Raw genomic sequence first — 54,098 nt, 5'->3', positions numbered from 1 at the left:
TCCCGGGAGAGCACGGCATACGCCGTAAAGCCACTGCGCAGGGAAGGCCGAGTGATTTGGCTACACCTGTATGCTGCTGTGCGGTTTCCTTGCGCTACATTTCGCGCAGCGGACCGTGGGTGCCAGCCGGCACCCGGCCTTCCCTGCGCCCTCCTGGACAAGAGGGTGGAGCGACGAAGCAAAGCTCGGGCGGAATGCGCCGCGAGGACGCGAAGGCGTGTGCAAGACGGCCATCTTAAGCGCAATTTCCCGCACGATCTTCTCGGTTACCAGCGCCGGCGTGGCAAAGCACGCGCTGCTGTTGGCCGGAGCGTGCGCTTTCGTGTTCTGCTTTCGCTTACCCATGGCCTGGATTTGAGCGCCGGATTCTTTTGATCGTCGCATTGGAGAGAACCACGAACGTCGTACCGCGCTGCGTGCTGACGTTGGCGTTGGCAAGATAGCGCTTCTGATGCTCCCGAGCGGGCAACCGGAGGCGCGATTGATACTTAAATAGAACTGAGAATTTTCGTATCTTGCCTCGGCCTGGGCGGCTGAGCCCGCGCGTTGATCGGTCTCGAACACTTCAAAAGCGACTGGCCAGGCCCTTCCAGAGTAGCGCTGGAAGCACGCCAATTTGCTTAGCTCGATTCCGCAGGTGAGCGCGCCCCGGAGTTCGCGAGCGGCCGCGTTGGATTATAGCAGTTGACTAGTTCTAAAAAAGAACTGTATCTTCAAAGAAGAGACGACTGGTCGTAACGGTCGCGATATGCGGTTGCAGCCCTGGATGGGTCCGGTTCAGCGAAGTCGAATTCGGCTTGGAGGACGCAGGGCGCGAGCAGGCAGCCGCACAGTAACAGCGCTATGTCCCCGAAAAGGGCGCGGCGCGTTTGGGAGGACGAGAAAATGACGCCGACATGGAAGCTCGTGGCTACGCTGACATTACTCTTGTGCGGCCCGGCACTCGCGGCCGACGAACCGGGAGTCTCTGCGACCGAGATCAAGATCGGCGGGGTGTTTCCGTTCAGCGGCCCGGCGTCGTCGATCGGTCTCGTGGGCAAGGGACTGATCGCCTACATTCAATCCTTGAACGACCGCGGCGGCGTCAACGGACGCAAGATCAACTACATCGCCTATGACGACGCGTACAGCCCGCCCAAAGCGGTGGAGCACGTCCGCAAGCTCGTTGAGAGCGATGAAGTGGCGTTCATGTTCGGCCAGCTCGGTACTCCCGGCATTTCGGCGACAGCGAAATATTTGAAGGCGAAAGGCGTGCCCAGCATTGCAATCGTCAGCGGATCATCAAAATTCACCGACGTCGCCGCTTACCCGCTGACCACGACGGGCCTTGTCAGCTACGATACCGAAGGAAAAATCTACGCCAAATATCTGACCAAGACGCTGCCGAACGCCAAATATGCGATCCTCTATCAAAACGACGACCTCGGCAAAGATTACGTCAATGCCTTCAAGACGTTTCTCGGCAAGGACTACGATCGAAAAGTCGTCAGCGCTTCCTACGAGGTCACCGAACCGACCGTCGATTCACAGATCACCAATCTGAAGAGCTCCGGCGCCGACGCGTTGATGATCGCGGGAACACCGAAGTTCGCCGCGCAGGCAATCCGGCAAGCCTCTTTGATCGGCTGGAAGGCGACCGTCATCATCGACTTTCCGTCCGGTTCGGTTGGAGGCACGCTCACCCCGGCCGGCCTCGACAAATCAGTCGGCGTGATCGTCGGGACGATCAACAAGGATATCCTGGATCAGGCGTGGAAGGACGACCCTGCCATGCAGGCTTACCGGAGCTTTCTCGACAAATATTTGTCGGGTGTCGATATCACCAACGGCAGCTATTTGACCGGTTATCAGCAAGGCATCCTGCTCGAGCAGATCCTGAAGCAATGCGGAAATGATCTGTCCCGCCAGAACGTTCTTGCGCAGGCCAAGAACCTCAGGGATTTCGTCGTCCCGACCGCGCTGCCGGGGATCAAGGTCAATACCAGCGGCGCCCAGAACATGATCTGGACGCAGATGCGGTTGCAGCGATGGTCCGGCACGAGCTGGGAAGCTTTCGGGGAAGTGCTGGACGCGAGCTCCGAATAAAGCGCGCAACCGGCGAGGTGGCGTATCCGGCACGGCCTGCGTACCGGCCGCCCGCGCGATTGTCTTTCCAGCAATTACGGAGACCATCTCGATGTCGACGAAGGCTCTGAATTTTGCGCCGCGGGAGGTTCGCATCGAGCGTCGCCCCGACGGCGCGCTGATCTTGCGTTCGCCCCTCGAATGGGCGCCGTGCGACTGGCGCGTCACCGATTTTCTGCCGAGTTGGGCAGCTGCCGTTCCGGACCGAGTTTTCCTTGCGCAACGCAATGCCGGGGGTGGATGGGACGAGATCACCTATGGCGAGGCATGGTCGCAGGTCCAGGCAGCCGGCCAAAGCCTGATCGATATGGGCGTAAAGCCCGCCGACAAGCTGGCAGTCCTGTCAGGAAACTCGATCGAGAACGCGGTGATCTCGTTTGCGGCCATGTCGATCGGGGTCATCCTGGCGCCAATATCGCCAAACTACACTCTGATGCCCGGCGGCCTGGCTCGTCTCAAGGATATCGCGGAAACGCTGCGCCCGAATTTTGTTTTTGTTCAGAGCGGACGCGATTTTTCCGCGGGCCGCGCCATTCCCGAGTTGGCGGAAGCGGCCTGGATCAGCGTCGATGGTGCGCCGGATACGGTGCCTTTCCGCACCCTTGCGGCGCGAACCGGGAGCGAAGGGTTTGAGCGGGCATCACGCGCCGTGTCTTGCGATGCCGTCGCCAAAATTCTCTTCACGTCCGGTTCGACCGGCTTCCCGAAAGGCGTGCTCAACACCCACCGCATGATGGCAAGCTCCCTGCAAATGGGGAGCCTGCTGGTGTCACCTCCGGAAGCGCCGGTTCAGGTGGAGTGGCTGCCCTGGCACCATACGATGGGCAGCAACGTCATCCTTCACGGCATTCTCAAGAACGGCGGGACGCTCTACATCGACGATGGCCGGCCGCTGCCGCAGCTCTTCCACAAGACGGTTGCAAATCTCAAGGAGATTTCGCCGACCGCCATGTTCAACGTACCTGCCGGCTATAATCTCCTGTGCGACGCGATCGAGAACGACCTTGATCTTGGTGCCAGCGTGTTCAAAAGGATGGATCGGCTAAGCTATGCCGGCGCCGCCATTTCACAGGCCACGCTGGAAAAACTCTATCGATTGACGTTTGCGGCCACCGGCCGGCGAATTCCGGTCATGTCCGGCTACGGCACCACCGAAACGGCCCCGACAATCGCCACCACCCATTGGGCGACCGATCAGCCGGGAGAGATCGGTCTTCCAGCGCCAGGCCTGCAACTGAAACTGATCCCTGTGTCCGATACCTACGAGGTCAGGATCAAGGGACCCAACGTCACTCCCGGTTATCTCGGAAGGCCGGATTTGACGGAGCAGGCTTTCGACGAGGAAGGATTCTACCGCATCGGCGACACGGTCTCGTTTCTGGATCCCGAGAAGCCGGAGCGCGGCCTGCGGTTCACCGGCAGAATCTCCGAAAATTTCAAACTCGCGAACGGCACGTGGGTCACGATCGGGAATATGCGCGCGGCACTCCTGGCGGCAACGCGTGGCGTATTGCTGGACATCGTCGTCGCGGGAGAAAATCGTGAATCGTGCGCGCTGCTCTGCTGGTTGAATCCCACCGAGGCGGCGAGGATTTCGAAAACCCCGGCCCCGGATCTGACCAGCGACCGTCTCGTGCTCCAGTTTTTGAAGGATCGTCTTCAGGAGTACAACGAGACCGTTGGAAGCAGTGAAGCAATTTGTTCTTTCTCGCTGCTGAAGGACGCGCCGTCATTGGCGGCAGGAGAAATCACCGACAAGGCCTATGTCAATCAACGTGCGGTGCTGAAACACCGCTCTGAACTGGTGGAACGTCTATACTGCAACGAGGCACGTCAAGACGTGATCCGGGTCTGAGGGCTGGTTCAGCCGTTCGCTACCGTTGCGGCTTTCGATGCGCTCTCGAGCGATCGACCTCAGGCGGCGCTCCGGCGGGTCTTTGCCTTCGGCTTCTCTGGCGCCGCTATTGCCGGGGTGCGGCGAGCACCGGGGCCGGGGTGGGTATGAACCTCCTTGGCCGAAAGCGGTTCGCCGCATTCGGAGCAAATCATGACCGGATCGAAGTCCTTGCCGCATTTGCGGTGTTGATGCAGCAAAGGCCGCCCGCGCGCGTCGACCATATGAGTGTCGCCCCAGTGCACGATCGCCATCATGATCGGATAGAGATCGAGCCCCTTCTGGGTGAGGATGTATTCGTGCCGCTTGGGCGAGTCCTGATAGGGGATACGACGCAACACGCCCTGCCGGACCAGCTTCTTCAGCCGTTCGGCGAGCAGATGGCGTGTGATACCGAGCGAAGATTGAAATCCCTCGAAGCGGCGTGTGCGCAGGAAGCACTCACGCAGAATCATGAGGGTCCAGCGATCGCCGATCACGCCGATGGTCCGGGCCATCGAGCACGGCTCTTCCTCCAGCTCACCCCATTTCATTCAAGATCTCCAGTCTGCTCGCGGCTTCCGCTCGAATCGTCCAGGGAGCTTTTGGTCCCGCTACCATTCTAGATCGGTACCTAACTCGAAACAATCCCTTGCCAAGCAGGATAAAACAGCAGGGATTACGTCGGAATTGACAGTTCGTTTTTAGAACTGTATCAATAATCAGCAGCCTGGGTTCGACTGGCCGACCGTCGAACCTCACCATCCAACGCGTTTTCCGGGAGAGGCCGACATGCCCCTGAAGGTTGAATTTCAATTCGATTTCGGCAGTCCCAATGCTTATCTGGCGGAAGTCGCCATCCCGGGGATCGAGCAGCGCACCGGGGTGAAATTCGAGTATGTCCCGGTTTTGCTTGGCGGCATCTACAAGGCGACGGGCAACATGTCGCCGTTCGACTCGCTCCGTGGCATCAAGAACAAGCCGGAATACCAGGCGCTGGAGACCCAGCGATTTATCCGTCGCCACAACATCACGAAATTCCGCCAGAGCTCGTTCTTCCCCGTCAACACGCTGATGCTGATGCGCGGTGCTGTCGCTGCGCAATTCGAAGGTGTGTTCCAGCCCTATTTCCGCGCCGCCTACCATCACATGTGGGAAGAGCCCAAGAAGATGGACGACCTCGAAATCTTCCGGCGTGCTTTTACCTCCTCGGGCATCGATATCGACCGGCTGCTCGCACGTGCGCAGCAGGACGACGTCAAGAAGAGGCTGATCGATCTGACCAACGACGCCGTGAGCCGGGGGGCATTCGGTTCGCCGACATTCTTCGTCGGAAAGGAGATGTTCTTCGGCAAGGACCAGATCCGCGACGTCGAGGAGTCGATCGTCGAACAGACCAGGCAACCCCTTCCCAAGACCGCCTAGCGGCGCCGGCTGTCCGGTTGAGGCGAAAGCCAAGCACCCGGACCAAAAATCAAAAGTAAGCTCAGGGAGAAAGCCATGCCTGGCCCGCTTAGCGGTGTTCGTGTCCTCGATCTGACTGGCGTCGTGTCGGGTCCCTTTGCGACCATGTTCCTGGCGGATCAGGGCGCCGACGTGCTGAAGATCGAGCCGATCGGTGGCGATATCACCCGCCGCAGCCGTGCCACCATCGACAAGGATGGAGAATTTTCGGCGCTGTTCATCTCCTCGAACCGCGGCAAGCGTTCGCTGTCGATCGACGTCAAGAGCCTCGCCGGTCGCGAGGTGCTCGGCAGGCTGATCGCGCAGGCGGATGTGCTGGTGCAGAACTTCCGGCCCGGCACCATGGAGCGCCTCGGTCTCGGCACGGAGGAATTGCGTCAGCGCCATCCGCGCCTGATCTACGTTTCGATCAGCGGAGTCGGCGATACCGGTCCGTATGTGAAGAAGCGCGTCTATGATCCGATCATCCAGGGCCTGTCGGGCTTCGCCGATATCCAGTCGCAGCCGGTCACGAACCGGCCGCAGATGATCCGCACCATCGTATGCGACAAGACCACCGCCGTGTTCACCGCGCAGGCGGTGGCGGCCGCGCTCTATGCGCGCGAGAAGACCGGGCAGGGCGACCACATCCAGGTTGCGATGCTGGATGTGATGATCTCGTACCTGTGGCCGGAAGGCATGATGCAGTACACCGTGGTCGGCGCCGAGGCGGCGGCTGCCGATCCGAATGACCGGCCGGATCTGGTGTTCAAGACCAGCGACGGTTACATCACCGCCGGCACCATTTCCGATTCCGAATGGCAGGGATTTTGCCGTGCCTCCGGCGATCCCGAGCTTGCCAAAGATCCCCGGTTTGCGACGCCGTCGGCGCGTTCGGTCAACGCCACCGCGCGGATCAACAAGATGGCGGAGTATATCGCCCAGCACACGACCGCCGAATGGCTGGAGCGGCTGGATGCCGCGGACGTCCCGTGCGCGCCAATATTGCGGCGAGGCGAAATCATTCACAACGAGCAGGTGGTCGCGCGCGGCATCATCGCGGAATTCGATCAGCCGAAGGTCGGCCGGGTGAGGCAGCCGAAGCCGGCGGCTCGCTTCGAAATTAATGAAGCCGCGATCGGCGGACCTGCGCCGCGGGTCGGCGAGCACTCGCGCGAGGTGTTGCGCGAGCTTGGCTACGACGACGGCGCCATCGACAGGATGGTCGCCGAACGCAGCTTGCGCGTGGCCGTCTGATCCGAAGCCCTTCTCGCGACCGCCGAGAGGCTCTCAGATCTTCGCCGCCGCCGCCGTAATCGGTCCCGTCGGAACGTTGGCCTCGACGGCGCGCCGATAGGCTTCTCGGCCTTTGATGTGTTCAAGGTAGGGTTGCGCGTTGTCGCAAATGTCGACGCCGTAAGCGACGGCCCAGTCCAGACACGTCGCGAGGAGGATGTCGGCGCTGGTGAATTGCTGACCCATCAAGAACGTCCGGCCGTCTGCCAGCGCGACCTCCACGTGTCGCAATTGTTGCCGGAAGTATTCCCCGGCTTGTGCGACGACCTCGGGCGCAACTCCATAAATGTGTCCCAGCGCATCCGCGCGGTGGCGGCGCATGACGTAAAGGCTCGTGGAATCGAGTTCGGCCACGATAAAGAAGCACCATTCGAGCCACGCGGCGTAATCGCGGGCGGCGTCTGGAATCAACGAGCATTCCGGCGTGGAATACATCCGCGACAGATAGGCAACGATCGCAGCACTTTCGCCGATACAGAAGTCGCCGTCCTGCAGCAGCGGGATCTTCTGGCGGGGATTGAGCCTGGTGTATTCAGCGGTCTTGGTCTCGCCTGTCCGTGGCCCGATCGGCTTGACGCTGTAAGACAAGCCAAGTTCGTGCATGGCCCAGTGCGCACGGATCGTGCGGCTCGTACCGGCGCCCCACAGGGTGAGATCCGTTGTGCTCATCACCATTTCTCCACTGACGGGCGAAGGTCGAGTTCATGGGTCCAGCCGTCGCGGCTTTGCTGATGGGCGAACCAATACGCTTCGGCAATAGAGGACGTCTTCGTCAGGCTGTCCGGGGGGATATCGCTTGCCTCGATTCCTTTCGCCGCTTTCATGCGCTGGTGAATGGCCTCGCTGTCCACGCCGGCGTCGATAATGAGGTGGACGACGTGGATATTCTTCGGTCCAAGCTCGCGCGCCATGGCCTGGGCTACCGCGCGGAGGCCGAATTTCGCCGAGGAGAACGCCGCAAAACCCCGGCCGCCTCGGATGCTGGCGGTTGCCCCGGTGAAGAAGATGGTACCGCGTCCGCGCGGAAGCATGACACGCGCTGCCTCGCGTCCGACCAGGAATCCGGCATAGCAGGCCAGTTCCCACGCCTTGAAGAAAAGCTTTTCCGTGGTGTCCGTCAGCAGCTTGTTGACGTTAGATCCGGCATTGAAAAGGCAGACCTCGATCGGTCCGATATTCCTTTCGACCTCGGCAAAGAGCTTCTGGACCTCGGCTTCTCGACGAGCATCGACGCTGAACGCGTGAATGCGGTGGCCCACAGCGGCGAGTTCATCTACCAGTGCTTCGGATTTCGCCGCGTCACGCCGGCAGACACAAACCGTATAGCCGCCATTGGCGAACCGCCGGGCGACGGCCGCGCCGATGGCGTCGCCTGCGCCAACGAGTATTGCTACGCCGCGATTTTCCATCCGTTTCTCCCGTTGGTATAAGTTCTTATTTGGTACTAGAGATACTTGTTGTCGGCGGCGTTGTAAAACAGAATTCTATAAACTGTCGGAAAGCGGCAGGTTTGCTGTCCAGATGAAACGAGAGAGCCAAGTCAGGATTAGCGATTGACGAGTTCTAAAAAAGAACGTTAACTCCACGCCACTGCACCGCGGCAAAAAGGCGGCGCACGTTTTTCGGGAGTGTGGCGGTGGCGGGTCTTTCAGAGGCGATCGATCTCGATGAGATTGCTGTAGGGTTGCCGCGCCGCATCCATGACGTGACGGCCGACCATGCCGCCGATGCCCCGGATCGAATCGCTCTGGTCGAAGGCGGCGTCGGCTGGAGCTATCGTGACCTGGACAAGCGGGTCAGCGAGACAGCCGCCGTCCTCTCCTCACTCGGGGTGCGAGCAGGCGATCGGATGATCATCGTCAGCGAAAATTGCATTTCGCTGGCGGCCTTGCTCCTTGCGGCGAGCCGGATCGACGCCTGGGCAATCGTCGCCAACCCGCGATTGTCAGCGCGGGAGCTCGACCAGATTCGCGACCACAGCGGCGCCCGCCGGATGTTCTTTGCATCGGATGTTTCGAAGGAGGCCGCAGTCCACGCATCGCGCCTAGGCGCGGAGAACAGGCAGTTGGGCCCGCTGCCGAACATCGGCGTCGGGCCACTCAACGAAAATGCAACGGTCGAGCCGGTGGAAGCGGACCCCGCGAAGCAAGTTGCGGTGCTGATCTACACGTCGGGCACCACGGGGACGCCGAAGGGCGTGATGCTCTCTCATGACAATTTTCTGATCAGCGCCAGGACCACAGCGCATTTCCGCAAGATGAATCGAGACGACAAGATCTACCTGGTGTTGCCAATCTCGCATATCGTCGGCATCTCGCTCCTGATCATGACCTTGATGGTCGGCGGCACGGTGCGGATGGTCAGCAAATTTGATCCCGCGGCGACGGCAAAGGCGCTGGCGGAGGAGGGGATAACCATCCTCAACGGCGTACCCGCCACCTATCAGCGCCTGCTGGAGTACAAGAGTGTGTCGGGTCTGCATCGGCTCGATCCTGGCTCGTTGCGCTTGATCGCCGTGGCCGGCGCGCCGCTCGATCTCAATCTGAAATCGCGAGTGGAGCAGGAGCTCGGCCTGCCGCTTCTCAACGGCTACGGGATCACTGAATGTTCGCCGGGGATATCGGGCGTGCGCTTCGACGCACCGCGTGCCGATCAGGCGGTCGGCACGCTGCTGCCGGGAATAGAGGGGCGCATCCGGACTCTCGACGGCAGACCGGCGTCGAAGGGAGAAGTCGGAGAGCTCCACGTCCGCGGGCGCAACGTGATGCGGGGCTATTACCGCGCCCCGGAGCTGACGGCCAAAGTGATCGACAGCGAAGGCTGGTTCAATACCGGCGATCTAGCCCGTTTCGACGGCGATTGCCTCTATATTGTCGGTCGCACCAAGGAAATGATCATCCGCTCGGGCTTCAACGTCTACCCCGCCGAGGTCGAAGCGGTCCTCAGTTCGCACAAGGACGTCGTGCAATGCGCGGTGGTCGGCCGTGCCGCAGACGGCAATGAAGATATCGTGGCTTTTGTGCAATTGCTGCCGGGGGCGCAGGTGACGCCGGCGGATCTCATGAGCTTCGTCCGGATCCAGCTCACCTCCTACAAGCGGCCGTCCGAAATCATCGTTCTCGACGCCTTGCCGGCGACGTCTACGGGCAAGATACTCAAGCACAAGCTCGCGGAGTCCTTGCGCGCGGAGGGCGGAGTCCCTCCGGCGCCGATCGTCCCGCTTCGCACACAACAGATCTAACCTGACCGGGAGAAGACCCTTGCAAAAGAGAAACGCGACCGTGGCCGTGATCGGCGCCGGTGATTATATCGGCAGCGAGATTGCAAAGAAGTTCGCCTCCGAGGGCTTTACGGTGTTTGCGGGACGCCGCGACGGCGCCAAGCTCGAACCGCTGGTCAAGGAGGTCGAGAAGGCCGGCGGCGAAATTCACGCGCGCGCGCTCGATGCGCGCAAGGAAGACGAGATCATCTCCTTCCTCGGCGATGCCGACAAGCATGCGCCGCTCGAGGTTTGCATCTTCAACATCGGCGCCAACGTCAATTTTCCGATTCTGGACACGACCGAGCGGGTGTTCCGCAAGGTGTGGGAAATGGCTTGCTACTCCGGCTTCCTCGCCGGCCGTGAGGCCGCGCGCCTGATGCTGCCGCGCGGTCAGGGCAATATCTTCTTCACCGGTGCGACGGCGAGTTTACGCGGCGGAAGCGGCTATGCGGCCTTCGCCAGCGCCAAGTTCGGCCTGCGGGCGGTCGCGCAAGCCGCGGCGCGCGAATTGGGCCCGAAGAACATTCACGTTGCGCATCTGATCATCGATTCCGGCGTCGACACGGAATGGGTACGGCAGCGGCGGATCGAGGCGCTTGGTCCGAACGCACTGGATGATCCCGACCTCCTGATGCCGCCATCGTCGGTCGCCGAATCCTACTGGCTGCTCTATCAGCAGCCCAGGAGCGCCTGGACCTTCGAGCTGGAGATTCGTCCCTTCGGCGAGAAGTGGTAGCGGGAGCTTTCACGATGGAGCTCAATCTTTCCCGTGAGGACGCTGCGTTTCGTGACGAGCTGCGCGCTTTCATTGCGGAGAACTATCCGCAGGAAATGCGCGTTCCAAACCCCGAGACCGATTTGACCAAGGAGCAATCGCTGCTTTGGCACCGGATACTCAACAGGAAGGGCTGGATCGCTCCGCTGTGGCCAAAGGAATATGGCGGCCCGGGCTGGTCGGTCACGCAGCGCTTCATCTTCGAGCAGGAGACGTCACGGGCCGGGACGCTGCCGCCGCTCGCGTTCAGCGTCACCATGGTCGGTCCGGTCATCTACACTTTCGGCAACGACGCGCAGAAGAAGAAGTATCTGCCGCGAATCCTCTCCGGCGAGGATTGGTGGTGCCAGGGCTATTCGGAGCCCGGCTCAGGGTCCGACCTGGCATCAGTCCGCACCAAGGCGGTGCGCGACGGCGACCACTATGTCGTCAACGGCCACAAGACCTGGACGACGCTGGCCCAACATGCCGACTGGATCTTCTGCCTGGTGCGGACGGATCCGTCGGCAAAACCCCAAGCCGGCATTTCCTTCCTGTTGATCGACATGAAATCGCCCGGGGTTACCGTGCGGCCGATCATCACGATCGACGGATCGCACGAAGTCAATGATGTCTTCCTGGAGGACGTGCGCGTCCCCGCGGAGAATCTGATCGGCGAAGAGAACACGGGTTGGACCTACGCGAAATTTCTGCTCGGGAACGAGCGTACGAGCATGGCCGGGATCGGCCGGTCGACCCGTCATCTCGCGCGTCTCAAGCAGATCGTGCGAACCGAGGTCGGTGAGGGCGATCCGGCGTTCGGAGAGTTCATCAGGGAGATCGCGCGCGTCGAGCTCGATGTGCTCGCACTGGAGGCGACGGAGCTGCGCATCGTTGCCCAGATGTCGCGCGGCATCGATCCGGGTCCGGCTGCATCGTTGTTCAAGATCAGGGGCACGGAGATATTCCAGCGCATTACGGACCTGACCCATCAGGCGATCGGCAATTACGGGCTGGCCATCCGCGAGCACCCGGTAACCGCCAACCGGTTCATGCCGGGACCGGACTATGGACACACGGCAACCGAGAAATATTTGAACTCCCGAAAGCTGAGCATTTACGGGGGATCGAATGAAATCCAGCGCAACATCATCGCGAAAGCGGTGCTCGGTCTCTGACGACATCGCACGAGGCACCTCATGGACATCCAGTTGACGGAAGAGCAGGAGTTGCTCCGTTCGAGCATCCAACGCTTTCTGCGCGAGCAATACGACTTCGACGAGCGCCGCAAGATCGTCTCGACCGATGAGGGCTGGAGCCGCAGGCACTGGAAAGCCTTCGCCGAGCTTGGACTCTGCGCGGCGCCGTTCCAGGAGAGCTCCGGCGGCCTGGGGGGCGGCTCGCTGGCAACCATGATCGTGATGCAGGAGTTTGGCCGCAACCTCGTCGTCGAACCGTATTTCGAGACGGTGGTTCTCGCAGGCGGCCTGATCGAGGAGGTCGCCTCGCCGGAACAGCGTGAGGCATTGCTGCCGAGGATCATGGAGGGTGAGGCGATATGGGCGCTGGCCTGGGCGGAAGGGCGATCGCGCTATGATTTCAACAACGTCACCACGACAGCCCGGCGCCAGGGTGGAAGCTTTGTCCTGAGTGGGTCAAAGGCCGCGGTGGTCGGTGCGCCGTGGGCCGACAAGTTGATCGTATCGGCGCGGACGTCCGGTGGTCCTCACGATCGGGACGGCGTGAGCCTGTTTGTCGTCGATAGCCGTTCGGCCAATCTCCATTTGCAGAGCTTCAAGACCATCGATGGACGGCGCGCTGCCGAACTGACGCTGATGAACGTCGAGGTGCCCGCCGGCCAGCTGCTCGGCCGCGAAGGCGAAGGCGTTGCGGCCCTCGAGGCCTGCCGCGAGCGCGCCATTGCGGCGCTCTGCGCCGAGGCGGTCGGAGCGATGTCCGTGCTGAATTCCGCGACGCTCGAATACAGCAAAACCCGCAAGCAGTTCGGGGTAGCGCTAGGGACCTTTCAGGTGTTGCAGCACCGCATGGTCGACATGTTCATCGCGCTCGAAGAGGCCATCTCGCTCACCCAGCATCTGAACCTCAGCCTCGCCGCTCAGGAGCCGAATGGATCGAAACTGGCGTCTGGCACCAAATCCAAGGTCGGCTACGCAGCGCGCTTCGTCGCAGAGCAGGCGGTGCAACTGCATGGCGGCATGGGCATGAGCGACGAACTGAACGTCGGCCATTACTTCAAGCGAATAAGCTCCATCAACATTCAGTTCGGAGACCCCTCCTATCATCTGATGCGGTACGCGCAGCAGAGCTGAATCTCCATTCAACGCAGCAACTCGCCTGCCGTACCCCAACCCGAGGTAAAAATGACCGAAGCCGTGATCGTCTCGACCGCGCGTACTCCCATTGGCAAGGCTTACAAGGGCGCGCTCAATCACACCGAAGGCGCGACGCTGCTCGGGCATGCCATCTCCTCGGCACTGTCGCGCGCGAAGGTCGAGGGCGCGGAGGTTGAGGATGTCGTGATGGGCTGCGCCATGCAACAGGGCACCACGGGGACCAACATCGCGCGCAAGGCGCTGCTGCGTGCTGGACTTCCGGTGAGCGTGGCCGGAACGACGATCGATCGCCAGTGTGCGTCGGGGCTTCAGGCGATTGCGCTGGCTGCGCGTTCGGTCATTTTCGACGGCGTTGAGGTCGCCATCGGCGGCGGCGGCGAATCCATCAGCCTGGTCCAGAACAACCAATACAACAGCTTTCATGCCGTCGATCCGGAGCTGCTCGCGATGAAGGGAGACGCCTACATCGCGATGCTGGACACCGCCGAGGTCGTGGCGAAACGCTACCATATCTCGCGTGAACGCCAGGATGAGTACAGCCTGGAGAGTCAGCGCCGGACGGCAGCTGCGCAGCAGGCCGGCCGGTTCACAGACGAACTCGCACCGATCAAGACGACCATGGCGGTCACGGACAAGGCGAGTGGCGCTGTGTCCTATCAGCAGGTGACGCTGTCGGCTGACGAGGGGCCGCGTCCCGATACGACGGCCGAAGCTCTCGCAGGCGTCAAGCCGGCCAAGGGGCCGGGCTTCACGGTCACCGGCGGCAATGCCAGTCAGCTTTCCGACGGTGCCAGTGCCGCTGTCATCATGAGCGACAAGCTGGCGGCGGAGAAGGGGCTGAAGCCGCTCGGTATCTTCCGCGGCTTTGTCTCGGCCGGCTGTGAACCGGACGAGATGGGCGTTGGTCCGGTCTATGCCGTGCCCAGACTGCTCAAGCGACACGGACTTAGGGTCGATGACATCGATCTCTGGGAACTGAACGAGGCATTCGCGGTGCAGGTGATCCATTGTCGCGACAAGCTCGGGATCGATCCGGAAAAGCTCAACGTCAACGGCGGCTCGATCGCAGTCGGCCATCCCTACGGCATGACCGGGGCGCGGCTGACCGGCCACGCCCTGATCGAGGGCCGCCGGCGCAAGGCCAAATACGCTGTCGTCACCATGTGCGTGGGGGGCGGCATGGGCGCAGCAGGGCTGCTCGAAATCATTCATTAGACAACTCGCCGGAACCGGACGTCCATCAACATACTGGAGGCATTTGTGAAGACAGCAATCACCGAAATGTTCGGCATCGAACATCCGATCATTCAGGGTGGAATGCACTATGTGGGGTTCGCCGAACTTGCGGCCGCTGTGTCGAATGCCGGCGGGCTCGGGGTCATCACCGGCCTGACGCAACGGACACCGGAACTTTTGGCCAAGGAGATCGCGCGCTGCCGCGACATGACGGACAAGCCGTTCGGCGTGAACCTGACCTTTCTGCCGACCTTCACCGCGCCGCCCTATCCGGAATACATCGCTGCCATCAGGGAGGGCGGCGTCAAGATCGTCGAAACTGCTGGGCGCAGCCCCGAACAGTATATGCCCGCCCTGAAGGCAGTCGGCATCAAGGTGATCCACAAATGTACGTCTGTGCGGCACTCGCTCAAGGCCGAGCAGATCGGTTGCGATGCGGTCAGCGTCGACGGTTTCGAATGTGGCGGCCATCCCGGCGAAGACGACATGCCCAATATGATCCTGTTGCCGCGTGCGGCCGAAGAGCTGAAAATACCCTTCGTTGCCTCGGGCGGCATGGCCGACGCGCGCAGCTTGGTTGCGGCACTCGCAATGGGCGCCGCCGGCGTGAACATGGGCACGCGCTTTATCGCCACCAAGGAAGCGCCGGTGCATGAGAACGTCAAGAATGCGTTGGTCAAGGCATCAGAGCTGGACACCCGGCTGGTCATGCGTGCGCTCCGGAATACGGAGCGAGTCTTGAACAACAAGGGTGTCGAGCAGTTGCTCGAGATCGAGCGCGCGAAGGGCAAGGGCCTCAAGATCGACGATATCCACGACCAGGTGGGGGGCGTTTATCCCAAGGTGATGATCGACGGCGATATGGACGCGGGCGCCTGGAGCTGCGGCATGGTCGTTGGACTCATTCGCGACATTCCGACCGTGAAGGAGCTGATCGATCGCATCATGGCGGACGCCGAGCGACTGATCAGGGACCGACTTACAGGATTCCTCGATTCCGACAGCAAGGCAGCCCTGAAGGTCGCGTGAAGGCACGCCGGGAGCGGCGAATGGCCGAAGAGAATAGCGGTTGTTAGGAGGCAAGGAATACTTGCCATCAATGGCCCGCTGGCAAGAGTTCAGAATGAATTGGCGAAGCGGTGCTCTGGAAGTCCCTGTGCGATGCCATGAATGGCAAGAACATGACCCGCTTGGGGTTCAAGGCTCAATTGCTCGCGATCCAGAAACTTCCTCGCCGTCGTAACGAACAATGTCTTCAGATCAGGTCCGCCGAAGCACAAGCAGGTCGGATTGGTCGCCGGCACCGGAATAACGGTGTCGATCCGGCCATCCGGCCGGTAGCGTATCACCCGGCCGCCGGAGAAGAATGCGGTCCACAGCCCGCCGGCAACGTCGATGCACGCGCCGTCAGGCCTCTCCCCGGAGGCGCTGTAGTCTGCGAACAGTCGTCTGTTGCGGATCGCGCCGTCATCGAGATCGAAGTCGAACTGCCAGGTGCGGTATCGCCTCGTATCCGTGAAATAGAGCGTGCGATTGTCGGGTGAGAACGCAATTCCATTCGTGACGATGACATCGCCGAACATGTGCGCCGTCCGCCCGTCCGCGTCCACACGATACAGCGACCCGTTCGGCCGATGCAGCTGGTTGTCCATGGTGCCGATCCATAGTCGGCCCCGCGCGTCGACGCGCCCGTCGTTGAGGCGGTTGTCGGGACCGCTTTCGACCTCACAGAGCTGACTTGGAGGACCGTCGCCGGACGACCGGCGATAAAGGCGCAGATCCTGCGCGAGCAGGTGGGAGCCATCTGCCGTCAGAGCCTGACTGCCGAGGAAGTTGCACGCGTACGGAAAGACCTGATGAGCGCCGGTTGCCGGATCGAAGGATTGATGCAACTGCCGGTCGATGTCGACCCACCACAGCTTGCGGGAACGGTCGCACCACAACGGCGTCTCGCCGAGAATGTCGGCCGCGGCTACTGCGGTCTCGACCCGATGCGCGGGGATCAGGTCGGCGGTCATCCCGATATCCGATTCCAGCCACGAGCGCTGTCTCCGAAAGCCTCGTATCCGTCCGTGGTGACAACGATCGTATCCTCCAGCTTGATGAAGCCGCGCGCGTGGGGCAGCGTGGTTTCAATCGAGATGACCATGCCGGCTTCAAGCGGTTCGTTGGCGTCGTCGGCGGGATAAGGGATAGGGCCGCTCGACGTCAGACGCGGCGCTTCGTGGCTGACGATCCCCATTCCATGGGCGACGAAATGCATTTGCTTGCTGTAAGCGGACCGCGCGAGCTTCGTTGGCCGCGGTGTAAATGCCGCTGCCGGAGAGGCCGGCGCGGATCGGCATTCGGGCTGCCTGCTGGATCAGGTCGATCTCGCCGAGTAGATCGAGAAGCTCGCCGTCGGGAGTCCCGTGTACGGCCATCCGGCAGAGGTCGCCGATGTAGCCGCGGTAGTTGCCGCCCGAATCCAGTGAGACGACGTCGCCCGGTTCGAGACGCTGTTCGGATGGAGCCCGGTTGAGGCTCGTTCCCAATGTCACCAGCGCATATTCGAAAATCATGTCCCGGGACAGCTCGGCCTGCCGCAAATGATCGATGATCTCGCGCTTGCTCTGCCCGGGGCGGGTCTGGTTGACCGTAGTCATCATGGAGGCGACGACCCGCTCGGAGGCTTCGCGGAGGACGTCCAGCTCGGCCGCCGTCTTGACGGCGCGCAGCTTCTCAAGCGGGCGCATCGCCTCGACGAACTGGCAATGGCCGAACTCCCTGCGCAGCACGTCCGCCGCATCGGCCGGCAGAAATGAGCCCTCGATTCCGACACGGAGCGCAGATGGCGCGACGGACTTCAGCTGCTTGACGGCGAGTGCCATCGCCTCGACCGTGGTCGACGATCCGAACACGATCGCCGGCATCCAGTAGCCGTCGCTCGTCCGGTTCTGGACGCTGTCGCGCTCGTTCCGGTTGGCGATATAGGCCGACTTCTCCAGCGCGCCCTTCACATAGACGAAAATGGGCAGGTACCGGCTGATGCCGATCGCCTCCATATAGTCGAACTGGAAGTGATAGTAGCCGCCAAGAAGGTATTGGATGTTGTGCTTGGAGGTGACGATCAGCACGTCGATGCCGGCATCGTCGAGCAGGCGGTCGAGTCTGGCCGTGGAGAAGGGAACGCCGCAACGCATGTGTTTCTCGCTGCTCGACAATTATGCCTGACGCTCCGGCGCCAGGCCGCGGGCGATCAACCCTCGTTCCAGGAGGCGAGGGCATGCGCGACGCAGCCGTTGATGTGCTCGGTGAGCACGGCCCTGGCACTTTTGATGTCGCGCTTGAGGGCGCATTCCAACAGCGCCTTGTGCTGATTGATCGTCTCGGCGCCGCGGTAGCGCAGCGCATAGCGGAAATATTTGTCGAACACGACCGCGTGGGTCTGCATCAGCTCGCGCGAACCGCAACTCGAAATGAGCGCCTGGTGGAATTCGCCGTCGTAGCGTTTGCGCAGCTCAGGATCGTCGCCTTCGCTGAGGACGGTGCGTTCGGTCGCCGCCAGCTTGTGATGCGCTGACACCACCCGGCCTTCCCACTCCACGTCGCCGGCCCGGAACGACTCGGCCATCGCATGATGTTCCAGCAGGATGCGGAGACCGGCGAGCTCACGCAGGTTCTGGATGGATATCGGCGCCACCTCGAAGCCGCGCTGACCTTCCGCGACCACGAAGCCCTCGGACGTCAGCCGGTTGAGGATCTCGCGCAGCGTGGAGATGCTGACGCCGTAATCTTCCTTCATGGCGTCGAGCTTGAGCCGCCCGGAGGGCGTCAGCACGCCGAAAATGATGTCGGATCGAATCCGCTGATAACCGCTGTCGCCCGCCGACAAGGGCCTCCCCTCAAGTGACGTCATGCTCTCCGATCCCGCAAACGCGCGCGCAACGCCCTGTGATGGGGCGGCCGAACTATCAATGTTACCAGCAATATAGCAGAACCCCAACGTCGTATGTAATCAAAAATATCAGATGAAATCATCTTTATCATTTGACTGAGAAGTATAGTTATGTTTTTTGATTGACCTGAGGGTGCAGAAAATAAATGGCCTAACGCCGCGATCGTGCCCGATTGAACAGGGAGGTAAGAATGAGTTTGTTGGTACGGGCGCTGTCTGCGACGGCGATCTGCGTGGCGCTGACGGTCGGCGCATCAGCTCAGGACATCCAGGAGCGGACGATCAGGTGGGGCCACCTGAACAACACCGATCACCCCGTCAGCTTTGGTGTGCAGAAGTTCGCCGAGATCCTGCTGGCAAAGAGCGGGGGCAAGATGAAGGTCCGCGAGTTCGCGGCTTCACAGCTCGGCAACGAGTTGCAGCAGCAATCCGCGCTGCGCGGCGGCACCCAGGAGATGCTGTCGGCCTCGACGACATCGCTCGCCACCGTCATTCCGGAATTCGGTCTTATCGATTTCCCGTTCCTGTTCAACACGACCGAGCAGGCCGATGCTCTCGCGACCGGCAAATTCGGCAAGGCGATGATCGATACGCTGCCGTCGAAGGGGCTGATCGGCCTCGGATATTGGGGCCTGGGCTTCCGCAACGTCACGAATAGCACCCGCCCGATCACCAAGCTTGAGGACTTCAGCGGCCTTAAGCTTCGTGTGATTCCGAACCCGGTCTATCTCGAAAGCTTCAGTGCCTTTAAGGCCAATCCGGTCCCGATGGCCTTCGGTGAGCTGTATTCGGCGCTGGAGACCCGCACCGTCGACGGCCAGGAGAATCCCTACACGGTCATTCTCTCGAACAAATTCTACGAAGTGCAGAAATACGTTTCCGCCACAAATCACACCTTCACCCTGAACATCATTCTGGTGAGCAAGGCCTTCTGGGACAAGCTGTCGCCGACCGAGCAGGGGCTGATGCGCGAAGCCTATGAAGAAAGCCGCGGCTACCAGAAGGAGCAGACGCGCCTTCAGACTGAAAAGGCTCTGACGGAGCTGCAGGCCAAGGGTATGCAGTACAACGCGATCGCTCCCGAAGAAACGGAGCGCATGCGGAAGGCAGCGCAACCGGTCGCGGACAAGACTTCAGCCAATCTTCCTCCCGAGACGGTGAAGCTCTTCAACGAAGAGGTCGAGCGCATCCGCAAGAACGTGAAGTAGTCGACTTCTTTCATCACGCACGCGGCGGAGCCGGCCAGTGGCCGGCTCACACCCTCATTTGCCCGGACGTCACGCATGGCGCGAGTTCTCGACCTCTATTGCACGTTCCTGAAAGCCGTCATTGCCGCCTGTCTCGCGGTGATGGTGGTCCTGGTCTTCGGCAATGTCGTCCTGCGTTACGGCTTCAACTCCGGAATCGCGATTTCCGAAGAGTTGTCGCGCTGGCTGCTGGTCTGGTTGACCTTTCTCGGCGCAATCGTCGCGCTTCGCGAGCACGCCCATCTCGGCGTCGACACCCTCGTCCGGATGCTGCCGGCCTCCGGCAAGCGCATCTGCTTCGTCATCAACTATTGCCTGATGCTGTTTGCCGACTGGCTGCTGCTTTCGGGAAGCTGGCGCCAGACCATCATCAACATCGACGACCGTGCGCCGGCCACCGGTTTTTCCATCGGGATATTCTATGCCGTCGGCGTGGTCTTTGGCGTGTCAGCCGCAATTATCCTTCTCTACGACCTGTACCGGGTGATCAGCGGGCAGGCGAGCGAGGAAGACATGGTGGCTGTGAGGGAATCGGAGGAGCAATGATGTCCTCCACCGCCATCACGCCTGTTCATTTCCTTCGCGTCACCTGGATCACGCCATGACGATCGCCGTCTTTACGTTCTCGCTGCTCGGCGCCATGGCGCTGGGCATGCCGATCGCCTTTGCGCTCCTCATCTGCGGCGTCGCCCTGATGAGCACGATCGACATGTTCGACGCGCAGATCGTGGCGCAGAACGTCATCAACGGCGCGGACAGCTTTCCGCTGATGGCCATTCCCTTCTTCATGCTCGCCGGCGAGATCATGAACAAGGGAGGGCTGGCCAAGCGCATCGTCAATGTCGCCCTTGTTGCGGTCGGGCATTTCCGGGGCGGTTTGGGCTACGTAACGATCATGGCGGCCTGTATCCTGTCGTCTCTGTCGGGATCCGCAGCGGCCGATGCTGCCGCGCTCGCGGCGCTGCTGGTGCCGATGATGGTGGCCGCGGGACACAAGAAGTCCTACGCGGCTGGTCTCGTGGCCGCCGGTGGCGTCATCGGCCCCGTCATTCCGCCCAGCATCGGTTTCGTCATCTTCGGCGTCGCCGCCAACGTGTCGATCTCCAAGCTGTTTCTCGCCGGCATCGTTCCCGGCCTCCTGCTTGGATTGGGCCTCTGCCTCGCCTGGTACTGGGTGGTGCGCAAGGAGAACCTGTCGCCGCCGCCGAGGGCCTCGCTCCGCGAAATTCTGCACGCCGTCACCGACGGGTTCTGGGCGCTCATGCTGCCCGGGATCATCATCGTGGGCTTGCGCTTCGGCATCTTCACGCCGACCGAGGCCGGCGTCGTCGTCGCCGTCTATTCGCTGTTCATTGCGACCTGCATCTATCGCGAGCTGAAATGGTCGGAGATCTACGCGGTCCTGGTGTCGTCTGCCGTGACGACGAGCGTCGTCATGTTCCTCGTCGCCGCAGCGCTGGTGTCGTCCTGGCTCATCACGGTGTCCGAAATCTCCGCTCAGGTCGTCGATCTCCTGAAGCCCTTCATGGGGAACAACACGCTCCTGATGCTGGCGATCATGGTGATCGTGGTGGTCGTGGGAACGGCGCTCGACATGACGCCGACGATCCTCATCCTCACGCCGATCCTGATGCCGGTCATCAAGGCGGCGCATATCGACCCCATCTATTTCGGCGTGCTCTTCATCATCAACAATTCCATAGGCCTGATCACGCCACCGGTCGGCATCGTGCTTAACGTCGTCTGTGGCGTCTCCAAGATCAGCATGGAGGATATCATCAAGGGTGTCTGGCCCTTCATGATCGCGCAACTGATCGTCCTGTTCGCGATGGTGCTATTCCCGGGATTGGTGACGATCCCGGCAAAATGGTTTGGCGGCTAGTCGCTTAGCTTCTACAAAGGACAAGAGGGACAAAAATGGCCGCTAAAATCATGATCCTCAACGGACCCAATCTCAATTTCCTCGGCATCCGCGAGCCGCACATTTATGGCGCGACGACGCTTAGGGAGATCGAGGCGAGCTGCCAGGCGCTGGCCGATCAGCTTGGAGTTTCGATGTCGTTCTATCAATCGAACATGGAGGGCGAGCTCGTCAGCCTGATCCAGTCCGCCCATGGCGACGCGGACGCAATCATCATGAATCCCGCGGCCTATTCGTTCACCTCGATCGCGCTGATCGATGCGCTGAAGATTTTCGAGGGCGTGAAGATCGAGGTGCACATCTCGAACATTCACGCGCGGGACGAGCTGCACCGCCACTCGATCACCTCGAGTGCCTGCACGGCGGTCATTTGCGGCCTGGGTCCTTACGGCTATCTTGCCGCGATTCTGGCTGCCGTCCAACGGCTTGGGCAATTGCCTCAGACCATCGCGCCGGCTCTGCACGGGCTTGCGGCCGGCGGCAAAGCGTAGGCAAGGAGGGCGGGATGCGCGGAAGGGGATTTCTTGCCATCTGGAGCGACGTCGAGGCTCACGATCTGATCGATTATCGGCACTGGCTGACGCGTGAGCACACGACCGAGCGCGTGACGACGAAGGGTTTCCTGGCATCGCGTGTGTTCCGCGCGGCAAGAGACGACATCAACCGCTTCTTCATTCTGTATGAGCTGGAAACACCGGAGGTGCTCGACGGCGAAGCCTATCTGGCGCGTCTCAACGCACCGACGCCGTGGTCACAGCGCATCATGCCGAAGCTCGGCAATTTCATGCGAGGCGGGGGTGTCATGGTCGCGCGGGAAGGGCGGGGCGAGGGCGCGTCGATCGCGGCGCTCCGGATCGAGACGTTGCCGAAAGATCCCCAAAGTCTGGCTCAGGCGCTGGTTGGGTGTGACGGGGTTGCCGCCGTGCAGATCGGCGCGACCGACAAGGCGCGGACATCGGTGCCGACTGCCGAAAAGGGCATGCGGAAGAACGAGGGCTTTTTCGCGGGGCTTTTGCTGATCGAGGCACTCGACGTCGCGTCTTTGCAGGCTGCCTTGCGGAAAGTGGCGGACATTGCCCCCGACGTCGTGACCGGGGCGAGCGAGCCGGAAGTTTATCAAAGCATGTTTGCGCTCGACGCCCGTATCGCGGATTTCGGCTGATGGCAGCGTTCTCGCTCGCCGCGCTGACGGTGCTCGAGCTTGCGCCGCCCGAGATGATCGAATTGGCGGCGCACTGCGGCTACGAAAAAGTCGGGCTCAGGCTATTGCCCGCCACGCCTGGCGGTGTTGCCTATCGCCTGATGGACGATGCGCCGCTCCTGCGGGAGACGCTTCGGCGGTTGGAGCTGACGGGGGTGACTGTCGCCGATCTCGAGGTCGTTGCGTTCAGACCGGAAACGGACGTCGCGTCGTTCACGCCCTTCTTCGAGGTGGGCGCGCGCCTCGCCGCCAAACACATCCTCGTCGCAGCCTACGATCCGGATCTGGCGCGGTTTTCGGATCGCTACCAGCAATTTTGTGATGCGGCAGCGAACTATGGCCTGACTTCCGATCTCGAATTCATGCCCTGGACGAGCGTTCCGGACCTGAAGACCGCCATGCGCATCGTCGGCGGCATCGATCGTCCCGGTGCCGGCATTCTGGTCGATGCGCTGCATTTCGATCGGTCGCAGAGTTCGCTTGCGGACCTCCGCGCCATCCCGGCGCAACGCCTTCACTACTGGCAACTATGCGACGGCCCGGCCGAACGCCCGGCGACCACGGAGCAGCTCATCCATGCGGCTCGCGAGGAGCGGATGTTTCCGGGCGAGGGCGGAATAGACCTGATGGGGCTGGCAAGCGCGATGCCGAATGACCTGACCATCAGCATCGAGGTTCCGACCGTTCAACTGGCAAAGAGCGTCGATGCCGCGTCGCGCGCGCGCCGGGCGTTGGCGGCGGGCAGAGCCATCATGGAGCGGGCGCGCAGCCAGCGTTGAGAATTTCGGGACGGGAAGGGGTGTGCGGGATGTCGCAAGCCGATTGCTCCTGGGATGTCGAGACCGATCTCCTGGTCGTCGGAGCGGGTGCCGCCGGCATGACGACATCGCTGGTGGCGGCCCTTGAAGGGCTCGACGTGGTCCTTTGCGAGAAGTCGGATACGGTTGGCGGCACGACCGCGACTTCCGCCGGCACAGTCTGGATTCCGGGCAATCGGCAGGGACGGCTTGCAGGAACGCCAGACTCGATCGAGGCGGCACGAGTCTATCTCGAAGCATTGCTCGGCGTGCACGCCGCGGACGCGCGCGTGGAGGCATTTCTCCAGGCGGGTCCCGTCATGCTCGACTATCTCGAGCAGAAGACGAGCGTCGTGTTTGCGGCGCCGCTGGTACACCCCGACTACAAGAATCTTCCCGGTGCAGCGATCGGCGGTCGTGCGCTCGGCGCCGTTGCGTTCGACGGCCGCAAGCTTGGCAAAGACTTCGATCGCGTCAGACCTCCGCGGCGAGAGTTCATGGTCCTCGGCGGCATGATGGTGGGAAAGGCGGACATCCCGGCGCTGTTGGCGCCGCTCCGGAACTGGACGAACTTCAGGCATGTCGTTGGTCTTGTCGGCCGGCACTTGCTCGATCGGCTTCGCTACAGGCGCGGAACGCGTCTGATCATGGGTAACGCTCTCGTCGCGAGGCTGTTTGACAGCCTCCGTCGTTCCGGCGTCCATCTGCGATACGAGACTGAGCTCAGCGAACTCATCCGCGATGGCGACGCAGTCGTTGGGGCGGTCTTGTCATCACCGGCCGGCGCATTGGCGATACGTGCCCGCAAAGGCGTTGTGTTGGCAACGGGGGGCATCGGCTGGAGCCGCGAACTTCGCGAAAGGTTTTTTCCGGAGGGCGCGCGCCGATTTTCACTCACGCCTTCGTCCAATACCGGGGACGGCATGCTCGCGGCCGAACGCGTCGACGCAGTCATCGAGCGCGATCTCGACAGCCCCGCTCTGTGGATGCCAAGCTCGGTCATGACGCAAGCGGACGGCCACGTTTCGGTGTTCCCGCACATCATGCTCGATCGTGCCAAGCCGGGACTGCTTGCCGTGAACAAGTCCGGCCGCCGTTTCGTGAATGAAGCCGACTCTTATCACGACTTCGTGGAAGCGATGTTGCGATCGAACGCGTCTTCCTCGTTGGCGACGCCGGCTTTCCTGATTTGCGATCGCGCCTTTATCGGGGCCTACGGCATTGGTCTCGTTCATCCCGGGACGAAGGATTTGGACAAGTTTCTGAGGGCCAGATATTTGGTGGCGGGCGAGACAATCGAGGCATTGGCCGAAGAAATCGGCGTCGATAGCGGCGCGCTTGCTCAAACCGTTGCGCGATACAATCGCTATGCCGACAGCGGGGTGGACCAGGATTTCGGCCGCGGTTCAAGCGAGTTGAACCGGTTCAATGGTGATCCCTCAGCCAAGCCAAATCCGTGCCTGCGGCAGATCGGTCCCGGGCCATTCTATGCCGTCGCGGTATGGCCGACGGATCTCGCCAGCAGTGCCGGCTTGTGCACGGATTCAACCGCCCGGGTTTTGTCTGGCGATGGGGCGGTCATACCCGGACTCTACGCCGTCGGTACGGATGCATCCTCGATCTTTCGAGGCACTTATCCGGGTCCGGGCACGATGATCGGACCTGCGATGGTATTCGGATGGTGCGCGGCGATGCATGCCGCGGGCGTTTTCGGCCAGGAAGAAGAAAGGTAACTGAAAGCTGCTCGTTCGCTACGACAGCTAGGAACTCTTGCGCACCATCGAGGCTTGAATCCGCGGGCCAGCATTGCCGCCAATTGCTGGTCTGCACGGCCCCGCCTCCAAGCCCCCCATACCCCCCAGGGTGGGGCCGTGCTTCATCGCAGGAGATGCAATGCCTGAGCCGACCGAGCAAGACATCAGAGACCGCGCGCACCGACTGTGGGAGCGAGCAGGCAAGCCGGAGGGCCGCGAGCAAGAATTTTGGCACGCAGCCGAGCAAGAGCTACGCAACGAAGACAAGTCGAACACCATGCGGACGCCGGATACGCTGTGACCGCCATGGGTGCCGTTCTGCTACGGAACAGAGCCTTCTAGAACGACTTGGTTCTAGAAAGACTTGGAGTTCTGAGCAGCACGGGCAGCGAAGCGGGCCCGTTCGCACGACGGTGTTTGCGGTGGACGAGCAGAAAAAGATAGAGCACCAGATCGAACTCGCAACGCGAGCGGCGGCGCTTGTCAAAGACGAAACCACTATCCAGCGTTTCAGGAACTTCGCTGAGGAGCTGAAGCGGAAGCTGCTTCGCATGATGCGGCGCGGTCAGGTGCCAACGCGCGCGTACGAGCTCTGGGAGCAGGCGGGTCGCCCGGCCGATCGCGAAGTGGAATTTTGGCTCGAAGCGGAACAGCAGATCGAACAAGAGCGCGAACAGAGGAAGCTCTCGGGGCCCCCGGAGAAACGGTAGCTGCTGGCGCTGCTGGTGCCCACATCGGCAGCGAGCAAGTCGCTGACTTTGTCCGCATTCCCCTGGACAGAGAAAAAGCCGCCGAGTTCTTCACCCTGGCGGCTTCGGAAGTCCGTAGCTGTTGATTGTCTCCTCAGCCTTGTGCGTACCGCCGTTACCTTGTTTGCGGCCATGCAAGATCATTATAGGCGAAGGCAATCGATTTCACTGTGACTTGAAGCACACATTGCAGAGCTGCCTCTTGCTCCGTCATTCCCTTACGCGCCGGCGGCGATCCCCACGCGCCCGATGCCGGGAAGCTTCACCGCCGGGCGGCGGACGTCGAGGCCGAGCACCGCGCCGAGGAAATTGATCTCGACCCCTTCGACCCAACCGATGGTCATGCCGAGATAGCCCGAGAGCGAGGCGTAGAGGCCGGTGCCGGACGCCGTGACGCCGGCCCAGCGTCCGCTGTAGGGAAAGTCCTTGCCGATCGCGGTCGGCGGCAGCACGGCGCGCAGCTCGGGAACGGCGTCCAGCGCCGCCTGCACGAAGGTGTTGGAATTCGGTCCCGGCCAGGCGCTGTAGTCGCCATAGGTGCGGAACTTGTAATTCTCGATGACGTCGCGGATCTTCGGAATCAGCGCTTCGGCCCGCGCGCCGTCGACCGCGACCACCGTTTCCGGCAGGGCGCCGAACCAGCGGCCGTCGGGCGCAAAGCCGTTGCTGCGAATCGGGTCGCCCCAGGCCGTGTAGTCGTACCGGCTGTAGGTGGCGGCACCCTTCTCCTTGACGACGATCCAGGTGTGGACGGCGAAAATGCTGCGCCAGCGCGCGGTGCGCGCGGCGAACACGCGGATCAGCGCGTCCGGATCGGCGGATGCGGACGGCAGAAGGCCGGCGCTGGAGCGATCCGCCGTCTGCCAATTGCCGCGGCCGTCTCCGCGTAAATAATAGCGGCCGGCCGACACGCCGATCGGCACGAACATCAGCAGCAGGAAGAGAATCAAGACTTTCCTCAAGGGCAAACGGCGGTCAGGCGGGACGATGCCACCAATATAGTTCGCAATGCACGCCGCGCCAGCGCCTTCCGGCTCTTGCATTCGGGAACTGCGGCCATATGTTGCGCAGATGAGGAAGCTGTCACTCGTCGAAGACCAGGCCATCCAGGCGCGCATCGCGTTCGTCGCGGGCGCCGAAACGTTCGATCGCCTCTTCGCCGGCATCCGGTTCGACGAAATCGACGGCAATCTGCTGTTTGCCGTTGCGCGCAACGAAGACTGTGCGGCCGAGATCGAGGACGAGTTCTCGCATCACCTTGCCGTGGTCGCGACCCAGATCCTGGCGCAGAGCGTCGACGTGGTCGTGGTGCTGCCGAAGGTCCTGCAATAGCTTTCTGCCCGCAGGCCGCTTGCCTTCGCCCTGTCTCTCCGCTTTTCAACGCAATTGCAAAATTGTAATGACGTCATTGGGCGCTCAGGCCCGAGGTGCGTTATCGACGGAGCTCGACGAAGGGCTCGTCGACGCTCGCCTCTATTTGCGAAACAACATTGGATACAAATTGGCGCCCACCAGGAAAGCCCGGGCCACGACCGGCGCGATAAAGACAAAAAGCCGGAGCTCAAAGAGCCAGAGCTCAAAAAGCAAAGGCTCGAAGAGCCAAAGCTTAAAAAGTAGCGGCTTAAAAGCTGACGGCTCAAAAAGTGGCGGCTCAAAAAGCAAGAGCTCGGGAAGCAAGAGCTCAAAAAGCAAGAGCGCCTCGCGTTCCGCGGTCGCCTCCTCATCGCCGCTCGGTATGCTGGCGCTGCATCTGCTCGAGCAATGGGAAAAATCCGGCCGCGACGGCCTCGTCTTCCTCTGCGACGACGAGAGCAGGGCGGAGCGGCTGGGCGGCGTGATCCACGCGCTCGATCCCTTGGTCGAAGTGCTGGTGTTTCCGCGCCTGAACACGCTGCCCTTCGACGGCCTCGAGCCGTCCCGCGAGATCGCGGGCCGGCGCAGCGCGGTGCTGCGGCGCCTCGCCAAGGCCAAGAAGCCGGTCTTCCTGGTGTCCACCGCGGAAGCCATCATGGAACGGCTGCCGCTGCCGGCGAGCTGGTCGCGGTCGAGCCTCACGCTGAAGGTGGGCGCGCCCTATTCGGGGCCCGAGCTGGAGAGCCGGCTGGAAGCGCTCGGCTACGATCTCGACGAAGAGGCGGAGTATCCTGGGGGCGTCCTGTTCCACGGCAAGACGTTCGAAGTATTTCCCGCCGGCGCACTTGCGCCCTTCAGGATCGAGCATTCCGGCGAGACGATCCGCAAGATCGTCGCCGTCGATCCGGTCGAGCACGAGGTCGTCTACGAGACCAAGGAATTGACCATCGACCCCATGTCCGAACGGATCGCGCTGGGAGCTACGCGCGGACAGCGGGCGACGCTGCCGGATTATTGCGGTCGCGCGCGATGGATCGTGGATGCCGGGGTGTCGGCCCATGCCGATAGCTGGCTCGGCACGATCGAGGAGGCCGCCGGCCGCAGAGATGCGGAGCGCGAATATCTGGGGCAGGCGGACTGGAAGCGGCTGAAGAAGAGCTTCAGCGTGCTGCCGCGCAAGGCCGCCTTCATCTCGACGCCGGAGTTCTCGAAGCTCGCCGCGCCGCGCAAGGCACTTCGCGCTTTCGTCGCCGACATGCAGCGCGGTGGATCGCGGCTGCTGTTCGTCGCGGCGGTCGAGGATGACCTTCGCGCGATGGAGCGCATGAGCGGCATCAAGGCGGAGCGCCATGCCGATTGGAGCGAAGTGTCGAAGGGACGGAGCCGCGAAGCCGCGCTGCTGGCCGATTTCGACGCGGGGTTCATTGGCGCGGGCCGCAAGCCGCTTGTCGTCGTGACCGCGTCCGACGTGCTCGGCAGCCGGGCCCATCATCCGCAGCCGATGGCGCGCTCGTGGAATCCGGCGTTCGATCATCCTGACGTGCCCGAGAAGGGCGCCGCCATCGTCCATCTGCAACGCGGGCTCGCCGTGCTCGACGGCTTGCAGACCCTCGACATGGGACGGGGATCGCGGCGCGAGATGGTCCGGCTCGCCTTTGCGGGCGACAATGCCGTGCTGGTGCCGCCGTCCGATCTTGCCGTGATCTGGCCGTATGCCGGCGAGCCCGGCAAGCTGACGCTGGACAAGGCGGACGGCAGCAGTTGGTGGGCGCGGCGCACCGAGGCGGAGGCGGAAATCCAGGTGGCCGCCAAGGCCCTCGCCAAACACATCAGCCAGCGCCGCCGCCGCCGTGCACCCAAACTGGTGCCGCTGGGGGCGAACTACGAAAAATTCGTCGCGCGTTTCCCCTATTTCACGACGATCGATCAGGCCAAGGCGATTCAGGACGTCCTCGACGATCTGGCGTCGGGCCATCCCATGGACAGGGTGATCTGCGGCGACGTTGGATTCGGCAAGACCGAGGTGGCGCTGCGCGCAGCGGCGGCGGTGGCGCTGTCGGGCAAGCAGGTGGCGATTGCGGCGCCGACGACCGTGCTGGCACGGCAGCATGTCGAAACCTTCCGCAAACGGTTCGGCCCGCTCGGGATCGAGGTGGGAAGCCTGTCGCGGGCCAGTTCAGGCCCGGAGACGCGGGAGACGAAGGAAGGGCTGCGGCGTGGCAGGCTGAAAGTCGTGGTCGGCACGCAGGCTCTCGCGGCAAAGGACGTGAAGTTCGCCGATCTTGGCCTCGTCATCATCGACGAAGAGCAGCATTTCGGCGCGGCGGAGAAGACGAAGCTTTCAGGACTGGCAAAGGGTGCTCATTCGCTCTGGATGAGCGCCACGCCGATCCCGCGCACGCTCGCTGCGGGTCTTGCCGGCTTCAGGGATCTCAGCGTGATCGCCTCGCCGCCGGTTCATCGCCTTCCCATCGTGACCAGGATCGCGCCGCTTTCGGAAGCCGCCATTGCCGCGGCGCTGCTGCGCGAGCGCAGGCGGAACGGACAGAGCTTCCTGATCTGTCCGCGCATCCAGGATCTGGAGCCGATGCTGGCGCGGGTGCAATCGGTGGCGCCGGAGCTGCGCATCGTCTGTCTGCACGGCAGATTGCCCGTCGAGGAGATCGACGACCGGATGATGAGTTTCGTCGACGGCGAAGCGGATGTGCTGCTGGCGACCAATATCGTGGAAAGCGGCCTCGACATACCGCGCGCCAACACCATCGTGGTGTGCTGGCCCGAAAAGTTCGGCCTGGCACAGCTGCATCAGCTCAGGGGGCGGGTGGGACGCGGCGGCACGCGCGCGTTTGCCCATCTGCTAACGGAATCGACTTCGCAACAGTCCGAAAAGCGTCTGGCGGTGCTGGAGGAGTTCAGCAAGCCGGGTGCCGGCTTTGCGATCAGCGAGCGCGACCTCGACCTCAGGGGCGCCGGCGATCTGTTCTCGGAACAGCAGTCCGGGCACGTCCAGGTGTTCGGACCCGTGCTCTACAGTCATCTTCTGAAGCTGGCCTCCGAGCGCGGGAGCGACACCGGCGCCGATCTGTGGGTCCCCGATCTCAATATGCCGCTGGCCGACATGCTGCCTGAAGGCTACGTGCAATCGGAAGCGGTCCGGCTCGAGATCTATGGCCGCGCAGCCCGGTGCCGCGGCGACGACGATCTGGAAGATCTGGAGGAGGAGATCTCGCGCCGTTTCGGCAGACTGCCGCCGGAGGCTCGCGACTTCTTCGCATCCGCCAGACTCCGGATCGATTGCAAGCGGCGCGGCATCGTCAGGCTCGATGTCGGGCCCGAGGCCGTCGCCGCGACGTTCCTGCCGGGGCGGCTGCGGAAATCCAGGGCGAAGTCGAAGGCGGGATCGCTCCAGCGCGACGGCGACCGCGTCGTCTATTCCGGTCGCCGCGACCAGGACCCGTTCAGCCGCGTCGAGGAATTCCTCGAACTCCTCGACGCCTAGGGATTATTCGGTCTGCTCGACCGTCGCCGGCATTTTCGCCACCGACATCAGCGAGCGGGCAACCTGGTTGAGGAGCTGGTCGGCGTTCTCCTCCTCGGCGAGCGATTTCGACAGCAGGCTGACGATGGCACTGTGCCGAAGTTGCTGGGCGAGGTTGCGCGCCGTGCTATAGCCCGCGATCTCGTAATGCTCGACGCGTTGTGCCGCGCCGATCAGGGCGAGGTCGGCCGCCGCGTCCTCCTTGTCCTCGCCCTCGGCCATGATCTCCTGGCCCTCCTCGACGAGGCCCATCATCCCCTTGCAGGGCTTGGCGCGGGCGGATTTGCCGAGCATTTCGAAGCATTCGTTGATGCGCTCGACCTGCGCTTCGGTCTCCGCGAGGTGGTGCTCGAACAGCTCGCGCAACTGGTCGAAGCGGGCAGCCTCCGCCATCTTGGGAAGCGCCTTGGTCAACTGCTTCTCGGCATGCAGGATATCGCGCAGCTCGTTGATAAGCAGATCACCGAGACCAGCTTCGTCCGCCGGCGGCGAGCTCTCCGTTACGATGGCGGTGGCCGGACCCGGCTCGCCCGCCTGGATCGCCGGCGAGTCCGTGAAGACCCAGTCGCCGCCCTCGTTCCACGGTCCGCGCGTGTCGATCTCGCCATGGTCGCCTGCGCCGGTGGAATCGTTGAAGAACTGGTCGACGAGGCCGGGCGTCGGCGCGACGCGGCCGATGCTGAACGCCGGCTTGCCCATGCTTTCGAGCGCCAGCGCGAACGCCTTCATGTGCGTGATCTCGCGGGTCATCAGGAATTGCAGCGCGTCCTTGCTGCCGGCGTCATCGCAGAAATTGATCAGCCGCTCGTAGACGATCTTGGCCCGCGCCTCCGCGGCGATGTTGCTGCGCAGATCGACGTCGAGCTCGCCGGTAATCTTGAGGTAGTCGGCGGTCCAGGCATTTCCCTGGGAGTTGAAGAGATTGACTCCGCCCCCGCCCGCGATCGCGATCAGGGGATCGGCTTCGGCCGCCTGGCGGTCGAACTTCGACGGCTTGAGATGCATCCGCGCCAGCGTGCCGACCACTTCCAGATGGCTGAGCTCCTCGGTACCGATGTCCATCAGCAGGTCCTTGCGATCGGGATCTTCGCAGTTCAACCCCTGTATCGAGTACTGCATGGCGGCGGCAAGTTCGCCATTGGCGCCGCCGAACTGCTCAAGCAGCATGTTGCCAAAGCGGGGATCCGGCTCGTCCACCCGAACGGTGAACATCAGCTTCTTGACGTGGTGATACATGGGGGGACTTTCGGGTTCGAAGGACAGGAGAAGAAGATGCTTTGCGAACGGGCGGCTTCAAGGTTCGTTCCTATCGAGACGATCTGCGCCGGTGGTGTCAGGCGCAGATCGTTCGATGTCGTTGGCGGCAGGATTGCGCGCGCTTTCTCAGCGCTGATCCGGACGCTTGGCGGGCGGCCCGCTCTTGTTGCCCGGTGCGCCCTGAATATTCGACGGGTCCTGCGATTGCACGGCGGGGTTGCCGGTGGCGTTCGTCGAACTCGATCCGACGGTTTCACCGGGCTTGGCGGCCGGACCGTTCTTGTTGCCGGGCTGTCCGGCAATGCCGGCCCCTGAATTCTGCGCGCTCGGCGCGGACGATACGTCAGGCTTGCTGGACTGCGCCCAGGCTGCTGCGGGCAGCGCAAGGGCAGCGAGGATAACGGCACCTGTGAACTTCATCTCGGTGTTCTCCAACTGATGCCCCGTCTGCTCGAACGCCTCCGACCTGCGTGCGTTCCTGTTGGCGTCAGCTCGAAGCGTCGGCTCGCCCCATCATGGCGAACTATCCGGGCAGCGGCGCCTCCACGACGTCCAGCAGCGCTCCGACGCCTTGTCGCAGGCGACGCGTGGCGACGGTCTCGGTAGCGAGGCCGAACACCACGAGAGATCGCCCGGTCATTGCATAAGCGTGCCCGAACTCGAACGCGGGCATCTGCCCGTCCGGTTGATTGGTGTCGATCAACCCGAGCCAGTTGCGTCCCTCGGCGACGGCGGGCAAGGTGAAATTCACGACGTCGTAATGGGCGTTGTAGATCAGCATCATGGTCGCATCCGAGCCGCGGCGCTTGATCCCGGTCTCCTGGGCGCGGCCGTCGAGCAGCAGAGCGAAGCATTTGGCGTTGCCGTCCTGCCACTGCTCCGTCGTCATTTCCTCTCCGGACGGCGCGAGCCACGTCACGTCCTTGACGTCCAGCTCCTCGTTGTGGGAACCGACCAGGAAGCGGCTGCGGTAGAGAATGGGAAATGCCTTGCGCGTGGCGATCAGCTTGCGCGTGAATTCGCGCAGGCTGCGGCCGTTCGCGGTGATGCCCATCCAGCCGAGCCAGGCGGTCTCGTTGTCCTGGGCATAGGCATTGTTGTTGCCGTTCTGAGTATGTCCGAATTCGTCGCCGGCAAGCAGCATCGGCGTGCCGTGAGACAACAGCATGGTCGCCAGCAGATTGCGCTTCTGGCGCTCGCGTAGCGCCGTGATTTCCGGATCGTCCGTCGGCCCCTCGGCGCCGCAGTTCCAGGAATGATTGTTGCTGTGGCCGTCGCGATTGTCCTCGCCATTCGCCTCGTTGTGCTTGTCGTTGTACGAGACGAGATCGTTGAGATTGAAGCCGTCATGGGCCGTGACGAAGTTGACGCTGGCCCACGGCCGGCGCCCGCGCTTGTTGAAGAGATCGCCGGATCCCGACACGCGCTTGGCGAAGTCCGCGATCGATCCTTCTTCGCCCTTCCAGAAGGCGCGCACGGTGTCCCTGAACTTGTCGTTCCACTCCGCCCATCCTGGCGGAAACTGACCGACCTGGTAGCCGCCCGGACCGATGTCCCAGGGTTCGGCGATCAGCTTGACGCTGGAGAGCACGGGGTCCTGGCGGCAGGCATCGAGGAAGCCGCCGCCTTCGTCGAAACCGTAGGGCTCTCGTGCCAGGATGGTGGCGAGGTCGAAGCGGAAGCCGTCGACCCGCATCTCGGTCGCCCAGTAGCGCAGGGAATCCGCGACCAGTTGAAGCACGCGCGGGTGTGACAGGTTCACCGTGTTCCCGGTGCCGGTGTCGTTGATGTAGTGGCGCGGCGTGTCCGGCAGCAGGCGGTAATAGCTGGCGTTGTCGATGCCCTTGAAAGACAGGGTCGGGCCGAGCTCGTTCCCTTCCGCGGTGTGATTGTAGACGACGTCGAGGATGACCTCGATCCCGTGGGCGTGGAACTGGTTGACCATGGCCTTGAATTCGTTCGCCAGCGGCGTCTTGAGGTAACGCGGCTCCGGCGCGAAGAAGGCGAGGGAGTTGTAGCCCCAGTAATTGCGCAATCCCTTCTCGACCAGATAGCTGTCGTCGACGAAGGCATGGATCGGCAACAGCTCCGCACTGGTGATGCCGAGCGATCGCAGATAGGCCGGAACCTCCGCATGCGCGAGGCCGGAGAACGTGCCCCGGTCTGCGTCGGGCACCAGCGGATGCAGCTGGGTAAAACCCTTGACGTGCATCTCGTAGACGATCGTCCGCTCCCACGGCACTTCCGGCTTGCGGGCGGCGCCCCAGGTGAAGGCCGGGTCGATGACGCGGCATTTCTGCATCAAGGGCGCGCTGTCGCGTTCGTCGTAGGAGAGATCCTTGTCGGCATGGTCGAGCTGGTAGCCGAACAGCTCCGGTCCCCAGCGCAACCGGCCGACCAGTTGCTTGGCGTAGGGATCGAGCACGAGCTTGTTGGGATTGAAGCGGTGTCCCGCGTCGGGTTCGTAGGGGCCATGGACGCGGTAGCCGTAGACGGTACCGGGACGGGCTGCGGGCAAATAGCCGTGCCAGACTTCGTCGGTATATTCGGGGAGCTCTATCCGCTCCAATTCAGTCTCACCGTTATCGTCGAACAGGCAGAGTTCGACCTTGGTGGCATGGGCCGAAAACAGCGCGAAATTGACGCCAAGTCCGTCCCAGGTGGCGCCGAGCGGAAACGGCTTGCCCTCGGTGATCCGGGAGCGGCGCAGGCTCGAGGCCGCCCGCGTCAGAGCGTCGTCCGAATGTATTTGTTGATCCATCGTTCCCCCGAATAGCCGTTCAAGAAACTGGTTCAGTCGCCGTTATTTCGGCTGTCGCCTGCTCGCCGACGGCCGCCGCAGCGATCACGGTGCCAGGAGGAACATCGTCCGGCTTGGGCAGTGTGGTTGCCCTTTGCTGCGCCGCCTCCTTGCTGATCGCCGCAATCGAGTTGCCGATCCGGTCGACGATGCTGGTCAGCTCCGAATCCGACAGCCCAAGACGCTTTCTGACGAGCCGCACTTGAGTACGGTCGGCCAGGTCGAGTTTGTTGCGGATCGGCTGTGGCTTCGAGCGGCGCATGGCGAAAACTCCTGTGTAGAGTTGCAACCGTCCCTCAGGCGATTCCGTTCCTTGCTTGTCTTGCGGTTGCCCGCCTGGATCGAAGATTTGTAGATGGCTGCGTACGACCTGGCCGACTGTGGCCAACTGAAGGCCTGCGCCATGGCAGCGCGGCGCATGTGATCGAGGCGGCCCCTCTCGATCGCGAGATCGACCCCCTTCTGGTGCACCAGGGGCGACATCATCGTGCGGCTTGGCCAAGAGGCATGATGGGACGGCGAGGAACGCTTCCGACGGCTTTCCGTTAGCGGAGCAAATTCCTGGAGCCGCTCCATGACCGAATATCCAAAGCCGCCGTTTCCTCCGCAGCAGCAATCGATGCCCGGTTCGACGCGCGCGATGAATCCTCGACCGGATCACGGCGAGGAAAGTTACAAGGGCGCGGCGCGCCTGGCCGGAAAAAGGGCGATCATCACCGGCGGCGACAGCGGCATCGGCCGCGCGGTCGCGATCGCCTATGCCCGGGAAGGCGCGGACATCGTCATCGCCTATTTGAACGAGGACGAGGATGCCGCCGAGGTCAAGGCGCTGGTGGAGCGCGAGGGACGCAAGATCGTCCTGATCCCCGGCGACATACGCAATCCCGATCATTGCCGCGCGATCGTCCGGCGCACCGTCGAGGAGCTCGGCGGAATAGACATCCTCGTCAACAACGCGGCCCATCAGGCCACGTTCAAGGACGTCGCTGACATCAGCGACGAGGAATGGCAGCGGACGTTCGAGACCAACATCCACGCCATGTTCTATCTCACCAAGGCTGCGATCCCCCACATGCGCCCGGGAGCGGCGATCATCAACACCGCGTCGGTGAATTCCGACATGCCGAATCCGACCCTGCTGGCTTATGCCACAACCAAGGGTGCCATTCAGAACTTTACCGGTGGGCTCGCCCAGATGCTGGCGACGAAGGGCATTCGGGCCAACGCGGTCGCCCCGGGTCCGATCTGGACGCCGCTCATTCCGTCGACCATGCCGGAAGACACCGTCAAGAATTTCGGCAAGCAGGTGCCGATGCAGCGGGCCGGGCAGCCGGCCGAGCTCGCGACCGCCTATGTCATGCTTGCCGATCCGCTCTCGAGCTACACATCAGGAGCGACCCTGGCGGTCACGGGTGGGAAACCGTTCATCTGACTGAAGACTCATCTGCGCGCCATGAGAACGGTGTTGGCAGCTTTCGCTTCGTTCAAATTGGTCGTGAGGAAGCGCACGATGTGGTCGTGCCCAAGTTCCTCCGCCCAGGCGATCAGCATGCCGTAGCGACACTCGTAATGCTCCACGAACTGGAACGCCGCACGGCCGCGGCTGTTCCATTTCCGTGCGCAGATCAGGAGAACCGAATGAGTGATGCAGCAGATCATCTCGCGAACCTGCTCGGACGGGCGGCGATGGACGTGTGGGGCGACATGCCTCGCGACATCCAGGAAGCGCTGTTCGAGACCGCCATGAAGGGACGGGCTGCTGAGCGGGAAGAGCTCGCGCGACTGCTGCATGAGCGGCATCCCCGTACGCTTCATCCGGCGCGGCCGGGCTGACGCGGCGGCGGGAACGATCGCGCGAGAAGCCGATTGGTAAATGGGCGATGCGCTGCGAACGGCTTTGGAAGAAACCCGCGGACCGCGTCGTTCAACTTGAGTCGAATCTGTGGGTCGATTGACGTGACTGAGATGATCATCGGAAAATGGTACGACCCGATCTCGCAGCGATGGATCGTGCCTCGCGAGGCCCGTCCGGTGGCGGCCTATTCGCAGTCCGGCGCGGAGAAGGGGCTGGACAGCCGCAAGTCGGGCGAGGCGGAACGGATCTGGGACCTGTTGGTCGATTGCTGCGCAAATGGTTCAAGTGGTTGATGCCACGCCGATCGCCACCTTCGCCCCAATGCGAGGGCCTGGCCGGATTTGTTCACATGTGAACAGAAGTGCCGGCAGGGATTGAGCTGGTGGGCCCGAGCCGGAGATTGAGCGTTCAGCCTGCCCGGCGTCAGTTGCGGTACCAACTCGCCAGATTCCACGTCGTGACGTCCCACCCTGACATGTCGACCATGAGGTTGTTGACACCTGCATTGACGATGTTGCGGGATAGAAGCGGCAGAAACACGTTGGCCTCGCAAAAAGTTTCGTCGACCTTGATCAGCAGTGCGGCGCGCTTGACCGGATCAAGCTCGTTCTGGGCCGCCTTGTAGGCCTTGTCAGCCTGGGGATCGGACCAGCGCGAGACGTTGCGGCCCAGCCATTTGTTGTCCTTGTTGGAGATCTCCCAGGAGACGCACTGGTTCAGGAACCGCTCCGGGTCGGGCTGCGGCTGCGTGGTGTTGTACATCTCCATGTCGGCATAGAACTTCGAGTAGGTGTCGGGGTTGCCGACGTCCGACGAGAAGAACACCGAAGGGGTGACCGACTTGAGCTCGATCTCGATGCCCGCCTTCTGGCAAGCCTGCTTGATGATGGCCTGCGTCTTCTGGCGCGGCGCATTGGTCGAGGTCTGGAAGACGAATTTCAGCTTCTTGCCGTCTTTCTCGCGGATGCCGTCCGCGCCCTTGGCCCAGCCGGCTTCATCGAGGACCTTGTTGGCCTTGTCGACGTCGAACTCGTATTTCAGCTTGGCTGACTTGAACTGTTTGGGTGCGTTGACGAAGCTCGCGGTGGCGACGCCGCCGCGGCCGTAAATGAACTTCTGGATCGACTCGCGGTCGATCAGCAGGTTGATCGCCCGGCGAACGGCGGGATCGGACAGCGTCGGGTGCTTGGTCTTGACGCTGGAGCGCTCGCCGTCGACTTCGGTCCACGGGTCCGTCGTGTTGAGGACGATGAACTCGACGTTGCCGGAGGGCGTGACGTCGAGCTTGCCCTTCCCGCTTGCCTCCATGCGCTTGAGGACCTCCTCCTCGACCTGCATGTTCCAGGCATAGTCGTATTCGCCGGTCTGGAGCACGGCGCGCGCCGCGGAGACCGCATCGCCGCCGCCCTTGATTTCGAGCGTGTCGAAATGCGGCTGGTTCTTGACGTGATAGTCGGGATTGCGTTCGGCCCTGATCAGGTCGCCGGGCTTGAACTCGACGAATTTGTAGGGACCGGTGCCGACCGGCTTCAGGTTGCCGGGCGCCTCGCGCGACTTGGCGCCGGCATAGTCGCCGAAATGGTGCTTGGGCAGGATCGGACCGACCGAGCCGACGAAGGGGTCGGCCCAGAACGGCGTCGGGCTCTTGAAGATCACTTTGACGGTGTGGTCGTCGATCTTCTCGACCTTGATGTCCTTGTAGGATCCCGTGGTGTACGCCGCGGTCGCGAGGTCCGCGGCGTATTGCCAGGTAAAGACGACGTCGTCGGCGGTGAACGGCTTGCCGTCATGCCATCTCACGCCCTGCTTCAGCTTCCAGATCACGCTCATGCCGTCCGCCGCGAGGCTGCCGTTCTGCTTGCTCGGGACCTCGGCGGCGAGGCAGGGGAACAGGTTGCCGTCCTTGTCCCAGCCGGCAAGCGGCTCGAAGAACACGCGCGAGGCGATCTGGTCCTTGGTGCCCAGCGCGAAATGCGGATTGAGCAGCGTAGGAGCCTGCCAGAGCAGGATCTTGAGCGGGCCACCGCCGCCGGCCTTGGTCGGCTTGTAGGGCAGCGTGGCGTCCGCCATCGCCACGTCGTTCCAGAGCAGGATCTGGCTTGCGACCGGCGCTGCGATCCCGATCGCAGCCATCGTCTGCATGAACGAGCGTCGCGACAGGGTGCCCTGCTTCACCTCCGCGATGGACTTGCGGATTTCGTTCTCGTTCATCGGTTGAGCTCCACCTGCACATTGCCACCGGCCAAAGCCCATCATGTTTCATCAGGGCCGGGGCGGCAATGCCGGCAAGAGAGCAAAGTCCTGCGGCGAAATGACGAGGGTGGAGATGGGCAGTTTCTGCCGGGACAGATTTGCCGGCGTGACGAACCTGCCATCAGGAATTAGCGATAAGCCCTTGATGGCAATAACGCTCTCATCTGGCATGCTCGTTGCACGCAGAACGTGCGTTTGCAATGGAGTGGAGTTTGGTATGAGCGTCAGCAGTATGAGCAGCATCGGTGGTGGAAGCGCGGCGGGTTCGCCTTCGTCCACCGGGCAGGCGAAATCGGCCGATTCACAAGATGGAGTCTCGATGTTCGCGTCCCTGCTGAACGATGGCACGCCCTACGACGAGGTCAAGGTGAGCTTGCCGAACGGCATGTCGATCGGCATCGTCCACTTCGGCGGCGGTGGCTTCGACAGCAGCGCGCTCAAATCCATCGAGGATTTCGTGCAGAGGCTCGCGAGCCAGCAGATTTCAGGAACCTCGACATCCGGCGCTGATCAAGCGCAGAATGCCGATCAAGCGCAGAATAACGACACGCCCGACACTGCGGGGCTCGACAAGGTCCATGTCGATCTTCCGAATGGAATCTCGTTCGAGGTGCTGCATTCCTCCGGTGGTCATGCAACGGACAGTGCCGCCGTCATGAAAGAGCTCACCGAGGCGGCCGAGGAACTCGCCGAATCCCTGTCGCATTACTCACCGGCGTCGGCCGCAGCGTCCGCCTATGCCGCGCAGGCAGTGTCATCCGGCCGCAACGGCCAGGTGGACGCGAGGAGCTGAGTGCGAATAGCGGTAACTGGACCGCCGCCTGAGAGACCCAGGCGGCGATCCGGTGCGAGCTCAGGTGAACTTGGGGAAGTTCCAAGGCCGCGCCGGAACGCTAACCCGGTCGCCGCGGGCACATGTTGCTCCAGCCGGAGATTGATTGCAGCCGCCAGGAAATTGCCACACATGCTCCCTCCGAGAGCCGACATGCATCAGCGCCCGTTCGCAAGGGCCAGCGCGGCATCCACTGCATTCTCCAGAATCTCCTCCGACAATTGCCTGTCGCTCACCGCGCGCGACAATTGCAGCGCGCCGACCATGGTGGCGTAGACCGAAATCGCGCGTCGCCGACGCTCCGCAGCCGAGCCATCCGGCATCCGCGCGGCCATCAGCGCGATGAGATCGGCCGTCTTTCCGGTAAAGGTGTCGCGCGTCGCCTTCGGATGCCGCGCGATCTCGGAAACCAACGCTGCGGTCGGGCAGCCAGTCGCCGCGCGGTCGCGATGCCTGGGGGAGAGATAGTCGCGGATCGTGGTCTCCAGCGCGACGCCGTTTGCGAGATTGTCCTTGTGCCTCTGCTCGCGCCGCTCCAGCGCCTCACACAGCACCGCGCGCACCAGATCCTCCTTGGAGGCGAAATGCGTATAGAAGGCGCCGTTGGTCAGGCCGGCCTCCGCCATGATGCCGGCGAGGCCGACCGCGGCGATGCCGCTCTCCCGAAACTGCGACGAGGCGACGTCGATGATGTGCCGCCGTGTGGTGTCCCTGTGTCCCTTGTCGTAGCGCGCCAATCCCGCCTCCTCGCGACCTGGCCATCGCCCGGCCACAAGATCGTGAGGCGCGGCCTATTGCATTACGATCATAATAATACATTATGTGTGTAATGCAATAGGCGGCCGTCCGGCGGTCCGTGACGTACAGGATCAAACCCATGTCAGTCGAGGATGCCGCCGCGCCGGCCTTGTCAGCCACGCAAGCCGTGGCCCGCACCGCGGCTCCGCTCCGCCGGGAGTTCGCGCCCGTCCCAAGCGCGGCGGCAACAGAGAGCGCTGCGGCAACCGAAGGCGCCGCCGAGCAGAAGCGTGTCGCGCTGCTGATGGCGCCGATCCTGCCGACGCTGCTCAAACTCGCCCTGCCGACCGTGACGGTCCTGGTGGCGCAAACCGCGGTCAACATCGCGGAAGCCTATTATGTCGGCTTCCTCGGCACCGATGCGCTCGCCGGCGCCGCGCTGGTGTTCCCGATCTTCATGCTGATGACCATGATGTCGAATGGCGGCTTCGGTAGCGGCGTTGCCTCCTCGGTTGCGCGCGCGGTCGGTGCCGGCCGACGCGACGACGCCGAGGCCGCGTTGTTTCACGCCGTGGTGCTCGCGATCATTGCCGGCGGCGTGTTCACGCTCGGCGTCATCGTCGGCGGACCGCATCTGTATCGCGCCCTCGGCGGCGCGGGCGATGCGCTCGCAGCTGCCACCGCCTATTCCAACTACCTCTTTGCCGGCGCCATCCCGGTGTGGATCGTCAATCTTCAGGCCGCGGCGTTGCGCGGCGCCGGCAACGTCAAGGTGCCCGCGCTGGTGACGCTGGTCGGCGCGATCGTGACCATTCCGGTCTCGCCGGCTCTGATCTTCGGGTTCGGGCCGATCCCGCGGCTCGGCATCGGCGGCGCCGGCATCGCCTTCGGCCTCTATTATGGCGCGGCGATGCTGTTCCTGCTCCGCTACATGTTGTCGGGCAAGTCCGGTCTGCGACTGCACATCGTGCCCTTGCGCGCAAAAATCTTCGGCGACATGCTGAAGGTCGGCATCCCCACCGCCTTCAACGCGGTGCTGACCAATCTCACCGTCATCCTCGTCACCGGCGCGGTCGGCCTGTTCGGCACCTCGGCGCTTGCCGGCTACGGCATCGCCTCGCGACTCGACTACATCATGATCCCGCTGCTGTTCGGCATCAGCACGGCGACGCTGACCATGGTCGGCGTCAACATGGGCGCGGGGCAAACGGCGCGGGCGCGGAAGATCGGCTGGGTCAGCGGCATTGTCGGCATGATCATGACCGGCGCGATCGGCCTGTTGGTGGCGATCTTCCCGACCTCGTGGCTGAACCTGTTCAGCCACGATCCCGAGGTCGTGAGCGAAGGCGCGACTTACCTGCGCATCGTCGCACCTGCTTATGCAGCGCTTGGCTTCGGCTTCGTCACGTCCTTTGCCGTGCAAGGCACCGGCCGCGCCATGGGGCCGCTCGCAGGCGCGCTCATGCGGATCCTGATTGCGGCCGGCGGCGGCTGGATCGCGGTGGCGAGCTTTGGGGCGGGAATGGCGGGACTGGCCACGATGGTCACGGTGTCGCTTGCCGCCTATGCCGCGATCTGCGCCCTGATCATGCTCTCGCCGGCGACGTGGCGCTTGGAGTAAACCGGCATCACTGCAGGCCGGTAACGCCAACCGCCAGCGCCGCGAGCAGCAGCAAATTGCTCAGCAATTTGAGCGGCGTGTGTGGGAGCGCCAGCCAACGCGAGACTTTTTCGGAGAACGACAGCGCCGGGTCGGCGAACAGCGGTTCAAAGCTGTGCCTGAAGAAATGCGGAAATTCGCTTTGCCGTGATACGCCTCACGCTTGCGCAGGTGCATTCGTTCCCCACACGGCGTCGAACGGAGAAGCGTCGTCCGCGTCAGCCGGCCAATATGGATTTTCATTTCATTGATTTCGCCCCGCGGAGAAGCGAATACGGTTCCAATCATTGCCGCCGAGTTATGGAGACCAAGATGTCGTTTCGCGTCCCCCTGATCCTCGCAACCGCGATCGCGGCCTGGTCGGCTGCCGCCTCGGCCGAGACCATCAAGATCGGCGTGACACCGGGGCCGCACGCCCAGATCTTCGAGGCCGTGAAGCCGATCGCCGCCAAGCAGGGTCTCGACATCCAGCTCATCGAATTCTCTGACTACGTCGTGCCGAACGCAGCGCTCGATGCCGGCGAGATCCAGGCCAATTCGTTTCAGAACCAGCCTTATCTCGACAACCAGAAGGCCGACCGCGGCTACAAGATCGAAGCCGTCGGCCTCACCGTGAATTTCCCGATCGGCGTCTATTCGAAGAAGCACAAGGCCTTCGCCGACATCCCCGAGGGCGGCAAGGTCTCGATCCCGAACGATCCGACCAATGGCGGCCGCGTGCTGCTGCTGCTGCGCGACAAGGGCGCCATCAAGCTGAAGGACGGCACCGGCTTCAAGCCGACGGTGCTTGATATCACCGAAAATTCCAAGAAGCTGAAGTTCATCGAGGTCGACGCGGCACAGGCGCCGCGCGCGCTCGACGACGTCGACGCCGCCGCGATCAACACCAATTATGCAACCCAGGCTGGCCTCGATCCGGTCAAGGATCCGATCCTGCGCGAGGACCCGAAGGGTCCCTACGTCAACCTGATCGCCATTCGCACGGCCGACAAGGACAAGCCCTGGGTCAAGATCCTCGTGGACAGCTACCACTCGGCAGAGGTCAAGGAGTTCGTCCTGACCAAGTTCAAGGGCGCGGTGTTGCCGAGCTGGTAGGCAGTCTGCCCAGCCAGAGTCCAGCCAAAGCCCAGCTCCGGGGCGATCCCGGCGGGCAGCCTTGCGCAATGCCCGCTTGTCTGGAGCTGCGGCAACCGACATCATCGAGGCCCATTCTCGCCCGACAGGGGTCGTATGAAACGCTTTGCAAACCTGAAACGCCTGGGGTTTTTCACGCGGCTTCTCGACGAGGCCCCGCCCGCCGACCGATATCGTTTCGCGGCCGAGCAAATCGTGCGCGCCGAGAAGGCGGGCCTGGATTCCGCGTGGATCGCGCAGCATCATTTCCACGAGCGCGAGGGCGGCCTGCCGTCGCCCTTCACTTTCCTCGGTTACGTCGCCGCGCAGACCTCGCGCATCCGCCTCGGCACCGGCATCGTCACCTTGCCGCTGGAGAACGCGGTGCGGGTGGCGGAGGACGCCGCGGTGCTCGATCTGCTCTGCAACGGCCGCTTCGAGCTTGGCGTCGGCACCGGCGGCAACCCGTCGGCCTTTGCCGCGTTCGGCCTCGACAGCGCCCAGCGCAACGAGATCTTTGCCCGCAATCTTCAGGTCGTTCGCACCGCGCTGGTCGGCAAGCCGCTCGACGGCGGCGATACCCTCTATCCGCAGCGGCCGCAATTGGACGGCCGGATCTGGCAGGCGACGTTCTCAGTGGCGGGCGGCGCGCGTGCCGGCAAGGCGGGTGATGGCCTGTTGCTGTCGCGCACGCAGCCGAGGCCCAAGGAAGCGCCGAAGGCAACGCTGGCCGAGATTCAGAACCCGGTCATCGATGCCTATCTCGAAGCGCTGCCGCCGGGACGCGAGCCCCGCATCATGGCCTCGCGCAGCGTCTTCGTCGCCGACGACCGGACTGAAGCGATGCGCCTTGCCGATATCGGGCTGCGGCGCGCCCTGCCGCAATTCCTCAAGGGCGGCCACGCCAAGCCGGGCGAGACGCTGGAGGAGATGATCACCGCGTTCGACACACATGTCGGCGCGGCCGACGACGTTATCGCCTCACTGCGCACCGACGCCACGCTGGAGCGGGTGACCGACCTGGTGTTCCAGGCGCATTCGGTCGATGCGCCGCACCCCCATATCCTGCGTTCGATCGAGCTGGTCGCGGAGAAAGTCGCGCCGGCTCTGGGCTGGACGCGGACGGCGCCCGATGTCGCGCTGGCAGGTTAGTCGGAATGAACAGAGTAGCGTTGTACGAGGCTAAATGATGGGTACGAAAGATATCATCGACACGCTCGCCGGGATCGAACCGGATTCGTCCCTCGACGCCATTCGCGGGCGTCGCATGCAGGCACGCGACAACGCGCAGAAGAGCTATCTCTCGCTGTTCGAGCCGATCGACGCCGGCGATTTTTCGCTGCTGGAGCGCGCGGCGGTCGCACTCTTCGTGATCGGTCTTCACCGCGAGCCCGATGTGGCCGGCTTCTATCGGACGAAGCTCGCGGCGACCGCCGACGGAGCCCGCCTGGTGGAAGCGGTCGATGTCGAAATCGCCCGGGGCGAGACCTCCGGCCCGTATGGCGCTTTTCCCGCTGGCCCGCTGTCGGTCGAGAACAAGGCCGGCCTGATCTACCGCGTCAGCGCGGAGCGCAAGCCCGATCTCGGCACCCGGCTCGTTGCCGCGTTTGAGCATGCGCATCTGCTGGTGTTCCGCCCGCGCGATGCCGCGTCAGCCGACATGAAGGCGCTGCTCGCCGCCGGCTGGTCGAGCACCGGCATCGTCACGTTCTCTCAGCTCGTCGCGTTCCTGTCGTTTCAGGTGCGCGTCGTCACCGGACTGCGCGTGCTCGGTGCCTCGCTTGGGCACACCGCGAACGCCGGCGCGTAGGAGGCTGCATCATGAGCGCTGCAAACAATGTCAATCCGCCCGTCGTCTTCACCCAGGATGAACTGGGCTGGGTGTCGTGGATCGATCCGCTGCCCGAAGCCGAGCTGACCGAGCGGCACTTCGCCGGCCTGGTCGATCGCTCCCGTTCCAAGTCTGAGTATTTCCGCCTGCTGGTGCGCGATCCCGAGGTGCTGGAAGCCCGCACCAAGACCGACAAGGACATCTTCTACAACGTCGCCGACGGCCTGCCGCGCGCTGAGCGCGAGCTCGCGGCGGCTGCGACTTCGCGCTACAACGGCTGCATTTACTGCGCATCCGTGCATGCGCGTTTCGCCAGCACCTATTCCAAACGCCGCGACGATTTGCAGCGCCTGCTCGACGAAGGCGTCGGCGCCGATCTCGGCGAGCGATGGAATGCGGTCGTCAAGGCCTCGGTGGCGCTGGCTGCGACGCCGATCGCGTTCGGCCCTGACAATATCGATGAGCTGCGCCGTGCCGGCCTCGACCATGCGGAAATCGTCGACGTCATCAACGGCGCGTCGTTCTTCAACTGGGCCAACCGGCTGATGCTGTCGCTCGGCGAGCCCTCGAAATAACCAATCTCACCGGCATAGAAATTGCTGCTTGTTTCAACATTAAGTGGATGGAGCCGTGCATGAGCAACATCGATCGTCGTACCCTGGTCAGGGGCTCGCTTGCCGCCATGATGGCGGGAGCAGCCTTCTCGCGCGCCGCCTTCGCGCAATCGTCCGAGCCGATCCTGCTCGGCGTCAGCGGTCCGCTGACCGGGCCAAACGCGCAATATGGCACGCAGTGGAAGCAGGGCTTTGATCTCGCGCTCGACGAGATCCAGTCAGCGGGCAACATCAACGGCCGCAAGCTCGCCTACAGTTTCGAAGACAGCCAGAGCGACCCGCGCCAGTCGGTGGCGATCGCCCAGAAATTCGTCTCCGATCCCAGGATCGTCATGGAGCTCGGCGACTTCTCCAGTCCCGCCTCGATGGCAGCCTCGCCGATCTATCAGCGCGGCGGGCTGGTGCAGTTCGGCTTCACCAACTCGCATCCCGATTTCACCAAGGGCGGCGACTTCATGTGGAGCACCTCGGTCAGCCAGGCCGACGAGCAGCCGCTGCTGGCGGCCTATGCCGTGAAACGTCTCGGCCTGAAGAAGCTCGCGGTGCTGCACCTCAACACCGATTGGGGCCGCACCAGCCGCGATTATTTCGTCAAGGCCGCGAAGGAGCACGGCGCCGAAATCGCCGTCACCGAAGGCTACATCGCGGAGGAGCGCGACTTCCGCTCCACGCTGGTGCGCGTCCGTGACGCCAATCCAGATGGACTGATCCTGATCTCCTATTATTCCGACGGTGCGCTGATCGCGCGCCAGGCGCGCCAGGTCGGGCTGAAGCAGGTGATCTGCGCCGCGAGCTCGGTCTACTCGCCGAAATTCCTGGAGCTCGGCGGCGAGGCGGTCGAGGACGTCCATGTCGGCACGCGCTATTTTCCGGAAGACCCGCGCCCCGAGGTGCAGAAATTCATTACGGGCTTCAAGAAGAAGTACAACGGGCTCGAACCCGACGCGTTCAACGCCTACGCCTATGACGCGATGAACATGGCGGCCGCCGTCGTCAAGATCGGCGGCGCCGACCGGCGCGCCATCCGCGACGCCTTTGCGAAAGTGAAGGACGTATCGAGCGTGATCTTCGGGAAGGCCACCTTCGACGTCGAGAGCCGGCGCGTCAAGGGCGCCATGAATGCCGAGCTCGTCGTGCGCAAGGGCCAGTTCGCGCTCTGGGACGGCAAGCCGACCTGAGGGGATCTCCTGCGTGTCTTCCTGGCTCGACTACACGATCAACGGGCTGATCGTCGGTAACGTCTACGCCCTCGTTGCGGTCGGGCTCGCGCTGATCTTCGGCGTCAGCCGGCTGATCAACTTTGCGCAAGGCTCGATCTACCTCGTCGGCGCCTATATCGGCTGGGTCGCGGTGGTGCAGCTGCATACGCCGCTGCCGCTCACCATCATCCTGGTCGCGGCGGCGGCGGCGCTGGTCGGGTTGATCATCGAACGGTTCGGCCTGCGCCCGCTGCAGAACTCGGTGCGCATCGCGCCGCTGCTGGCGACGATCGGCATCAGCTTCGTGCTCGACCAGCTCGTGATGCTGACCTTCTCGCCCAATCCGCGCGCGCTGCCGAGCCAGCTGCCGGATGTTCGCTTCCAGATCGGCGGCGGCACGATCGGCCCGCTTGATCTGCTCATCGCCGGTGTCGGCATCACCAGCGCGCTACTGCTGTTCGTGTTCCTGCGCTATAGCAAGCTTGGCTGGGCGGTGCGTGCCACCGCGCAGGACCGCGACGCCGCGATGCAGATGGGCGTCGACGTCAACCGGGTCAATCAGGCCGTATTCGGCATCGCGGCTGCGCTTGGCGGCGTCTCCGGTCTATTGGTTGGCATGTACTATAACCAGATCGATACCGCGATGAGCCTGCAGGCGACGCTCAAGGGCGTTGTTGCCGAAGTCGTCGGCGGCGCCGGCAATGTGCCCGGTGCGGTGATCGGCAGCCTGTTGCTCGGACTGGTCGAGAGCTACGGCGTCGCCGTGTTCGGCACCAGCTACCGCAATCTCTTCGCCTTCCTGCTGCTCGTCGTGGTGCTCGTGCTGCGCCCGAACGGCCTGTTCGCGAGCGCACGGCAGGCGCCGCCCGAGCCGCTCACCGGCACGTTCATTGCGCCGAGCCGCCCCGTTCGCATCCCGCGCTGGGTTCTGCTGGTCGCCACCGGCATCTTCGCGGTCCTGCCGTTCTTTCCGGTGTCTTTCTACGTGCTCCAAACCCTGATCAACGCCTGGCTGCTCGGCATGCTCGCGCTCAGCCTCACGCTGGTGGCGGGCACGATCGGCCAGGTCTCGCTCGGACATGCCGCGCTGCTGGCGATCGGCGCCTACACCTCCGCGCTGCTGTCGCTCACGTTCGCCGTCCCGGTCGGTCTCGCCATCATCGGCGGCGGCCTGATGAGCGCCGCGCTCGGCACGGCGCTGATCTCGCCGTCGTTCCGCCTGCGCGGGCATTACGTGTCGATCGCGACGCTCGCCATCGGCGAGATCGTGTCGCTGGTGATCCTGAACTGGGAAAGCGTCACGCGCGGTCCGATCGGCATCTCCGGCATCCCGCCGCTGTCGCTGTTCGGCTATGAGTTGGTCAGCCCGATTTCGATCTATTGGTTCAGCTTCATCGTGATGGTCGTACTGGCGCTCCTGCAGGGACGCCTGCTCGGCTCGCATCTCGGCCGCAGTTTTCGCGCCATTCGCGACGACGACATCGCCGCGCGCGCCTATGGCCTCAGCCTGAACCGCTACAAGTCGCTCGCCTTCATCTTCGGCGGCTTCGCGGCCGGCGTCAGCGGCGGCATCGCCGCGCATCTCTATTCCTACATCAACCACGAGACCTTCAACACGCAGCAATCCATTCTGGCGCTGACCGTGGTGATCCTCGGCGGCCTCGGCAATGTCGTCGGCGCGATTCTCGGGGCGGTCGCGCTGGTCGGCCTGCCGGAAGTGTTCCGGATCGCGGCCGAGTATCGCATCCTGATCTACGGCATCGTGCTGCTGCTGCTCGTGCGGTTCAGGCCGCAGGGCCTGTTGGGGACGATGTGATGGCGGAGCAGCACACGACCATGCTGTCCCTGCGCGGGCTGACGCGGCGCTTCGGCGGCCTGACCGCCGTCGATGCCGTCGATCTCGACCTCGCCAAGGGCGAGCTGATCAGCATCATCGGCCCGAACGGTGCCGGCAAGACGACATTGTTCAATCTCGTGACCGGGCTCGATCGGCCGGACGCCGGCACAGTTCACTTCGAAGGTCAGGACATCACGGGTCTTTCGCCGGAGCGGCTGGCCGCCGAAGGCATCGCGCGCACGTTCCAGCTCGGCCGCGTCTTCGGCAATCTCAGCGTCATGGACAACGTGTTGATCGGCGCCCACACGCGGCTGCGTGCGGTCAAGCCCGCCGTGCCGCTGATCGGCCCGCTGCTGGAGTTGGGATTGGCATTGCTGCGGCCGGCCAGCGTCAAGGCCGAGGAAGAGCGGCTGCGCGAGGAGGTGAAAGCCATCCTCGCGCGCTTCGGCGAGCGCCTGCTGCCGCGGATCGACCAGCCGGCCTACAGCCTCTCCTACGCCAACCGCCGCCGCGTCGAGATCGCCCGCGCGCTCGCGCTGAAGCCGCGCCTGCTGCTGCTGGACGAGCCGACCGCCGGCATGAACCCGACCGAGACCGCGGAGATGCAGGGCCTCGTTGCCGAACTCAAAGGCGAGGGCCTGACCATCCTCCTGATCGAGCACAAGCTGGAAATGGTGATGCGCCTCTCCGACCGCGTCATCGTCATGGACGAAGGCAAGAAGATCGCGGAAGGGCCGGGCGAGCAGGTGCGCAAAGATCCCAAGGTGATCGAGGCCTATCTCGGCCACGGCCTGACGACGGAGCAGGAGAGCGCGGCATGACGAACTCGCCTCCTGATGCGCTGCTCGCGCTGACCAACGTCAACAGCTTCTACGGCCAGGCCCAGGTGCATTTCGACCTGTCGATCAGTGTTCCGCGCGGCCACATCGTCTGCCTGCTCGGCGGCAACGCCAGCGGCAAATCCACGACGATGAAGATCATCCTCGGCCTGGTGAAGCCGCGTTCCGGTGACGTGATTTTCGACGGCGCCTCGCTGCTGGGACTGACCACGCCGCAGATCGTCCGCCGCGGCATCGCCTCGGTGCCGGAGGCGCGGCGGCTGTTCGCGGACATGAGCGTGCGCGAAAACATCCTGATGGGCGCCTTCGTGCGCAACGACCGCGATGCGATCGCGCAGGATCTCGACAAGATGCTCACCCTGTTCCCGAAGCTCGGGCAGCGGCTGTCGCAGCGCGCCGGTTCGCTCTCGGGCGGCGAGCAGCAGATGGTTGCGATGGCGCGCGCGCTGATGAGCCGTCCCAGGATGATCGTGATGGACGAGCCCACCATGGGCCTGTCGCCGCTTTACGTGGATCGCGTGCTGGAGCTGATCCGTGCCATCAACCAGGAAGGCGTCTCGGTCTTCATGGTCGAGCAGAATGCCAGCCTCGCGCTCGAGATCGCGCACGAGGCCTATGTGCTCCAGACCGGCAAGATCGTGCTGTCCGGCTCGGCCCGTGCGCTGAAGGACGACCCCCGCATCCGCGACGCCTATCTCGGCGGCTCCGAGGCTGCCTAGCGCCATCTCGGCCTGCATGGTTCGAGACGCCCGCCGTTGGCGGGCTCCTCACCATGAGGATTTGGCATCTCGCAGCGAAACAAGACCTCATCCTGAGGAGCCCGCGCAGCGGGCGTCTCGAAGGAAGGCCACAAGCATTCCTGCAAAGCGGCTCCCCTGAATTGCACTGGTCAGTATGACCATCTTATGAAAAGATCATACCGCCCATGCGATGGGCGTGCAGCGGACGGATTGATTGTCGTGACGAGATGGTCTTTGCGGGCGGTCGAGCCCGGAATGGTGCTGCTGTTCGGCGGGTTGATCGCCGCCAATGTCGCGGCGTGGGTCTGGGCTTTCGCGGCGTTCGGCGACCGGCCGACGGTGATGGCGACCGCGCTGCTGGCATGGGTGTTCGGCCTGCGCCACGCCGTCGATGCCGACCACATCGCCGCCATCGACAATGTCGTGCGCAAGCTGATGCAGGCCGGCGGCGCGCCGCGCAGCGCCGGTCTCTATTTCGCGCTCGGCCATTCCACCATCGTGGTGGTCGCGACCATGCTGCTCGCGCTCGGCGTCGTGAGCCTCGGTGTCGGGAGCCTTGGCGGCGACGGCCTGCTCAGGGAGATCGGCGGCTTCATCGGCACGTCGGTCTCCGCGTTGTTTTTGCTGCTGATCGCGGCCATCAATCTCGTCATCTTCGTAGGCCTGTGGCGGACGTTTCGCGAAGCGCGGGAGCAGGGCATTCACGACGCCGAGGGCCTCGACGCCCTGCTTGTCAATCGCGGCCTTCTGGCGCGGCTGCTCGGCCCGATGTTTCGCCTGGTGACAAAGCCCTGGCACATGTACCCGCTCGGCTTTTTGTTCGGGCTCGGCTTCGACACCGCAACCGAAATCGGCCTGCTCAGCATCTCCGCCGGCGAAGCCGCGCGCGGCGCGTCGCCCGTCGATGTTCTCGTCTTCCCCGCGCTGTTCGCGTCGGGCATGGCGCTGGTCGACACCGCCGACTCCGCGCTGATGGTGAGCGCCTATCGCTGGGCCTTCGTCGATCCCCTGCGAAAGCTCTGGTACAATCTCACGATCACCGGCGCCTCCGTGGCGGTGGCGCTGTTGATCGGCGGCATCGAGGCGCTCGGGCTGATCGCGGATCGCCTTGGTCTCTCTGGCGGCGTTTGGGCGCTGGTCGACGCACTCAACGACTCGCTCGCAAATGTCGGCTTCGCCGTGATCGCGCTGTTCGCGATCGCCTGGCTCGTCTCGGTCGTGCTATATCGGCGGATGTTTGCGCTCGGCTGCGCCACCGCGCCAAAAGTGCTGCAACGCGCCGATGCCACCGAGGCGGTCTGAGCCCGGCCGATGCTACGGCGCGCTGACGGCATTTTCGGCCTTGGTGCTGCTCGCGGATGGCGGCGACGCTTTCGCGCAGAACGCGGGCACCTCGCGCGAACTGCCGCCGGTCCAGGTCAGCGGCGGCGAAACGAGACCTCACAAGAAACCCGCCTTAGCGCGACGAGCCGGCAAACCGGTCCGCTCGAACGACCGCATCGTTGTCGATCCGACAGCAACACAAGCACCGAACGCGCGCAGCGTCGCCTCAGGCGTCAAGGGCCCGCCCGGCATGGCAAGCGAGATCACCGTCTCCGGCGAGGAGATCAACGCACGCCCTTTCGCACGGCCGGGCGAAGCGCTCGAAGCCGTGCCGGGGCTGATCGTGACCCAGCATTCCGGCGAGGGCAAAGCCAACCAGTATTTTCTGCGCGGCTATAATCTCGACCACGGCACCGATCTCGCCATCACGGTGGATGGCATCCCCGTCAACATGCGTACGCACGCGCATGGCCAGGGCTATGCGGACCTGAACTGGCTGATCCCGGAAACTATTGCCGCGATCGACGTACGCAAGGGGCCGTACTTCGCCGACGAGGGCGATTTCGCCTCGGTCGGCAGCGTTCACATCGGCTTGATCGACCGCACCAAGGGTCTTGCGCAGGTGACCGCCGGCAGCTTCGGCTATCACCGTTTGCTCGGCATGGACTCAGCGAAGGTCGGTGACGGTTCGCTGCTCGTCGCGGGCGAACTCGGCACCTATAACGGCCCGTGGGACAATCCGGACAATGCCCGCAAGCTCAACGGCCTCGTGCGTTACAGCCAAGGCACCGCGACCGAGGGCGTGTCCGTCACCGGCATGGCCTATGCGAACAAATGGAATTCGACCGACCAGGTGCCACAGCGCGCGATCGCGACCGGCCTGCTCGACCGGTTCGGCTCGGAGGATCCAAGCGACGGCGGCAACACCAATCGCTTCGCGCTCTCGGCCCGCGTGGCGCAGAGTGACGATGTGGGGTTGTGAAAAGCCAACGCCTATGTCGTGAAGAGCCAACTCGATCTCTTCAACAACTTCACCTACTTTCTGAGCAATCCCGTGCTGGGCGACCAGTTCCACCAGCACGACGACCGCCTGATGGCCGGCGCCAACATCTCGCGCACGCTGGACGGCTCGTTCGCGGGGCTGCCGATGCAGACCACCATCGGCCTGCAATCCCGCTATGATGCGATCGATCTTGCGCTGACCAACAATTTTCAGCGCGGCTTCGTCTCCAACGTCCGCAGTGACAAGGTCGGCGAGGGCAGTGTCGGTCTCTTCGGCGAAAACACCGTGCGCTGGACCGACTGGCTCCGGACCACAATTGGCTTGCGCGGCGATTACTACGCCACCGACGTCACATCGCTGTTCAACGTAAACAATTCCGGCCGCGCCGATTCCACGCTCGGCAGCCCGAAATTCAGGATGGTGCTTGGTCCGTTCAACCAGACCGAATTCTTCCTCGGCGCCGGCTACGGCATGCATTCCAACGACGCTCGCGGCGCGACCACGACCGAAGACCCGAGTGATCCTGCCACAAGGCTCACGCCCTCGCCGCTGCTGGTCCGCACGCGTGGCGCGGAAATTGGTGTTCGCAGCAAAGTCGTTCCCGGCCTCGACGCGTCGCTCAGCATCTTCATCCTCGACCAGGATTCCGAGATTTTGTTTTCCGGCGATGCCGGCGATACCTCGGCGACCCGCGCCAGCCGCCGCTACGGCTTTGAGTGGACCAATCATTATCGCCCGCGATCGTGGATCGACATCGATGCCGACGTCGCGATGACGCATGCGCGCTTTCGCGGCACTGACAGCGAGCAGGCGGGGGTCTACGCCTCCCTTGCCGGCTATCCCGAGGCGCAGTTCGGCAACGCGCCCGGCAATTACATTCCGAATGCGCCGGCGATGGTGGCCTCGGCCGGCATCACGCTCGGCGAGAAGACGGGCTGGTTCGGGTCCTTGCGCTGGCGCTATCTCGCGTCGAGCCCGCTGACGGAAGACAATGCGTTTCGCTCGGCCGCGACCAGCATCTTCAACGGACGCCTCGGCTATCGCATCGACAATGGCTGGCGCCTTCAGCTCGACGTGCTCAATCTCTTCAACACGCAGGCGAACCAGATCACTTATGCCTATGGTTCGCTGCTCACGACCGACACGCTGTACAATCTCTGCACGTCAGGCACCGCGCCGGCGGCAGTCTGCCAGAACGGTGTGATGGATTATGTGCTGCACCCCGTCGAGCCGCTGACGTTCCGCCTGACTGTGGCGGGAGCGTTCTAGGGTCTGTTGGGATTCAGGATTCTCATCGGGGCTTGGTTGTGATTCAAGCTTGGGATGGACCGATTCGTTTTGACTGACGCCCAATGGGCGAAGATG

At 63.2% G+C, this 54,098-nt stretch carries 48 protein-coding genes and 3 pseudogenes; 35 read left to right on the top strand and 16 right to left on the bottom strand.

Annotation, left to right across the window (positions count from 1 at the left end; all coding sequences use genetic code 11):
• Positions 1-885 precede the first annotated feature (885 nt).
• Positions 886-2,085, top strand: coding sequence for an ABC transporter substrate-binding protein (locus IVA74_RS23355; RefSeq protein ID WP_247348492.1), 1,200 nt, complete (start codon positions 886-888; stop codon positions 2,083-2,085).
• Between the two features lie 91 nt (positions 2,086-2,176).
• Positions 2,177-3,979, top strand: a complete 1,803-nt coding sequence (locus IVA74_RS23350) for an AMP-binding protein (RefSeq protein ID WP_247348491.1) — start codon at positions 2,177-2,179, stop codon at positions 3,977-3,979.
• Positions 3,980-4,038: 59 nt separating this feature from the next.
• On the opposite strand, the gene IVA74_RS23345 is transcribed toward IVA74_RS23350, so the two are convergent.
• A complete protein-coding gene (locus IVA74_RS23345) occupies positions 4,039-4,551 on the bottom strand; it encodes a helix-turn-helix domain-containing protein (RefSeq protein ID WP_247348488.1) in 513 nt (170 codons plus the stop codon).
• Between the two features lie 238 nt (positions 4,552-4,789).
• Here IVA74_RS23345 and IVA74_RS23340 point away from each other — a divergent pair, with 238 nt between their 5' ends.
• Positions 4,790-5,422, top strand: a complete 633-nt coding sequence (locus IVA74_RS23340; RefSeq protein ID WP_247348485.1) for a 2-hydroxychromene-2-carboxylate isomerase — start codon at positions 4,790-4,792, stop codon at positions 5,420-5,422.
• Positions 5,423-5,497: 75 nt separating this feature from the next.
• Positions 5,498-6,697, top strand: a complete 1,200-nt coding sequence (locus IVA74_RS23335) for a CaiB/BaiF CoA-transferase family protein (RefSeq protein WP_247348483.1) — start codon at positions 5,498-5,500, stop codon at positions 6,695-6,697.
• 33 nt (positions 6,698-6,730) lie between these two features.
• On the opposite strand, the gene IVA74_RS23330 is transcribed toward IVA74_RS23335, so the two are convergent.
• Both IVA74_RS23330 and IVA74_RS23325 read right to left on the bottom strand, forming a co-directional pair.
• The gene (locus IVA74_RS23330) at positions 6,731-7,405 is read right to left on the bottom strand and encodes a glutathione S-transferase family protein (protein ID WP_247348480.1); all 675 of its coding nucleotides are present in this window, start codon (positions 7,403-7,405) and stop codon (positions 6,731-6,733) included.
• Positions 7,405-8,145, bottom strand: a complete 741-nt coding sequence (locus tag IVA74_RS23325; protein ID WP_247348478.1) for an SDR family NAD(P)-dependent oxidoreductase — start codon at positions 8,143-8,145, stop codon at positions 7,405-7,407. The genes IVA74_RS23330 and IVA74_RS23325 overlap by 1 nt, the downstream gene beginning before the upstream one ends.
• 227 nt (positions 8,146-8,372) lie before the next feature.
• On the opposite strand from IVA74_RS23325, the gene IVA74_RS23320 reads away from it, so the two are divergent.
• Genes IVA74_RS23320 through IVA74_RS23295 form a run of 6 tightly spaced genes read left to right on the top strand, consistent with a single transcriptional unit; the run spans position 8,373 to position 15,371 of the window.
• Entirely contained in the window at positions 8,373-9,977 is a 1,605-nt protein-coding gene (locus IVA74_RS23320; protein ID WP_247348476.1) for an AMP-binding protein, read from the top strand.
• A 19-nt stretch (positions 9,978-9,996) separates the two neighbouring features.
• A complete protein-coding gene (locus IVA74_RS23315) occupies positions 9,997-10,734 on the top strand; it encodes an SDR family oxidoreductase (RefSeq protein WP_247348474.1) in 738 nt (245 codons plus the stop codon).
• A gap of 14 nt (positions 10,735-10,748) precedes the next feature.
• The gene (locus IVA74_RS23310; protein WP_247348472.1) at positions 10,749-11,930 is read left to right on the top strand and encodes an acyl-CoA dehydrogenase family protein; all 1,182 of its coding nucleotides are present in this window, start codon (positions 10,749-10,751) and stop codon (positions 11,928-11,930) included.
• Positions 11,931-11,951: 21 nt separating this feature from the next.
• Positions 11,952-13,082, top strand: coding sequence for an acyl-CoA dehydrogenase family protein (locus IVA74_RS23305; protein WP_247348471.1), 1,131 nt, complete (start codon positions 11,952-11,954; stop codon positions 13,080-13,082).
• A 51-nt stretch (positions 13,083-13,133) separates the two neighbouring features.
• On the top strand, positions 13,134-14,321 hold the full coding sequence (locus IVA74_RS23300) for an acetyl-CoA C-acyltransferase (protein WP_247348469.1): 1,188 nt from the start codon (positions 13,134-13,136) through the stop codon (positions 14,319-14,321).
• Positions 14,322-14,366: 45 nt separating this feature from the next.
• Positions 14,367-15,371, top strand: a complete 1,005-nt coding sequence (locus IVA74_RS23295) for a nitronate monooxygenase family protein (RefSeq protein WP_247348467.1) — start codon at positions 14,367-14,369, stop codon at positions 15,369-15,371.
• 89 nt (positions 15,372-15,460) lie between these two features.
• Here the strand turns inward: IVA74_RS23295 and IVA74_RS23290 are convergent, their stop codons facing one another.
• The 3 genes and pseudogenes from IVA74_RS23290 to IVA74_RS23280 all read right to left on the bottom strand — a co-directional run bounded on the left by IVA74_RS23290 (position 15,461) and on the right by IVA74_RS23280 (position 18,240).
• A complete protein-coding gene (locus tag IVA74_RS23290) occupies positions 15,461-16,360 on the bottom strand; it encodes an SMP-30/gluconolactonase/LRE family protein (RefSeq protein ID WP_247348465.1) in 900 nt (299 codons plus the stop codon).
• Positions 16,357-17,524: pseudogene (locus IVA74_RS23285) on the bottom strand (Xaa-Pro peptidase family protein). The gene IVA74_RS23290 and the pseudogene IVA74_RS23285 overlap by 4 nt, the downstream one beginning before the upstream one ends.
• A 56-nt stretch (positions 17,525-17,580) precedes the next feature.
• Positions 17,581-18,240, bottom strand: coding sequence for an FCD domain-containing protein (locus tag IVA74_RS23280; protein ID WP_247348462.1), 660 nt, complete (start codon positions 18,238-18,240; stop codon positions 17,581-17,583).
• Between the two features lie 230 nt (positions 18,241-18,470).
• Here IVA74_RS23280 and IVA74_RS23275 point away from each other — a divergent pair, with 230 nt between their 5' ends.
• From IVA74_RS23275 to IVA74_RS23240, 8 genes are all read left to right on the top strand, one after another.
• Positions 18,471-19,487 (top strand): TRAP transporter substrate-binding protein, encoded by a 1,017-nt coding sequence (locus IVA74_RS23275; protein WP_247348459.1) that lies wholly within the window; start codon positions 18,471-18,473, stop codon positions 19,485-19,487.
• Positions 19,488-19,562: 75 nt separating this feature from the next.
• Positions 19,563-20,072: a TRAP transporter small permease gene (locus tag IVA74_RS23270; RefSeq protein WP_247348456.1), complete on the top strand. Its 510-nt coding sequence runs from the start codon at positions 19,563-19,565 to the stop codon at positions 20,070-20,072.
• 55 nt (positions 20,073-20,127) lie between these two features.
• Positions 20,128-21,408, top strand: coding sequence for a TRAP transporter large permease subunit (locus tag IVA74_RS23265; RefSeq protein WP_247348454.1), 1,281 nt, complete (start codon positions 20,128-20,130; stop codon positions 21,406-21,408).
• A 35-nt stretch (positions 21,409-21,443) separates the two neighbouring features.
• Positions 21,444-21,938, top strand: coding sequence for a type II 3-dehydroquinate dehydratase (locus tag IVA74_RS23260; RefSeq protein WP_247348452.1), 495 nt, complete (start codon positions 21,444-21,446; stop codon positions 21,936-21,938).
• Between the two features lie 14 nt (positions 21,939-21,952).
• Positions 21,953-22,609 carry a hypothetical protein gene (locus tag IVA74_RS23255; protein ID WP_247348450.1) on the top strand — a complete coding sequence of 219 codons (657 nt, stop codon included), beginning with the start codon at positions 21,953-21,955 and terminating at the stop codon, positions 22,607-22,609.
• A gap of 29 nt (positions 22,610-22,638) precedes the next feature.
• Complete coding sequence (locus IVA74_RS23250; protein WP_247348448.1) at positions 22,639-23,427, top strand: TIM barrel protein; 789 nt, start codon at positions 22,639-22,641, stop codon at positions 23,425-23,427.
• 29 nt (positions 23,428-23,456) lie between these two features.
• Positions 23,457-25,178: an FAD-dependent oxidoreductase gene (locus IVA74_RS23245; protein ID WP_247348446.1), complete on the top strand. Its 1,722-nt coding sequence runs from the start codon at positions 23,457-23,459 to the stop codon at positions 25,176-25,178.
• A 160-nt stretch (positions 25,179-25,338) separates the two neighbouring features.
• Entirely contained in the window at positions 25,339-25,500 is a 162-nt protein-coding gene (locus IVA74_RS23240) for a DUF2934 domain-containing protein (RefSeq protein WP_247348444.1), read from the top strand.
• A gap of 37 nt (positions 25,501-25,537) precedes the next feature.
• On the opposite strand, the gene IVA74_RS41240 is transcribed toward IVA74_RS23240, so the two are convergent.
• A complete protein-coding gene (locus tag IVA74_RS41240) occupies positions 25,538-25,864 on the bottom strand; it encodes a hypothetical protein (RefSeq protein ID WP_346730973.1) in 327 nt (108 codons plus the stop codon).
• A gap of 302 nt (positions 25,865-26,166) precedes the next feature.
• Positions 26,167-26,898, bottom strand: coding sequence for a DUF3750 domain-containing protein (locus tag IVA74_RS23230; protein ID WP_247348442.1), 732 nt, complete (start codon positions 26,896-26,898; stop codon positions 26,167-26,169).
• A gap of 121 nt (positions 26,899-27,019) precedes the next feature.
• Here IVA74_RS23230 and IVA74_RS23225 point away from each other — a divergent pair, with 121 nt between their 5' ends.
• Positions 27,020-27,280, top strand: coding sequence for a hypothetical protein (locus tag IVA74_RS23225; RefSeq protein WP_247348440.1), 261 nt, complete (start codon positions 27,020-27,022; stop codon positions 27,278-27,280).
• A 141-nt stretch (positions 27,281-27,421) separates the two neighbouring features.
• On the opposite strand, the gene IVA74_RS41235 is transcribed toward IVA74_RS23225, so the two are convergent.
• Positions 27,422-27,640 (bottom strand): hypothetical protein, encoded by a 219-nt coding sequence (locus tag IVA74_RS41235; RefSeq protein ID WP_346730972.1) that lies wholly within the window; start codon positions 27,638-27,640, stop codon positions 27,422-27,424.
• A gap of 43 nt (positions 27,641-27,683) precedes the next feature.
• On the opposite strand from IVA74_RS41235, the gene IVA74_RS23220 reads away from it, so the two are divergent.
• Complete coding sequence (locus IVA74_RS23220) at positions 27,684-30,800, top strand: DEAD/DEAH box helicase (RefSeq protein WP_346730971.1); 3,117 nt, start codon at positions 27,684-27,686, stop codon at positions 30,798-30,800.
• Between the two features lie 3 nt (positions 30,801-30,803).
• On the opposite strand, the gene IVA74_RS23215 is transcribed toward IVA74_RS23220, so the two are convergent.
• From IVA74_RS23215 to IVA74_RS23200, 4 genes are all read right to left on the bottom strand, one after another.
• Positions 30,804-32,075, bottom strand: a complete 1,272-nt coding sequence (locus tag IVA74_RS23215) for a DUF892 family protein (RefSeq protein WP_247348436.1) — start codon at positions 32,073-32,075, stop codon at positions 30,804-30,806.
• 147 nt (positions 32,076-32,222) lie between these two features.
• On the bottom strand, positions 32,223-32,516 hold the full coding sequence (locus IVA74_RS23210) for a hypothetical protein (RefSeq protein ID WP_247348503.1): 294 nt from the start codon (positions 32,514-32,516) through the stop codon (positions 32,223-32,225).
• Between the two features lie 103 nt (positions 32,517-32,619).
• Entirely contained in the window at positions 32,620-34,857 is a 2,238-nt protein-coding gene (gene glgX, locus IVA74_RS23205; protein ID WP_247348433.1) for a glycogen debranching protein GlgX, read from the bottom strand.
• 19 nt (positions 34,858-34,876) lie between these two features.
• Positions 34,877-35,158 (bottom strand): DUF3606 domain-containing protein, encoded by a 282-nt coding sequence (locus tag IVA74_RS23200; protein WP_247348501.1) that lies wholly within the window; start codon positions 35,156-35,158, stop codon positions 34,877-34,879.
• A 312-nt stretch (positions 35,159-35,470) separates the two neighbouring features.
• Between IVA74_RS23200 and IVA74_RS23195 the strand changes: the two genes are divergently transcribed.
• Complete coding sequence (locus IVA74_RS23195; protein WP_247348430.1) at positions 35,471-36,328, top strand: SDR family oxidoreductase; 858 nt, start codon at positions 35,471-35,473, stop codon at positions 36,326-36,328.
• 8 nt (positions 36,329-36,336) lie between these two features.
• Here the strand turns inward: IVA74_RS23195 and IVA74_RS23190 are convergent.
• A pseudogene (locus IVA74_RS23190) lies at positions 36,337-36,480 on the bottom strand (DUF892 family protein); the annotation flags it as partial.
• Between the two features lie 54 nt (positions 36,481-36,534).
• On the opposite strand from IVA74_RS23190, the gene IVA74_RS23185 reads away from it, so the two are divergent.
• A complete protein-coding gene (locus IVA74_RS23185; protein WP_247348427.1) occupies positions 36,535-36,729 on the top strand; it encodes a hypothetical protein in 195 nt (64 codons plus the stop codon).
• 132 nt (positions 36,730-36,861) lie between these two features.
• Positions 36,862-37,044, top strand: a complete 183-nt coding sequence (locus tag IVA74_RS23180) for a hypothetical protein (RefSeq protein ID WP_247348498.1) — start codon at positions 36,862-36,864, stop codon at positions 37,042-37,044.
• Between the two features lie 130 nt (positions 37,045-37,174).
• Here IVA74_RS23180 and IVA74_RS23175 read toward each other — a convergent pair whose 3' ends face one another.
• Positions 37,175-38,962, bottom strand: a complete 1,788-nt coding sequence (locus IVA74_RS23175) for a peptide ABC transporter substrate-binding protein (RefSeq protein ID WP_247348424.1) — start codon at positions 38,960-38,962, stop codon at positions 37,175-37,177.
• A 43-nt stretch (positions 38,963-39,005) separates the two neighbouring features.
• Between IVA74_RS23175 and IVA74_RS23170 the strand changes: the two genes are divergently transcribed.
• Positions 39,006-39,797, top strand: coding sequence for a hypothetical protein (locus IVA74_RS23170; RefSeq protein WP_247348421.1), 792 nt, complete (start codon positions 39,006-39,008; stop codon positions 39,795-39,797).
• Positions 39,798-39,994: 197 nt separating this feature from the next.
• On the opposite strand, the gene IVA74_RS23165 is transcribed toward IVA74_RS23170, so the two are convergent.
• Entirely contained in the window at positions 39,995-40,573 is a 579-nt protein-coding gene (locus IVA74_RS23165) for a TetR family transcriptional regulator (RefSeq protein WP_247348420.1), read from the bottom strand.
• A gap of 140 nt (positions 40,574-40,713) precedes the next feature.
• On the opposite strand from IVA74_RS23165, the gene IVA74_RS23160 reads away from it, so the two are divergent.
• From IVA74_RS23160 to IVA74_RS23110, 11 genes and pseudogenes are all read left to right on the top strand, one after another.
• Positions 40,714-42,195, top strand: a complete 1,482-nt coding sequence (locus IVA74_RS23160; protein WP_247348418.1) for an MATE family efflux transporter — start codon at positions 40,714-40,716, stop codon at positions 42,193-42,195.
• A gap of 339 nt (positions 42,196-42,534) precedes the next feature.
• Entirely contained in the window at positions 42,535-43,329 is a 795-nt protein-coding gene (locus IVA74_RS23155; protein ID WP_247348416.1) for a MetQ/NlpA family ABC transporter substrate-binding protein, read from the top strand.
• 135 nt (positions 43,330-43,464) lie between these two features.
• Positions 43,465-44,499, top strand: coding sequence for a putative FMN-dependent luciferase-like monooxygenase (locus IVA74_RS23150; RefSeq protein WP_247348414.1), 1,035 nt, complete (start codon positions 43,465-43,467; stop codon positions 44,497-44,499).
• A 37-nt stretch (positions 44,500-44,536) separates the two neighbouring features.
• Positions 44,537-45,157, top strand: a complete 621-nt coding sequence (locus IVA74_RS23145) for a CMD domain protein (RefSeq protein ID WP_247348496.1) — start codon at positions 44,537-44,539, stop codon at positions 45,155-45,157.
• 11 nt (positions 45,158-45,168) lie between these two features.
• Entirely contained in the window at positions 45,169-45,753 is a 585-nt protein-coding gene (locus IVA74_RS23140) for an alkylhydroperoxidase domain protein (protein ID WP_247348409.1), read from the top strand.
• 59 nt (positions 45,754-45,812) lie between these two features.
• Positions 45,813-46,970: an ABC transporter substrate-binding protein gene (locus IVA74_RS23135; RefSeq protein WP_247348407.1), complete on the top strand. Its 1,158-nt coding sequence runs from the start codon at positions 45,813-45,815 to the stop codon at positions 46,968-46,970.
• A 13-nt stretch (positions 46,971-46,983) separates the two neighbouring features.
• Positions 46,984-48,807 (top strand): ABC transporter permease, encoded by a 1,824-nt coding sequence (locus IVA74_RS23130; protein ID WP_247348404.1) that lies wholly within the window; start codon positions 46,984-46,986, stop codon positions 48,805-48,807.
• Positions 48,807-49,649 (top strand): ABC transporter ATP-binding protein, encoded by an 843-nt coding sequence (locus IVA74_RS23125; RefSeq protein ID WP_247348401.1) that lies wholly within the window; start codon positions 48,807-48,809, stop codon positions 49,647-49,649. The genes IVA74_RS23130 and IVA74_RS23125 overlap by 1 nt, the downstream gene beginning before the upstream one ends.
• A complete protein-coding gene (locus tag IVA74_RS23120; protein ID WP_247348399.1) occupies positions 49,646-50,386 on the top strand; it encodes an ABC transporter ATP-binding protein in 741 nt (246 codons plus the stop codon). Before IVA74_RS23125 ends, IVA74_RS23120 begins: the two co-directional genes overlap by 4 nt.
• 276 nt (positions 50,387-50,662) lie before the next feature.
• Complete coding sequence (locus IVA74_RS23115; protein WP_247348494.1) at positions 50,663-51,709, top strand: HoxN/HupN/NixA family nickel/cobalt transporter; 1,047 nt, start codon at positions 50,663-50,665, stop codon at positions 51,707-51,709.
• Positions 51,690-54,002: pseudogene (locus IVA74_RS23110) on the top strand (TonB-dependent receptor). Before IVA74_RS23115 ends, IVA74_RS23110 begins: the two are co-directional and overlap by 20 nt.
• Positions 54,003-54,098 lie beyond the last annotated feature (96 nt).

The sequence above is a fragment of the Bradyrhizobium sp. 132 genome (assembly GCF_023074185.1).
GTDB lineage: Bacteria > Pseudomonadota > Alphaproteobacteria > Rhizobiales > Xanthobacteraceae > Bradyrhizobium.
Note: the sequence above shows the minus strand (reverse complement) of the source record. Positions and strands in the feature narration are given on the sequence as shown.

What these genes read in the sequence shown, in the direction of transcription:
- IVA74_RS23355 (WP_247348492.1), top strand. Translation starts at nt 886, where the DNA reads ATGACGCCGACATGGAAGCTCGTGGCTACGCTGACATTACTCTTGTGC.
- IVA74_RS23350 (WP_247348491.1), top strand. Translation starts at nt 2,177, where the DNA reads ATGTCGACGAAGGCTCTGAATTTTGCGCCGCGGGAGGTTCGCATCGAG.
- IVA74_RS23345 (WP_247348488.1), bottom strand. Translation starts at nt 4,551, where the DNA reads ATGAAATGGGGTGAGCTGGAGGAAGAGCCGTGCTCGATGGCCCGGACC.
- IVA74_RS23340 (WP_247348485.1), top strand. Translation starts at nt 4,790, where the DNA reads ATGCCCCTGAAGGTTGAATTTCAATTCGATTTCGGCAGTCCCAATGCT.
- IVA74_RS23335 (WP_247348483.1), top strand. Translation starts at nt 5,498, where the DNA reads ATGCCTGGCCCGCTTAGCGGTGTTCGTGTCCTCGATCTGACTGGCGTC.
- IVA74_RS23330 (WP_247348480.1), bottom strand. Translation starts at nt 7,405, where the DNA reads ATGAGCACAACGGATCTCACCCTGTGGGGCGCCGGTACGAGCCGCACG.
- IVA74_RS23325 (WP_247348478.1), bottom strand. Translation starts at nt 8,145, where the DNA reads ATGGAAAATCGCGGCGTAGCAATACTCGTTGGCGCAGGCGACGCCATC.
- IVA74_RS23310 (WP_247348472.1), top strand. Translation starts at nt 10,749, where the DNA reads ATGGAGCTCAATCTTTCCCGTGAGGACGCTGCGTTTCGTGACGAGCTG.
- IVA74_RS23305 (WP_247348471.1), top strand. Translation starts at nt 11,952, where the DNA reads ATGGACATCCAGTTGACGGAAGAGCAGGAGTTGCTCCGTTCGAGCATC.
- IVA74_RS23300 (WP_247348469.1), top strand. Translation starts at nt 13,134, where the DNA reads ATGACCGAAGCCGTGATCGTCTCGACCGCGCGTACTCCCATTGGCAAG.
- IVA74_RS23290 (WP_247348465.1), bottom strand. Translation starts at nt 16,360, where the DNA reads ATGACCGCCGACCTGATCCCCGCGCATCGGGTCGAGACCGCAGTAGCC.
- IVA74_RS23280 (WP_247348462.1), bottom strand. Translation starts at nt 18,240, where the DNA reads ATGACGTCACTTGAGGGGAGGCCCTTGTCGGCGGGCGACAGCGGTTAT.
- IVA74_RS23275 (WP_247348459.1), top strand. Translation starts at nt 18,471, where the DNA reads ATGAGTTTGTTGGTACGGGCGCTGTCTGCGACGGCGATCTGCGTGGCG.
- IVA74_RS23270 (WP_247348456.1), top strand. Translation starts at nt 19,563, where the DNA reads ATGGCGCGAGTTCTCGACCTCTATTGCACGTTCCTGAAAGCCGTCATT.
- IVA74_RS23265 (WP_247348454.1), top strand. Translation starts at nt 20,128, where the DNA reads ATGACGATCGCCGTCTTTACGTTCTCGCTGCTCGGCGCCATGGCGCTG.
- IVA74_RS23260 (WP_247348452.1), top strand. Translation starts at nt 21,444, where the DNA reads ATGGCCGCTAAAATCATGATCCTCAACGGACCCAATCTCAATTTCCTC.
- IVA74_RS23255 (WP_247348450.1), top strand. Translation starts at nt 21,953, where the DNA reads ATGCGCGGAAGGGGATTTCTTGCCATCTGGAGCGACGTCGAGGCTCAC.
- IVA74_RS23245 (WP_247348446.1), top strand. Translation starts at nt 23,457, where the DNA reads ATGTCGCAAGCCGATTGCTCCTGGGATGTCGAGACCGATCTCCTGGTC.
- IVA74_RS23240 (WP_247348444.1), top strand. Translation starts at nt 25,339, where the DNA reads ATGCCTGAGCCGACCGAGCAAGACATCAGAGACCGCGCGCACCGACTG.
- IVA74_RS23225 (WP_247348440.1), top strand. Translation starts at nt 27,020, where the DNA reads ATGAGGAAGCTGTCACTCGTCGAAGACCAGGCCATCCAGGCGCGCATC.
- IVA74_RS23220 (WP_346730971.1), top strand. Translation starts at nt 27,684, where the DNA reads ATGCTGGCGCTGCATCTGCTCGAGCAATGGGAAAAATCCGGCCGCGAC.
- IVA74_RS23215 (WP_247348436.1), bottom strand. Translation starts at nt 32,075, where the DNA reads ATGTATCACCACGTCAAGAAGCTGATGTTCACCGTTCGGGTGGACGAG.
- IVA74_RS23210 (WP_247348503.1), bottom strand. Translation starts at nt 32,516, where the DNA reads ATGAAGTTCACAGGTGCCGTTATCCTCGCTGCCCTTGCGCTGCCCGCA.
- glgX (WP_247348433.1), bottom strand. Translation starts at nt 34,857, where the DNA reads ATGGATCAACAAATACATTCGGACGACGCTCTGACGCGGGCGGCCTCG.
- IVA74_RS23200 (WP_247348501.1), bottom strand. Translation starts at nt 35,158, where the DNA reads ATGCGCCGCTCGAAGCCACAGCCGATCCGCAACAAACTCGACCTGGCC.
- IVA74_RS23195 (WP_247348430.1), top strand. Translation starts at nt 35,471, where the DNA reads ATGACCGAATATCCAAAGCCGCCGTTTCCTCCGCAGCAGCAATCGATG.
- IVA74_RS23185 (WP_247348427.1), top strand. Translation starts at nt 36,535, where the DNA reads ATGAGTGATGCAGCAGATCATCTCGCGAACCTGCTCGGACGGGCGGCG.
- IVA74_RS23180 (WP_247348498.1), top strand. Translation starts at nt 36,862, where the DNA reads ATGATCATCGGAAAATGGTACGACCCGATCTCGCAGCGATGGATCGTG.
- IVA74_RS23175 (WP_247348424.1), bottom strand. Translation starts at nt 38,962, where the DNA reads ATGAACGAGAACGAAATCCGCAAGTCCATCGCGGAGGTGAAGCAGGGC.
- IVA74_RS23170 (WP_247348421.1), top strand. Translation starts at nt 39,006, where the DNA reads ATGTTTCATCAGGGCCGGGGCGGCAATGCCGGCAAGAGAGCAAAGTCC.
- IVA74_RS23160 (WP_247348418.1), top strand. Translation starts at nt 40,714, where the DNA reads ATGTCAGTCGAGGATGCCGCCGCGCCGGCCTTGTCAGCCACGCAAGCC.
- IVA74_RS23155 (WP_247348416.1), top strand. Translation starts at nt 42,535, where the DNA reads ATGGAGACCAAGATGTCGTTTCGCGTCCCCCTGATCCTCGCAACCGCG.
- IVA74_RS23150 (WP_247348414.1), top strand. Translation starts at nt 43,465, where the DNA reads ATGAAACGCTTTGCAAACCTGAAACGCCTGGGGTTTTTCACGCGGCTT.
- IVA74_RS23145 (WP_247348496.1), top strand. Translation starts at nt 44,537, where the DNA reads ATGGGTACGAAAGATATCATCGACACGCTCGCCGGGATCGAACCGGAT.
- IVA74_RS23140 (WP_247348409.1), top strand. Translation starts at nt 45,169, where the DNA reads ATGAGCGCTGCAAACAATGTCAATCCGCCCGTCGTCTTCACCCAGGAT.
- IVA74_RS23135 (WP_247348407.1), top strand. Translation starts at nt 45,813, where the DNA reads ATGAGCAACATCGATCGTCGTACCCTGGTCAGGGGCTCGCTTGCCGCC.
- IVA74_RS23125 (WP_247348401.1), top strand. Translation starts at nt 48,807, where the DNA reads ATGGCGGAGCAGCACACGACCATGCTGTCCCTGCGCGGGCTGACGCGG.
- IVA74_RS23120 (WP_247348399.1), top strand. Translation starts at nt 49,646, where the DNA reads ATGACGAACTCGCCTCCTGATGCGCTGCTCGCGCTGACCAACGTCAAC.
- IVA74_RS23115 (WP_247348494.1), top strand. Translation starts at nt 50,663, where the DNA reads ATGGTGCTGCTGTTCGGCGGGTTGATCGCCGCCAATGTCGCGGCGTGG.